The following is a 55700-nucleotide window of genomic DNA, read 5'->3' as shown; positions in this document are numbered from 1 at the left end:
TTGGCCTGGTGACAGGCCACGCAATTGGCGGCAAACACCTTCTCGCCGCGCGCAACCAGTTCGGCCTGCGTCCATTCCTTGTTGGGATCGTCCGCCGAAGCCGCCATCTTCTTTTTCTGATCGGCGACCCACTTGTCGTACTCGGGCTGCGCCAGCACTTCCACCACGATGGGCATGAAGGCGTGGTCCTTGCCGCACAGTTCGGCGCACTGGCCACGATAGATGCCGGGCTTCTCGGCGCGGAACCAGGCATCGCGCAGGAAGCCGGGGATCGCGTCCTGCTTGACGCCGAAGTCCGGAACCATCCAGGAGTGGATGACGTCGCCGGCGGTCAGCACCACGCGCACCTTCTTGTCGACCGGAACCACCATGTGGTTGTCGACTTCCATCAGGTAGAACTGGCCCTTGGGCTCGCGGTTCTCGATCTGCGCGCGCGGCGTGGACAGGGTGGAGAGGAACTTGATGCCGGCGGCTTCGCCGTCAAGGTACTCGTAGCCCCACTTCCATTGGTAGCCCGTGACCTTGACGGTCACGTCGGCGCTGGAAGTGTCCTTCATGGCGACCACGGTCTTGGTGGCCGGCAGCGCCATGGCGATGACGATGAGGAAAGGAATGACCGTCCACGCGACTTCCACGCCCAGGTGCTCGTGGAAAGTGGCGGCCTTGTGCCCGCGCGACTTCCGGTGCGCCCAGATCGAATAGAACATCACGCCGAACACGCCGATGAAGATCACGATACAGATCGCGAGCATCATCCAATGCAGCCACACGACGTCTCGCGAGATCTGCGTGACGCCTTCGTGCAGGTTTAGCTGATTGACCCTTGGGCCCCCGGGCATGTCTTGCACTTGCGCCGCGGCCGCGCTGCCAATCAGCAGCGCACAAGCGCCCAGTATCCCTCTCCACTTCTTCATGCTTACCTCGAAACACGGCACGATGCCCGTTCCTTGATACGCCGTACAGGCCGTCCTAAAGGCGGGCAAACGCGCGATTTATTAGACGGTAGGGCAAGGCAGGGTAGAAGCAGCCCCGTCGATCCCACTCGAATTCACAAAGAAACCGCGGAATTATAGCGGACGCGCAAACGAATGTAATTTTGCTCACTTGAATTCGTTCCGCAGCGCCCCCATCTGTGCGCCCGCCATCGGGTCCCCGGCGCGCGGCTGAACTAAAATCCATCGCATGCCAGACACTCACTATGCAAGCCAGCAGCGGCTCACGAGGCTGTATGCCGAGCTCGGCCAACGCGCCCAAGCCCTGCCGCCCGACCAGGCCCGGCCGCTCTACATTGCCGGCCATTGTTGCGGCTGGGTCACGCATGCCGCGTGCGACGCCCTGCGCGCCAGCGGCCTGGCCGACCTGCAGCCCGACGCCGACGGCCTGCGCATCGGCGCCGATCTCGCGCCTGGCCCGACGCTGGACGCCTTGCTGGCCCAGGTTGCGCAATCTTTACGCGATGCCCGTTGCCTGCGTGGGTGGCGCGACGAATTGCTGGACGTCTGCGCCGGCGATCTGCGCCTGGGCGCCATCGAGCGCGCCGCGGTGCGGCCGCTGGGGCTCAATACCCGCGCCGTGCACCTGAACGCCTGGACGCCGCAAGGCGAACTGTGGATCGCCCGCCGCGCGATGACGAAGTCCACCGATCCGGGCATGTGGGACACCCTGGTGGGCGGCCTGGCCGGCAGCGGCGAAAACCTGGAAACCGCGCTGGTGCGCGAATGCGGCGAAGAAGCCGGCCTGGATCCGCACCAGCTGGAACAACGCACCCCGCTGCGCACCATCCTGCGCATGCACCGGCGACTGCCCGAGGGCTACCAGGTCGAAGACCTGCTGACCAGCACGTGCGTATTGCCGGCCGACGCACGGCCGGCCAACCGCGACGGCGAAGTCATGGAAATCGCCACCATCAGCGTCGACCACGCCGTACGCCGCATCGAAGCCGGCGAATTCACCCTGGAAGCCGCGCTGGTCATCGTCGAGGACATCATGCAACGCAGAGCCGAAGGCACAACCTGACCCCCGGGTGCCTGTCCCCGCAGGGGGACTGGCACCCGCCGACTTCCCGGTGCCTGTCCCCGCGGGGACAGGCACACTGCCGTACGCCATGCCACTCGGCCGCCTACGCCGGCGCCGAATCCTCCGAGGCCGTGCTGGCGGCGGCCGCCGCCGCGGCTTGCGAGTATTGCTTCCACACCTCGATGGCGCGCATGCGCTGCTTGGCAACGGTCTGGATGCGCTCGCGCAGGTGCTCGTCGCGCGCCAGCAGGGCATGGAAATCGCGCGCCGACAGCATCAGCAGCTTGCTGTAGCCCAGCGACGTGACATCGGGCACCAGTTGCTCCTCGCCCAGCAGGGCGAGCTCGCCGAAGAACTCCCCGCTGCCCAGTTCGATGGTGGTGTGGTCGGGCAGATGCACCACCACGGCCCCGGACGCCACGATGCACATCTCCTGGCCATGGCGGCCCTCGGTCAATATATGCTGGTCGGGCAGGGCCAGGCGCGGCTTGAGCAGGCGGCAGATCGCGCGCAGCGAATCCTGGCTCAGGCCCTCGAACAGCGGCACGCGCTTGACCAGTTCGGCCGAGCCCAGCTCGATGTCCAGTGGCGGATGCTTGTCGATGTGCTGCCAGCGGGCTTTCAACTGCGCCATCAAGTCGGCATAGACTTCGCCGCTGATGAGGAACTGTTCCAGCATGTCGCGATAGCGCCGGCGCTCCAGCTCGCGCGCCACCCGGCCCAGGTGGCTTTCCTGCAGCCAGAGCGAATACGACGGGTACTGCAGCGTCAGCGCCTGCAGCGCGTTCTCGATCAGGTCCAGGCGGCGCTGGTGCGCGGCGATGATGCGGTCTGCGGCCTCTTCGCCCAGCAGGGGGGCCACCTGTTCGCGCGCGAACTTCATCAGGTCCCGCGCCACCGACCGCTTGGTCAGCAGGCTGGCGAAACGCTTGCCCAGCTCGCGCGCCAGCCAACCCTGGAAGCCGAACATGTAGTGCGTCCGCAAGGCCATGCGGAACAGCCGCGAATAGCGCACGTCGGCAACGATGCCCGCCTCGAAGCCGGCCAGCCCGCCGGCGCGCACCGCGTCTTCCAGGCGCTCGGCGCGCGCCAGCAGGCCTTCGGCCAGGCGCCAGTCGACGATCTGCGCCTTCAGGATATCGAAGAACATTTCCTCTTCGCGCCGGGCCACGATGGACAGGCCGACCGCCACCCGCTGGTCCAGCGTCATCTGGCCGACCTGCCCGTCGTGCACGCTGGTCAGGCTGGCATCGAACACCGCCCGGATGCGGTCGCGCGCCTCGGGATTGACATGGTCGACCTTGGCGATCTCCTCGGTGCGGCCCTGCAGGTCCTCCAGCGCGGCCACCAATACCTGGTTGCGGATGGTGCGCTCCACCGGGGACAACTGGTTCAGGCCCAGCATGCGGATCAGCGGACGCAGGCTCACGCCGTTGATCATCAGGGTCATCAGCACGAAACCGGTGGTCGCCACGGCCACGAACTGGCGCGCCTGCTCGGGCACCGAACTCTGCTCGGTCACCGCCAGGGCCAGCGCCAGCGACACGGCGCCGCGCAGGCCGCCCCACCACATGACGCTCTTGTACGGGTTGCTGACCTCGGCGCCGATGCGCGCCACCCGCAGCAGCGGCAGCAGGCCGAACACCACGATGGCGCGCGCGGCCAGGGTGGCGGCGAACACCACCAGCACCAGCAGCAGCTCCTGCCAGTCCGCCTCGGCCATCAGCTTGGGAATCAGCATGGCCGCGAACAGGAAGATCAGCGAATTGGCCCAGAAGCCGAACTGCCCCCAGGCGCTGGACAGGAACTCGAACGTGGTGGGCGACATGCGCGTGCGCCCGGTCGAACCCACCACCAGTCCCGCGATCACGGTGGCCACCACCCCGGACACGCCCAGGTAATGCTCGGAAATGAAGAACGACAGATAAGCCAGCGTCAGCGTCAGGGTGATTTCGGCGGTCGGAAAGCCGCGCAGCCAGGCAAACAGCGCGCATGCCAGGCGCCCCATCAGGAAACCGGCCAACCCGCCGCCCACGAAATGGAAAATGAAATCGTTGAAGACCGCGCCCACCGACAGCTCGCCGCTGCCGCCCAGCGCCGCCAGCAGCACTGAATACAAGGCGATCGAGGCCGCGTCGTTGAACAGGCTCTCGCCCTCGACCAGCGTGGTCAGCCGCTTGGGCGCGCCCACTTCGCGGAAGATGCCCACCACCGCGGCCGGGTCGGTCGTGGCCACGATGGCGCCCAGCAGAAGGCAGACGATCAGGCCATACGACGAAACGGCGTCGACCGCGAAACCCACCACCAGGGTGCACACCACGACCGCCACGATGGCCATCATCAGGATTGGACCGATATCGTCGATCAGCCGGCGCACGTTCATCGACAACGCGGTCTCGAACAGCAGCACCGGCAGGAACACCATCAGGAAGGTTTCGGATGAAATCTCGAAATGCTCGATGGTGTCGAGCAGGTCGCCCAGCACGGGCGGGGCCCAGCCGTGCAAATGCACGCCGATGCCCAGCAGGCAGCCGACCAGCGCCAGCAGCACCGAATAGGGCAGCTTGAGGCGGCCGGCAAGCGGCGGCATGAAACAGACCAGCGTCAGCAGCCCAGCCAGTCCAAACACGAGAAAACCGATATCCATGGGCGCGACTTCTTGTCCTGGCTGCCTTATAAAGAGCAACAAGAATAGCGTTTTTTTCCGGAAAACCGACGCTGGCCGGCGGCCGGGCGCACACTTGGTTACGCGGCCGGCATGGCGCGCCCGGCCTGTGCCGGGAAATTTCGGTATGGTGAAAACCCCGTTTGCCCTGGAGCCATCTTGTCCGATTCCGCCGCCCCCGTTCGCGCCGACGCGCCCGCCGTGCTGGTGCAATTGACCGACATGCACCTGTTCGACGAACCGCATACGGCGATGCTGGGCGTGGATACCGAAGCCAGCCTGCAGGCCGTGCTGCGGCAAGTCGGCGAGGATGGCTTGAACCCCGACGCGCTGCTGCTCACCGGCGACCTGTCGCAGGACGGTTCGCCGGCCTCGTACCAGCGCCTGCACGCCCTGCTGGCGCAGACCGGCTTGCCGGTGCGCTGCCTGCCCGGCAACCATGACGCGCCTGCCACGCTGCGGGCGGAACTGGGCGCGTGGAGCGACCCGGTGCTCGACCTGGGCGCCTGGCGCATCGTGCTGCTGGATTCGACGGTGCCCGGCTCCAACGGCGGGCATCTCGCAGACGATCAGCTCGACTTGCTCAGCCGCGCCGCCCGCCTCGCCGGCGACCGCCCGCTGCTGGTGGCCGTGCACCACAACCCGGTGCAAGGCGACCCCGACTGGCACGACACCATGATGCTGGACAACGCGCAATTGCTCTTCCAGCGCCTGCAGCGCCTGCCGCAGGCGCGCGTGCTGCTGTGGGGGCACGTGCACCAGGAATTCGACTGCCGCCGCCACAACCTGCGCATGCTGGCCACGCCGTCGACCTGTTTCCAGTTCGTCGTGCGCGACGGCAAGCATTGCGTGGACGACGCCGCGCCGGGCTATCGCTGGCTGAAGTTGTATGCGGATGGATCGCTGGCGACCGGCGTGCGGCGCCTGGACGGCGACCGGTGGCGCGCCTTGCTGCGCCAGAACGCCGGTTGAACCGGGCCGCCGCGGGCGGCTTGCGCAACGAGCAGGCAAAAAAATGGGGCACCGATATGCTAGGTGCCCCGCAAGCATCCGTCTCATAGGGGAGGGGAAAGAGGAGAAGCCGAGACGGATGACAAGACTGCAACCGTTGGCATGGCCAAGTTCGCGGTCTACGTATGTTTAGGCGCACGAGCGGCGATTTAGTTTCCAGCGTGCCAGGGTGGCGGACAAGTATTTTGTATCTGAACGTATCAAAAATGCGGGGTTCCCCGTCGGGGCCCGCATGTCATGGCGTAGCAGGGTGTGCCTGTCCCAGCGGGGACAGGCACACCCTGCCGCAAGGGCCCCAAAAAAACAGACCGCCGTAGCGGTCTGTCTTGCATGCGCGGGCGCCGCGTACGGCGTCAGGCGGGGGTCAGCGCACCGCGCATTTTCTTCAGCGCCGCTGCTTCGATCTGGCGCACCCGCTCGGCCGATACGCCGAACTCCTGGGCCAGTTCGTGCAGGGTCAGGCCGCCGTCGTCCTGCAGCCAGCGGGCCTCGATGATGCGGCGCGAACGCGCGTCCAGCGCTTCGAGCGCCCGGCCCAGGCCGGCGCCCTGCAGGTCGTCGTGCGCCATGCGGTCCAGCACGCGGCTCGGCTCTTGCCGGCCCTCATCGGACAGATAGGCGATCGGCGCGAAACTGTCGTCATCGTCGTCCTGGCTTTCCAGCGACAGGTCGCGCCCGGACAGGCGCACTTCCATCTCGCTGACGTCCTCGCGGCGCACATTGAGCTCGCGCGCGATGTGGTCGACCTGCTCGGGATCCAGCGTCTGGCCGTCGGGGCGCATGCTGCGCAGGTTGAAGAACAGCTTGCGCTGCGCCTTGGTGGTGGCCACCTTGACCAGCCGCCAGTTGCGGATGATGAATTCGTGGATTTCGGCCTTGATCCAGTGCACGGCGAACGACACCAGCCGCACCCCGCGCTCGGGGTCGAAGCGCTTGACGGCCTTCATCAGGCCGACATTGCCTTCCTGGATCAGGTCGGCGTGCGGCAGGCCGTAACCCAGGTACTGGCGCGCCACCGACACCACCAGACGCAGGTGCGACACGACCAGTTCGCGCGCGGCCTCGAGGTCGCCTTCGTCGCGCAGGCGGCGCGCGAGCTGGCCTTCCTGTTCGGCGGTCAGGATGGGCAGGCGGTTGACGGCGGAAATGTAGGCATCGATGGTGCCAAGCGCACCCGGGTTGGCCACCGCCAACGCCAGGGCGTTGCCGGAAAGGGCCAACGAACTACTGGGTTGAGTCATGTTTGCGGCCTCCAGGGGAAGGTTGTCTACAGGCATGGAACGATGTTAGCACTCCACGCAATCGAGTGCTAATACGACTGCTGCGCCGCGCCAAAGTTCCGGAATTTCCCAGTACGCAGGATATTTTTCTATGCGTCCCTTATTTACCAGCCCAATTGCTTCAGGCGCTCGGCCGTGGCCGCGTCCGCCGGCCGGATGAACAGCGCGCCGCGCGGGTCCAGGTACACCTGGTAGCGCGCGCCGTCGAACATGGGCATATATGCTGCGCTGCCAAACTGGACATCCACGAACGGCAGCCAGTTGGGCACCAGCCGCTTGACCTGGGCCAGGTCCGGCGCCGGCCAGTCGTCCAGGGCATGCACCGAGCGGGGCGCCGAGCGTTCGCGCGCCGTGTCCTGGTAGCGCCCCGACAGGCGCTCCAGCCGGTACAGCGGCGGGACGCCCGCCAGCAGCGCCGGCAGCCGCCAGCGCACCACCTTGGCATCGATCTGCCATTGGTCGCCGTACAGGGTGTAGTCGCGCATCCGCTGGTCGGGGGTGCGCGTGGCCAGCTGGAACTGGCCATCGCCCTGCTGGCGCACCATGACCTCGGCCACCGGCTTGTCGTCGGTCAGGCGGACAAACTGCACCAGCGACAGGGCCAGCAGGCCCGAAACGCCGGCCAGGGCCAGCAGCAGCAGGCCGAACAGCCGGCGCACCGGCCGCAGCCGGAACACGCGGCGGCCGGCCTCGTCGCGCGGGCCGCCGCGTCCGAACAACATGGCCAGGCCCGGCAGCAGCACGATCAGCGCCGCCAGGCCGATCCAGGCAAAAGGAGCAAGAGCGTCGATCACTGGGGTCCTTGCGCGGGCATCCGGGCCGCCCAGTATATAAAGCGGCCCGGGCCCGGCCTGTTACCCCAGCCGCTCGACGTGAAACCGGATGTGATCCTCGATGAAGGTCGAAATGAAGTAATAGCCGTGGTCGTAGCCCTCGTGCCGGCGCAGCGTCAGCGGCTGGCCGGCGTGGCGGCACGCCGCCTCGAACAGCTCGGGACGCAGCTGCTCGACCAGGAAACCATCGGCCAGGCCCTGGTCGACCAGGATGCCTTCCGGATAGGGCTGGCGCAGCGTGCGCATCAATGCGCTGGCGTCATAGGCCTCCCAGGCCTGGCGGTCGGGGCCCAGGTAGCGTTCGAAGGCCTTGTGGCCCCACGGCACCTGGGCAGGCGCGACGACCGGCGCGAAGGCCGAGACCGAGCGGAACTTGTCCGGATTGCGCAGGGCCAGCACCAGGGCGCCATGGCCGCCCATGGAGTGGCCGAAGATGCCCACCCGTCCCGCGTCGCCCGGCAGCTCGCCGGTGACGATGCCATGCAGCTCGTCGACCACGTAGCTGTACATCCGGTAGTGGCTGCGCCACGGCTCGGCGGTGGCATCGAGGTAGAACCCCGCGCCGACGCCGAAGTCCCAGTGCTCGTCCTCGCCCGGGAAGCCGGCGCCGCGCGGGCTGGTGTCCGGCGCCACCAGCATCACGCCGTGCTGGGCGGCCAGGCGCTGCGCGCCGGCCTTGATCATGAAGGTTTCCTCGGTGCAGGTCAGCCCGGCCAGGTAGAACAGCACCGGCACCGGGCCGCGCGCGGCCTGGGGCGGCACGAAGACCGAAAAGCGCATGGGCAGGCCGATCTCCTTCGAGGCATGGCGATAGTAGCGTTGCCAGCCATCGAAGCAGCGATGCTGCGATACGAGTTCCAGGACCGCCATGTCAGTACACCACGACGGAGCGGATGGACTCGCCGCGCTTCATCAGGTCGAAGCCTTCGTTGATGCGGTCCAGGGGCAGGGTGTGCGTGATCAGGTCATCGATGTTGATCTTGCCTTCCATGTACCAGTCGACGATCTTGGGCACGTCGGTGCGGCCGCGCGCGCCGCCGAACGCCGAGCCTTTCCACTCGCGGCCGGTCACCAGCTGGAACGGACGGGTGCTGATTTCCGCCCCGGCCTCGGCCACGCCGATGATGACGGACTGGCCCCAGCCCTTGTGGCAGCACTCCAGCGCCTGGCGCATGACCTTGGTGTTGCCGATGCACTCGAACGAATAGTCCGCGCCGCCGTCGGTCATCTGGATGATGTGGTCGACCACGTTCTCGACTTCGCTCGGGTTGACGAAATGGGTCATGCCGAACTTGCGCGCCATGGCTTCGCGCGCCGGATTGAGGTCCACGCCGATGATCTTGTCGGCGCCCACCATCTTCGCGCCCTGGATGACGTTCAGGCCGATGCCGCCCAGCCCGAACACCACCACATTGGCGCCGGCCTCCACCTTTGCGGTGAACACCACGGCGCCGATACCGGTGGTGACGCCGCAGCCGATATAGCAGATCTTGTCGAACGGAGCGTCGGGGCGCACCTTGGCCAGCGCGATCTCGGGCACCACGATGTGGTTGGCGAAGGTGGACGTGCCCATGTAATGGAACAGGGGCTTGCCGTCGATCGAGAAGCGCGAGGTGCCGTCCGGCATCAGGCCCTTGCCCTGGGTGGTGCGGATGGCCTGGCACAGGTTGGTCTTGCGCGACAGGCAGAATTTGCACTGGCGGCACTCGGGCGTGTAGAGCGGAATGACATGGTCGCCTTTTTTCAGCGTGGTCACGCCCGGCCCCACGTCCATGACCACGCCCGCGCCCTCGTGGCCCAGGATCGCCGGGAAAATTCCCTCCGGATCAGCACCTGACAAAGTGTAATAATCGGTGTGACAGATGCCGGTGGCCTTTATCTCCACCAGGACCTCTCCGGCCTTGGGGCCCTCGAGGTCGACGTCTTCGACCGTCAACGGGGCACCAGCTTTCCAGGCGATAGCGGCTTTCGTCTTCATATATTGCTCCTGATGTCCTAGGGAAACCTGCGGGTATTGATCCTTGACTTCGGATGTTAACCTGCGTGAATCTAGCCTGATCTGTCCACTGGCTTCCCATACAGGCTTGACCGAAGGCGATAGCGGCACTATTTATATAACCGTGGCACTCCATCCAACCCGTTAGCGCGAAGCCCCCAGCTTATGGCCCGTCTGCCCCGCTTGTACGCCCCCGGGCTGCCCCAATTGGTGCAGGCCAATTTCGTCCAGCCGCTGGCGCCGCCCTCGCAGCCGGCGCCGCAAGACATCCTCAACCAGCTGGGAAGCTGGCTGGGCGAGTCGGCCCAGCGCCATCGGGTCGGCGTGCACGCATGGGTGCTGGCCAATGACCGGATCCTGCTGCTGGCCACGCCGGCCGACGAGGAAGGCCTGCCGCGCCTGATGCAGACGCTGGGCCGCAATCTGGCCGCGCGCCTGCGCGGCGGCCGGGTGTTTGCCGGCCGCTACCGCTCCGCGCTGCTCGAGCCGGGCGCCTGGGTGCTGCCATCGCAAGTCTGGCTGGAAACCTACCCGGTGCGCAGCGGCGCCGCCACGGAGCCGGACGGCTGGCCCTGGTCGTCGGCCGGCAGCCACACCGGCAACACCGGCGCGCCCCCGGCGCAATGGCAATCGGATCACGCCGATTACTGGGCCTGCGGCAATACGCCGTTCGACCGCCAGGCCAATTACCGCCGCCTGCTGCACGACGGCCTGTCGCGCGAACAGACGCAACGCATCGAGCAGGCGGTATCGGGCCAATGGGCGCTGGGCAGCCCGGCATTCATCGCCAGCCTGGCCCACACCGCCAGCCGCCGCGTGGCCCCCGGCCAGCGCGGCCGGCCTCGCAAAAAGCCCGCGCCGGCCGCGGCCGACACCCCCGATACCCCCGGTACGGTCCACACACCGACCACGCCGAATACCTCGAACTGAAGCGCCGCCTCGGTTGGGGCGTTGCATGCTGCCCACCCGGCCCCTGTGCCGCGTGGGCATTTTGCTGCGCCCGCCGGGCCGGCTCCGTGGCGCAGAAACAATAGGGGACGCATAAAGGCTGAACGGCCGCAACCGGGAGGCAAGGCCGCGCTTTCCTGGGCATCCGGGCCGGCCGGCGCCGCGATCGGCCATTGCAATTATATGTCCCCAATAATTCCATCTATGAGAAACAATGTATTAAATTAGGGTCATACCCCATATTTTTGGCTTGCATGCGCACATCCTGCGCAGTATTGTCCCTTTGCACTGCAACATTCTCGACGCAGGCAACTGCGGAGCGCGTTATGCCCTATACCAAGTCTTCCGATTCCTGTCGCCCGGTCGCGGCGACCCCCATCGACGCAAGCCGTATCGGCCTGCCCGCCCCCCAGGGCCTGTATCACCCGCACAACGAGCACGACGCCTGTGGCGTCGGCTTCGTGGCCCATATCAAGGGCCGCAAGAGCCACTCCATCATCCAGCAAGGCCTGAAGATCCTGGAAAACCTGGATCACCGCGGCGCCGTGGGCGCCGACAAGCTGATGGGCGACGGCGCCGGCATCCTGATCCAGATTCCCGACGCGCTGTACCGCGACGAACTGGCCCAGCAAGGCATCGTCCTGCCGCCGCCGGGCGAATACGGCGTGGCAATGGTGTTCCTGCCCAAGGAAACCGCCTCGCGCCTGGCCTGTGAACAGGAGCTGGAGCGCTCGGTCCGCGCCGAAGGCCAGATCGTGCTGGGCTGGCGCGACGTACCGGTGGACGTCGAAATGCCGATGTCGCCCGCGGTGCGCGGCCTCGAACCGGTCATCCGCCAGCTGTTCATCGGCCGCGGCGCCGACGTGATGGTGCCCGACGCGCTGGAACGCAAGCTGTACGTGATCCGCAAGACCGCCAGCCACGCCATCCAGAACATGCGCCTGGCGCACGGCAAGGAATACTTCGTGCCCTCGGCCTCGGTGCGCACCGTGGTCTACAAGGGCCTGCTGCTGGCCGACCAGGTCGGCCGCTACTATCGCGACCTGGCCGATCCGCGCACGGTGTCGGCGCTGGCGCTGGTGCACCAGCGCTTCTCGACCAACACGTTCCCCGCCTGGCCGCTGGCCCACCCGTACCGCATGATCGCCCACAACGGCGAAATCAACACGGTCAAGGGCAACTTCAACTGGCTGCGGGCCCGCGAGGGCATGATGCAGTCCGCGGTGCTGGGCGACGACCTGAAGAAGCTGTACCCCATCGTCTACGAAGGCCAGTCCGATACCGCCACGTTCGACAACTGCCTCGAACTGCTGGTGAACTCCGGCTATTCCCTGGCGCACGCCATGATGATGATGATCCCGGAAGCCTGGGAGCAGCACACGCAGATGGACGAAAGCCGGCGCGCCTTCTACGAGTACCACGCCGCCATGATGGAGCCCTGGGACGGGCCGGCCGCGGTCGCCTTCACCGACGGCCGCCAGATCGGCGCCACGCTGGACCGCAACGGCCTGCGTCCGGCGCGCTACCTGATCACCGACGACGACATGGTCATCATGGCGTCCGAGGCGGGCACGCTGTCGATCCCGGAAAACCGCATCGTCAAGAAATGGCGCCTGCAACCGGGCAAGATGTTCCTGATCGACCTGGAGCAGGGCCGCATCATCGACGACGGCGAGATCAAGCTGCAGCTGGCCAACAGCCGCCCGTACCGCCAATGGATAGAACGCCTGCAGGTCAAGCTGGAATCGCTGCCCGCGCCCAGGACCGCTTCGCCGGCCACCCAGACGGCCGTGCCGCTGCTCGACCGCCAGCAGGCGTTCGGCTGGACCCAGGAGGATTTCAAGTTCATCCTCGAACCCATGGCCGCCAGCGGCGAGGAAGTGATCGGCTCGATGGGCAACGATGCCCCGCTGGCCGTGCTGTCGAACCGCTCCAAGCCGTTCTACAACTACTTCCGCCAACTGTTCGCGCAAGTGACCAACCCGCCGATCGACCCGATCCGCGAGCAGATGGTCATGTCGCTGGTCTCGTTCATCGGCCCCAAGCCCAACCTGCTCGACATCAACAACGTCAACCCGCCGCTGCGCCTGGAAGTGACGCAGCCCGTGCTGGATTTCGCCGCCATGGCGCAGATCCGCGACATCGACCAGGTCACCGGCAAGAAATTCCGCAGCTATGAGCTGGACATCACCTATCCGGCCGCCTGGGGCTCGGAAGGCATCGAGGCGCGCGTGGCGGCGCTGTGCGCGCGCGCCGTCGACGCGGTGCAAAGCGGCTACAACATCCTGATCGTGTCCGACCGCCTGGTCGACGCCGACCGCGTGGCCATCCCGGCGCTGCTGGCGACCTCGGCGGTGCACCAGCACCTGATCCGCGCCGGCCTGCGCACCAACGCCGGCCTGGTGGTGGAGACCGGCTCGGCGCGCGAAGTTCACCATTTCGCGCTGCTGGGCGGGTACGGCGCCGAAGCCATCCACCCGTACCTGGCGCTGGAGTCGCTGGGCCACCTGGCCGACCCCGACAAGGCGATCAAGAACTACATCAAGGCCATCGGCAAGGGCCTGAACAAGGTGATGTCCAAGATGGGCATCTCCACCTACATGTCGTACTGCGGCGCGCAGATCTTCGAAGCGGTGGGCCTGCAGCGCGCGCTGGTGGACAAGTACTTCACCGGCACCGCCTCCAACATCGAAGGCATCGGCATCTTCCAGGTGGCCGAGGAAGCGCTGCGCATGCATCACGCCGCGTTCGGCAACGACCCGGTGCTGGCCAACGATCTGGATGCGGGCGGCGAGTACGCCTTCCGCATCCGCGGCGAAGAGCACATGTGGACGCCCGACTCCATCGCCAAGCTGCAGCACGCGTCGCGCTCGAACAACTACCGCACCTACAAGGAATACGCGCAGATCATCAACGACCAGAGCCGTCGCCACATGACGCTGCGCGGCCTGTTCGAATTCCGTTTCGACCCAACCCGCGCCATCCCGCTGGACGACGTCGAGCCGGCCAAGGAAATCGTGCGCCGCTTTGCCACCGGCGCGATGTCGCTGGGCTCGATCTCGACCGAGGCCCACTCGGTGCTGGCCGTGGCCATGAACCGCATCGGCGGCAAGTCCAACACCGGCGAGGGCGGCGAGGACGAACTGCGCTACCGCGCCGAGATGCGCTCGGGCGGCAGCGCCATCAAGGACGGCGACACGCTCGCCTCGGTGCTGGGCAACGACCGCGTCGAGGCCGACGTGGCCCTGCGCGCCGGCGACTCGCTGCGTTCGCGCATCAAGCAGGTGGCCTCGGGCCGCTTCGGCGTCAGCGCCGAGTACCTGTCCAGCGCCGACCAGATCCAGATCAAGATGGCCCAGGGCGCCAAGCCCGGCGAAGGCGGCCAGCTGCCGGGCCACAAGGTCTCCGAGTACATCGCCAAGCTGCGCTACTCGGTGCCCGGCGTGGGCCTGATCTCGCCGCCGCCGCACCACGATATCTACTCGATCGAGGACCTGGCCCAGCTCATCCACGACCTGAAGAACGTCAATGCCCGGGCCTCGGTCTCGGTCAAGCTGGTCTCGGAAGTGGGCGTGGGCACGGTGGCCGCCGGCGTGGCCAAGGCCAAGGCCGACCACGTCGTCATCGCCGGCCATGACGGCGGCACCGGCGCCTCGCCGGTCTCGTCCATCAAGCACGCCGGCACGCCCTGGGAGCTGGGCCTGGCCGAAACGCAGCAGACGCTGGTGCTCAACCGCCTGCGGTCGCGCATCCGCGTGCAGGCCGACGGCCAGATGAAGACCGGCCGCGACGTGATCATCGGCGCGCTGCTGGGCGCCGACGAATTCGGCTTCGCGACCGCCCCGCTGGTGGTCGAAGGCTGCATCATGATGCGCAAGTGCCACCTGAACACCTGCCCGGTGGGCGTGGCCACGCAGGATCCGGAACTGCGCAAGAAGTTCCAGGGCAAGCCCGAGCACGTGGTGAACTACTTCTTCTTCGTCGCCGAGGAAGTGCGCGAAATCATGGCCCAGCTGGGCATCCGCAGGTTCGACGACCTGATCGGCCGCACCGACCTGCTGGACATGCGCGCCAGCGTCGAGCACTGGAAAGCGCAAGGCCTGGATTTCTCGCGCGTGTTCCATCGGATCGTCTCGGACGCCGACGTGCGCCAGACCGAAGAGCAGGACCACGGCCTGGCGGGCGCGCTGGACCACCAGCTGATCGAGCGCAGCAAGCCCGCGCTCGAGCGCGGCGAGAAAGTCTCGTTCATCGTGCCGGTGCGCAACCGCAACCGCACCATCGGCGCCATGCTGTCCGGCGCGGTGGCCGCGCGCTACGGTCACGACGGCCTGCCCGACGACACCATCCACATCCAGTGCAACGGCACCGCCGGCCAGAGCTTCGGCGCGTTCCTGGCGCACGGCATCACGATGGACCTGGTGGGCGAAGCCAACGACTACGTGGGCAAGGGCCTGTCGGGCGGCCGCATCGTAGTGCGCTCGCCCAACGACTTCCGCGGCTTCGGCCCGGACCACATCATCGCCGGCAACACCGTGTTGTACGGCGCGCTGTCGGGCGAAGCCTTCTTCAACGGCGTGGCCGGCGAGCGCTTCGCGGTGCGCAATTCGGGCGCGGCCACGGTGGTCGAAGGCACCGGCGACCACGGCTGCGAATACATGACGGGCGGCACCGTCGTGGTGCTGGGCACCACCGGCCGCAACTTCGCCGCCGGCATGTCGGGCGGCGTGGCGTATGTCTGGGATCCGGACCGTACCTTCCGCGAGCGCTGCAACAGCGCCATGGTCGAACTCGAGCCGGTGCTGCCGCACGCCGAGCAGCAATCGGCCAACGAGATCGAATCGTGGCACAGCGCGCAGCGCGGCGGCGAGCGCAGTACCGACGAAACCATTCTGCGCCGCCTGGTCGAAGACCACTTCCGCTATACGGGCAGCTTCCGCGCCCGCGAGATCCTGGGCGACTGGGAAGCGTCGCGCGGCAAGTTCGTCAAGGTCATGCCGACGGAGTATCGCCGCGCATTGGGTGAATTGTGGCGTGCAGCCAACCCGCAACAAATGGCTGCGTGAGGATTAGCATGGGAAAGATCACTGGCTTTATGGAATTCCAGCGCCTGCAGGAGGCCGCCGAGGCCCCGCAGAAGCGCCTCAAGCACTGGCGCGAGTTCGTCCTGCACCTGAACGACGAACAGGCCAAGCAACAGGCGGCGCGCTGCATGGACTGCGGCATCCCGTTCTGCAGCAACGGCTGTCCGGTCAACAACATCATCCCCGACTGGAACGACCTGGTCTACCGGCAGGACTGGCGCCGCGCGCTGGACGTCCTGCACTCGACCAACAACTTCCCCGAATTCACCGGCCGCATCTGCCCCGCGCCGTGCGAGGCCGCCTGTACGCTGAACATCAACAGCGACGCCGTCGGCATCAAGTCGATCGAGCACGCCATCATCGACAAGGGCTGGGCCGAGGGCTGGGTGACGCCGCAGGTACCGGTGCGCAAGACCGGCAAGAAGGTTGCCGTGGTGGGCTCGGGCCCCGCCGGGCTGGCCTGCTCGCAGCAGCTGGCGCGCGCCGGCCATTCGGTCACCCTGTTCGAGAAAAGCGATCGCATCGGCGGGCTGCTGCGTTACGGCATTCCCGACTTCAAGCTGGAGAAGTCGCAGATCGACCGCCGCATCGCGCAGATGGAAGCCGAGGGCGTGGAATTCGCTCCCTCGACCTACATCGGCAACCCGGATGACGCCGCCGCCGATGGGCTGACGGTGCGTACGCCGCAGTCGCTGCTGGCGGACTTCGACGCCGTCGTCATGACCGGCGGCTCGGAAACCCCGCGCGACCTGCCGGTGCCGGGCCGCGAGCTGTCCGGCGTGTACTACGCCATGGACTTCCTGCGCCAGCAGAACAAGGCCGTCGCCGGCGATCGCCTGAGCGGCCAGACGCTGGCCAAGGACAAGCACGTGGTCGTGATCGGCGGCGGCGACACCGGGTCGGACTGCGTCGGAACCAGCAACCGCCACGGCGCGGCCTCGGTCACGCAATTCGAACTGCTGCCCCAGCCGCCCGAATGCGAGGACAAGCCCATGGTCTGGCCGTACTGGCCGCTCAAGCTGCGCACCTCGTCCTCGCACGATGAAGGCTGCGAGCGCGACTGGTCGGTGGCCACCAAGGCGTTGGCCGGCAGCGACGGCCAGGTCGAGAAGCTGGTCGGCGTGCGCGTCGAGTGGTTCAAGGACGAAGCCACCGGCCAGATGAAGATGCGCGAGGTCGAAGACTCGGAATTCGAAATCCCGGCCGACCTCGTCCTGCTGGCCATGGGCTTTGTCTCGCCGGTGGCCACGGTGCTCGACGCGTTCGGCGTGGACCGCGACGCGCGTGGCAACGTGCGCGCCAACACCGACGATTACCGAACCAATGTCGACAAGGTGTTCGCCGCCGGCGACATGCGGCGCGGCCAGTCGCTGGTCGTCTGGGCCATACGCGAAGGGCGCCAGTGCGCGCGCTCGGTCGACGAGTACCTGATGGGCGCATCCGAGCTGCCGCGTTGAACGGGAGCCTGTCCCGGCGTGGTGCCTGTCCCGCGTGGGAGCGGCACCTGCGGCAAGAGTGCCTGTCCCCGCGGGGACGGATACCGTCTTAGTACGTACGGCAGTGTGCCTGTCCCAGCGGGGACAGGCACACGCGCAGACGCCGGTCACCATGCGCGGACAGGTAGTCCGATCCCTTGACGTACCGCAAACAACCCGTGCGCGCGGTCCGGCCCGCTTGACCTGGGTCAAGCTGCCGGCGCGGCCGAACTGTCACGATTTCCACACACTCAACGCAGATGGAGATCGTGCATGTACACGCTTTACCGGCAGGGCCGCGCCACCCTTGGCGCCGCGCTGCTCGCCGCCGGCCTGCTGGCCGCGCCGGCCCGGGCCCACGAGGCCGGCGACTGGCTGCTCAAGGTCGGCGCCTCGCAGGTCCGCCCCAAATCGAACAACGGCAGCGTCCTGAACGGGTCGGTGGACCTCGACGCCAACAATAGTGTCCGGCCGTCGTTCACCGTCACCTACATGGCCACCCGCAACATCGGCATCGAACTGCTGGCGGCCTGGCCTTTCGAACACGATATCCGCGGCAGCGGCCTGGGCCGCATCGCCAGCACCAAGCAACTGCCGCCCACGCTCAGCGTGCAATGGCACTTCCTGCCGGACAGCACGGTGCAGCCGTATGTCGGCGTCGGCCTGAACTACACCACCTTCTTCGACACCAAGACCCACGGCGCGCTGGAGGGCTCGGACCTCAGGCTGGGCGATTCCTGGGGCCTGGCGGGACAGCTGGGGGTGGACGTCAAGCTGAACGAGCGCTGGTTCCTCAACGCGGACCTGCGCTACATCGACATTTCGTCCAAGGTCAAACTGGACGGCCAGCGCATCGGCACCGCCCGCATCGATCCGTGGGTCGCCACCGTGGCGGTGGGCTACCGCTTCTGAGGCGCCCGCCCCCCGGGCCGGCAGGGGCGCAAGGCATAATGCGGGATTCACGCGACCATGAGACCAACGAGGAGCCCGCGCATGAAATCCTTCCGCCCCCTCGCCGCGGCGCTGCTCGCCGCCGCCACGCTGGCCGCCGCCGGCCCGGCCCGCGCCCAGGCCGACAGCTGGCCGTCCAAGCCCATCACCCTGATCGTGCCGTACGCCCCGGGCGGATTCGCCGACACGCGCGTGCGCCTGCTGGCCCGCAAGCTGGGCGAATCGCTGCAGCAGAGCATCGTGGTCGAGAACAAGGCCGGCGCCGGCGGCGTCATCGGCACCAACCTGGTCGCCAAGGCCGCTCCCGACGGTTACACCATCGGCACCGGGAACCTGGCGCCGATGGCGGTCAACCCCACGCTCATGCCCGCCATCCCCTACGATGCGCAGAAAGACCTGGCCCCGGTCGTGCTGATCGAGAACAGCCCGCTGGTGCTCAGCGTGCACAACACGCTGCCGGTCAAGAACCTGCAGGACCTGATCGCGCTGGCCCGGCAGGAACCGGGCAAGCTGACCTTCGGCTCGTCCGGCGTAGGCGGCGCGCACCATCTGTCCGGCGAGATGTTCCGCGAGCAGGCCGGCATCGATATCGTCCATGTCCCCTATAAGGGCGGCAGCCTGGCGGCCACCGACCTGATGGGCGGCCACATCACCATGATGTTCGAAATGGGCTATTCGGCGCTGCCGTCCATCCAGAGCAAGAAAGTCCATCCCATCGCGGTCACCTCGCTCAAGCGGCTGGACGTCCTGCCGGATGTGCCCACCATGGCCGAATCCGGGCTGCCGGGCTTCGAGTCCTACAACTGGCAGGGCATCGTCGCACCGGCCGGCACGCCGGCTCCCATCATTGCCCGCTTGAACGCCGAGTTCAATAAGATCCTGAAAGATCCCGAGGTGGTGAAGGCAATTGCCGATACCGGCAGTCAGGCAGGCGGAGGAACGCCTGAAGAATTTGGCGCTTTCATCAAGTCCGAGACGGAAAAATGGGCCAAGGTCATCAAGGCGGGCAATATCTCGCTGCAATGAAGGATGGATGCGTCCCTGATTATATTGACCCATAGGCGGACTTCACTTTCCCATTTGCGCACCAACGGCCGGCGACCATTGCGCTCGCGATACAATGGCCGTTTCGCCCGGCGCGGGCCGCCCGTGGGCGGCCCCCAACCTTTTACCGCTGCCTATGCCCGTTCATACCCGCAATAGCTCGGAACTCGCCCTGTCCCTGGAAGACGTGGCGCTCGGTTATGGCGACTTCACGGTGCTGGACGGCATCTCCATGCAGGTGCACGCCGGGCAGGTCGTGGCGGTGATGGGCGGCTCCGGGTCCGGCAAGACGACGCTGCTGCGCGCGGCCACCGGCCAGATCGTCGCCCAGCGCGGCTCGGTCCAGGCCTTCGGCACCGATGTCGGCAGCGTCAGCCAGGACGGCCTGCAATCCCTGCGCAAGCGCATGGGCGTGCTGTTCCAGCAAGGGGCCCTGTTCACCGACCTCAACGTCTTCGAGAACGTCGCCTTCCCGCTGCGCGAGCACACCGCGCTGGACGAGGCGGAACTCACCGCGCGCGTGCTCGACAAGCTGGACGCGGTAGGCCTGCGCACCGCCGCCCACCTGCGGGTGGCCGAAATCTCCGGCGGCATGGCGCGCCGGGTGGCGCTGGCCCGCGCCGTGGTGCTGGAGCCCGAACTCATCCTGTACGACGAGCCGTTTGCCGGGCTGGATCCGATTTCCATGGGCATCACCGCGCGCCTGATCCGCAGCCTGGCCGACCGCCTCGGCTGCGCCACCGTGCTGATCACCCACGACGTGCAGGAATCCTTCGCGATCGCCGACCAGGTCTACCTGGTCGGGCAGGGCCGGCTGGCCGCGGCCGGCACGCCGCAGCAGCTCGCGGCCTCGCAAGACCCCTACGTCAAACAATTCCTGAACGGCGAGCCGGACGGGCCGGTGGCGTTCCAGTATCCGGAAACGCCGGCCTTCCGTGCCTGGCTCGCACAACAAGAAGGACGCAAGCCATGAGCGCGCACAAGGCGCTGAGCGGCCTGGGCGGCTGGGTGCGCGGCCAGATCGGCGGCATCGGCTATTTCACGCGGTTCCTGGGCGCGCTGCTGGCGCGCAGCGGCATCGCCGTGCGCCGCCCCGGCCTGGTGTCGCAGCAGGTTCACTTCATCGGCAACTATTCGCTGCTGATCATCGCGGTCTCGGGCCTGTTCGTGGGCTTCGTGCTGGGCCTGCAGGGCTACTACACCCTCAACCGCTACGGTTCCGAAGAGGCGCTGGGCCTGCTGGTGGCGCTGTCGCTGGTCCGCGAGCTGGGGCCGGTGGTCACGGCGCTGCTGTTCGCCGGCCGCGCCGGCACCTCGCTGACGGCCGAAATCGGCCTCATGAAGGCCGGCGAGCAACTCTCGGCCATGGAAGTCATGGCCGTGGACCCGATGCGCCGCGTGCTGGTGCCGCGCTTCTGGGGCGGCATCATCGCCATGCCGGTGCTGGCGGCGGTGTTTTCCATGGTCGGCATCCTGGGCGGCTGGATCGTCGGGGTGCTGATGATAGGCGTGGACGCCGGCGCCTTCTGGTCGCAGATGCAAAATGGCGTGGATGTGCTGGACGACGTGCTCAACGGCGTGATCAAGAGCCTCGTGTTCGGCGTGACCGTCACCCTGGTGGCGCTTTACGAAGGCTGGCAGGCCCGGCCGACGCCCGAAGGCGTGGGCCGCGCCACCACCCGCACGGTGGTGGTCGGCTCGCTGGCCGTCCTTGGACTGGACTTCATCCTCACCGCCCTGATGTTTGGCAATTGATACGGATTCATCATGTCACGAGAAAAAACCGATTTCTGGGTAGGGCTTTTCGTGCTGCTGGGCGCGGCCGCCTTGCTGTTCCTGGCGCTGCGCGCGGGCAACCTCAGCACCTTCTCCTTCGCGCCCACCTATCAGCTGACTGCCAATTTCGACAACATCGGCGGGCTGAAGGTGCGCGCGCCGGTCAAGAGCGCCGGCGTGGTGGTCGGACGGGTTTCCAGGATTGCCTTCGACGACAAAACCTTCCAGGCTGTTGTAACCTTTGACCTGGAAACCGCCTACCGATTCCCCACCGATTCGTCGGCCGCCATCCTGACCTCGGGCCTGCTGGGCGAGCAATATGTCGGCCTGGCGCCGGGCGGCGAGGAAGAGGATTTCGCCGAGGGCGGCAAGATCCGCTATACCCAGAGCGCCGTGGTATTGGAACAACTGATCAGCCAGTTCCTGTACGGTACCGCCGAGAAACAGGGCTCCAGCGCAGCGCCGGAAACGGGCGCGGAACCCAAACCTCAGCAATAATCGCTGACACAGACCCGCGGGCGCCGGCCTATCGCAGCCGGCGCCGCGCCCAGAACAACAACGGGCACCGTTGCGTTGCCCCCACAGGTTGACCTTGCCATGACGAAGCACTCTGCCGCTCGAATCGCCACCATCGCCGCCGCAGGCGTCCTGCTGGCCGGCTGCGCAGCGCCCAAGAACCCCGATCCGCGCGATCCCTGGGAAGGCTTCAACCGGGGCGTCTACAAGTTCAACGACACGGTCGACCGCGCGCTGTTCAAGCCGGTGGCCCAGGCCTATACCTTCGTCACCCCGCAGCCGGTGCGCAGCTGCGTGCACAATATGTTCAGCAACGTGGGCGACCTGTGGTCGGCCACCAACAGCTTCCTGCAAGGCCGCGGGCACGATTTCGTCAACACGATCGGCCGCTTCCTGTTCAATACCACCATGGGGATCGGCGGCTGCTTCGACGTCGCGTCGACCACCGGGGCGCGCAAGATCCCCAACGACTTCGGCGTGACGCTGGGCGTCTGGGGCTTCGGCCAGGGACCGTACCTGGTGCTGCCGATCTGGGGCGCCAGCAGTCTGCGCGACGGCGTCGGCCTGATCGGCGACTGGACCGGCAACCAGGGCGCGACCATCGGCGCGATCGACAACGTGCCGCTGCGCAACTCGCTGTGGGGCCTGGAGGCCGTCGACCTGCGCGCCAGCCTGCTCGATACCACCGACACCGTGGACCGCGTGGCGCTGGATCCCTACAGCTTCGTGCGCGACGCCTACCTGCAGCGCCGCGCCGCCATGGTGCGCGGCACCAAGACGGGCGACGACACGCTGCCCACCTATGAAGACGAGGGCGATGACGACGCGGCCCCCGCCGCGCCGGCCGCCCAGCCGGCCGCCCAGCCGCAGTAAGGCCGGCCACCGCCCGATTCGCAAGGAGATTTCATGCGTTTTTCCATCGTTTCGCTGCTGCATCGACTGTTCCTCGCCGGCGCCCTGGCCCTGGCCGCCGGCGCCCAGGCCGCGCCCGACCCCATGGGCCCGCCCGACAAGTTCGTGCTCGACGCGGCCACCCAGACCATCGACATCCTCAAGAGCGACCAGAACGTCAAGGCCGGCAACCTGGCGCACATCAACCAGGTCGTCGACGCGCATATCCTGCCGTTCGTGAATTTCCAGAAAACCACCCGCCTGGCGGCCGGCCGCTACTGGCGCCAGGCGACCGACACCCAGAAGGCCGAGCTGGCCAAGGCGTTTCGCGGCACCCTGGTGCGGACCTACAGCGGCGCGCTCACCAAGGTCGACAACGGCACCACCATCAAGCTGCTGCCGTTTCGCGGCGACCCCAACGCCGACGACGTCGTGGTCCGTTCGCTGATCAGCCAGAGCAACAGCCAGCCGGTACAGGTCGACTACCGCCTCGAGAAGACGCCGCAGGGCTGGCGCATCTACGACATGAACGTCGAGGGCATCTGGCTGATCGAGAACTATCGCAACCAGTTCGCCCAGCAGATCAACCAGAACGGGATCGACGGCCTGATCCAGGCGCTGAACCAGCGCAACCAGTAAGGCCGCGACGGCAAAACCCCGGCTGGCCGGGGACATTGCCCGGCAACGGCGAGGCCCCCTCTATAATGGGGAATTCGCTCTTTTTTCCGGGCACTTCCCGCTTTATGTCAGCCGTCAGCCTCGAACACGTCTCAAAAATCTACCAGCCGCGCCGGCGCGGCTGGAAGCAGCTTTTCGGCCAGCCGGCCGCCCCGGGCTTCCAGGCGCTCAACGATGTCAGCCTGCAGATCGAGCACGGCGAGTTCTTCGGCCTGCTCGGCCCCAACGGCGCCGGCAAGACCACCCTGATCTCGATCCTGGCCGGCCTGGCGCACGCCACCACCGGCCGCGCCAGCGTGTGCGGCTACGACGTCGTGGCCGACTACAAGACCGCCCGCCGGGCCCTGGGCGTGGTGCCGCAGGAGCTGGTCTACGACCCGTTCTTCACCGTGCGCGAGACGCTGCGTATCCAGTCCGGCTATTTCGGCCTGCGCCGCAACGACGACTGGATCGACGAAATCCTGTTCAACCTGGGCCTGGCCGACAAGGCCGATACCAACATGCGCGCGCTGTCGGGCGGCATGAAGCGCCGCGTGCTGGTGGCGCAGGCCCTGGTGCACCGCCCCCCGGTCATCGTGCTGGACGAGCCGACCGCCGGCGTGGACGTGGACCTGCGCCGCACCCTGTGGGAGTTCATTTCGCGCCTGAACAAGGCCGGCCACACCATCATGCTGACCACGCACTACCTCGAAGAGGCCGAAGCGCTCTGTACGCGCATCGCCATGCTCAAAGGGGGACGCATCGTCGCCCTGGACACCACGCAGGCGCTGCTGGCGCGGGTCGGCGGCGTGGATCTCGAAGACGCGTTCGTGCGCATCATGCACCAGGACGACCCGGCCGAGCCGCGCGCCCTGAACCCGGAAGAGGCCGCATCGTGAGCCAGTCCGATACCTCCGCCGCCAGCCGCCCCCTGGTACAGCCGCGCCTGGACGCCGGCTCGGGCTTTCCGACCCTGCTGCGCAAGGAGCTGCTGCGTTTCTGGAAAGTCAGCTTCCAGACCATCGCCGCGCCGGTCATTACCGCCTTGCTGTACCTGCTGGTGTTCGCCCATGTGCTGGAAGGACGCCTGGTGGTCTATGGCAGCGTGCCGTACACCGCGTTCCTGATCCCCGGCCTCATGATGATGAGCATGCTGCAGAACGCCTTCGCCAACCCGTCCTCGTCGCTGATCCAGAGCCGCGTCACCGGCAACCTGGTGTTCATGCTGCTGCCGCCGCTGTCTCACCGCGAGATTTTCGCCGCCTACGTGCTGGCGGCGGTGGTTCGCGGCATGGCGGTCGGGCTGTGCGTGTGGATCGTGGCGCTGTTCTTCATCCCGCTGCCGCCGCAGAACCTGGCCTGGGTGCTGCTGTTCGCGATGCTGGCCTGCGGCATCATGGGCGTGCTGGGCCTGATCGCCGGGCTGTGGTCCGAGAAATTCGACCAGCTCGCCGCCTTTCAGAACTTCCTGATCATGCCCGCCACCTTCCTGTCCGGCGTGTTCTATTCCATTCACACCCTGCCGCCGTTCTGGCAGGCGGTGTCGCACTGGAACCCCATTTTCTACACGATCGACGGCTTCCGTTACGGCTTCTTCTCGGTGTCCGATGTGTCGCCATGGCATAGCCTGGCGGTCGTGGCCGGCGTCTTCGTCGTGTTGTCGCTCTACGCGCTGCGCCTGCTGGGCAGCGGCTACAAACTCAGGAACTGATGTCCATGCTTCCCACCCCCGAGCAGGTCCGCCAGTACATTGCCGACGGACTCCCGTGCGAACACCTCGACGTGCAGGGCGACGGCTCGCACTTCGACGCGGTGATCGTCAGCGCCGCCTTCGAGGGCAAGCGCCTGATCGCGCGCCACCAGCTGGTCTACGCCGCGCTGGGCGATCGCATGAAGGCGGAGATCCATGCGCTGTCGATGCGCACGCTGACCCCCGCCGAGTACGCCAAGGCAGGAAGCTGATGGACAAACTGCGCATCACCGGCGGCTCGCCCCTGCGTGGGGAAGTCACCGTCTCGGGCGCCAAGAACGCGGCCCTGCCCATCCTGTGCGCCAGCCTGCTCACCGCCGAGCCGCTCGTGCTGGGCAATGTGCCGCAACTGAACGACACCTCGACCACGCTGCGCCTGCTGGGCCGCATGGGCGTGCGCGCCGAACGCGCCGGCGACGGCACCGTCACCCTGCAGGCCGACCAGGTCGACAACCTGGAAGCGCCGTACGAGCTGGTCAAGACCATGCGCGCCTCGATCCTGGTGCTGGGCCCGCTGCTGGCCCGCTTCGGCCAGGCCCGCGTCAGCCTGCCGGGCGGCTGCGCGATCGGCCAGCGGCCGGTCGACCAGCACATCAAGGGGCTGGCGGCGCTGGGCGCCGAGATCGAGATCGAGCACGGCTTCGTGGTGGCGCGCGCCACGCGCCTGAAGGGCGCCTCGATCCGCACCGACATGGTCACCGTCACCGGCACCGAGAACCTGCTGATGGCGGCGGTGCTGGCCGAAGGCCAGACCGTGCTGGAAAATGCCGCGCGCGAACCCGAAGTGGTCGACCTGGCCGAGCTGCTCATCAAGATGGGCGCGCGCATCCAGGGCCACGGCACCGACCGCATCGTCGTCGATGGCGTCGCGCGGCTGCACGGCGCGCGCCACGACGTCATTGCCGACCGCATCGAGGCCGGCACCTTCCTGTGCGCGGTAGGCGCGGCAGGCGGCGACATCACGCTGCGCGGCGCCGCGCCCGACACCATGGGCGCCACGCTGGACAAGCTGGTCGAGGCCGGCCTGACCATCGAAACCGGGCCGGACTGGATCCGCGGCGCCATGCACGGCCGCCCCCGCGCCGTCGGCGCGCGCACGCACGAGTATCCCGGTTTCGCCACCGACATGCAGGCCCAGCTGATGGCGCTGGACACGGTCGCCGACGGCACCGCCGTCATCGTCGAGAACATCTTCGAGAACCGCTACATGCATGTGCAGGAGCTGTGCCGCCTGGGCGCCGACATCGACATCGACGGCCATACCGCCGTCGTGCGCGGGGTCGCCCGGCTGTCCGGCGCCACCGTCATGGCCACCGACCTGCGCGCCTCGGCCAGCCTGGTGATCGCCGGCCTGGCCGCCGAGGGCGAGACCCTGGTCGACCGCATCTACCATCTCGATCGCGGTTACGATCGGATGGAAGTCAAACTGCGCGCCCTGGGCGCGAGCATTCAACGCGTAACTGGCAAGGAAACGGCATGAGCCCCGCCGCCGCCCCCCTGACGCTGGCCCTGTCCAAGGGCCGCATCTTCGAAGAAACCATGCCGCTGCTGGCCGAAGCCGGCATCGAGGTCCCCGAGAACCCGGAAAGCTCGCGCAAGCTGATCCTGCCGACCAGCGACCCGGGCCTGCGCCTGATCATCGTGCGTGCCTCCGACGTGCCTACGTACGTGCAGTATGGGGCGGCCGACCTGGGCATCGCCGGCAAGGACGTGCTGATCGAGCACGCCGCCCAGCAATCGGGGCGCCTGTACCAGCCCATCGACCTGAACATCGCCAAATGCCGCCTGTGCGTGGCGGTGCGCCAGGACTTCGACTACCAGGCGGCCGTGCACCAGGGCGCGCGCCTGCGCGTGGCCACCAAGTACGTGCAGTCGGCGCGCGAGCACTTCGCCGCCAAGGGCGTGCACGTCGACATCATCAAGCTGTATGGCTCGATGGAGCTGGCCCCGCTGGTCGGCCTGGCCGACGCCATCGTCGACCTGGTCTCGACCGGCGGCACGCTGCGCGCCAACGGCCTGGCGGCGGTCGAGGACGTCATGCCGATCTCCTCGCGCCTGATCGTCAACCAGGCCGCGCTCAAGACGCGCGGCGCGCGCCTGCAGCCGCTCATCGACGCCTTCCGGCGCGCCAGCGAACGCATCGCCTGAACCCCGCCGCCCGCGCCGGCGGGCGGCCTTCCTTGCAGTACCATGACGCCATGGCCTTGATCAATCGTCTCGACTCCCGCGATCCCGGGTTCAAAACCGCCCTGTCCCAATTGCTGGCCTTCGAGGCCGAGCAGGACGAATCCATCGACCAGGCCGCCGCCGGCATCCTGGCCGACGTGCGCCGCCGCGGCGACGCCGCGCTGCTCGAATACACCCAGCGCTTCGACCGCCTGGCCGTCGACGACGCCACGGCCCTGGAAATCCCCCAGGCCGATTGGCATGCGGCGCTGGATTCGCTGCCGGCCGCCCAGCGCCAGGCGCTGGAAGCCGCCGCCGCGCGCGTGCGCGCCTATCACGAGCGCCAGCGCGGCGAGACCTGGACCTACACCGAGGCCGACGGCACCATGCTGGGCCAGCAGATCACGGCGCTGGACCGCGTCGGCCTGTACGTGCCCGGCGGCAAGGCCGCCTATCCGTCGTCGGTGCTGATGAACGCCATTCCGGCCAAGGTTGCCGGCGTGCCCGAGCTGATCATGGTCACGCCCACGCCGGACGGCGTGCGCAACCCCATCGTGCTGGCCGCCGCCGCCATCGCCGGCGTCGACCGCGCCTTCGCCATCGGCGGCGCCCAGGCCGTCGGCGCGCTGGCCTACGGCACCGCCACGGTGCCGGCGGTCGACAAGATCGTCGGCCCGGGCAACGCCTATGTCGCCGCCGCCAAGCGGCGCGTCTTCGGCACCGTCGGCATCGACATGATCGCCGGCCCGAGCGAAATCCTGGTGATCTGCGACGGCAAGACGCCGGCCGACTGGATCGCCATGGACCTGTTCTCGCAGGCCGAGCACGACGAACTGGCCCAGTCCATCCTGCTCTGTCCCGACGCCGCCTTCCTGGCCGAGGTCGAGGCCGCCATCGAACGCCTGCTGCCGGGCATGCCGCGCGCCGACATCCTGCGCGTCAGCCTGGCCAACCGCGGCGCGCTCATCCTGGTGCGCGACCTCGAAGAGGCCTGCGCCATCGCCAACGACATCGCCCCCGAACACCTGGAGATCTCCACCGAGCAGCCGCAGCGCTGGACCGCCCTGATCCGCCACGCGGGCGCGATCTTCATGGGCCGCTACAGCTCGGAGGCGCTGGGCGACTACTGCGCCGGCCCCAACCACGTCCTGCCGACCTCGCGCACGGCGCGCTTCTCGTCGCCGCTGGGCGTGTACGACTTCCAGAAGCGCTCCAGCCTGATCCAGGTCTCGCGCGAGGGCGCCCAGACGCTGGGGCGCATCGCCGCCGAACTGGCCCTGGGCGAAGGCCTGCAGGCCCACGCCGCCAGCGCCCAGTACCGGCTCGACCAGCCATGACCGGCGTCGCGGCGCCCGAGCGCATCGCCCGCGCCGTGCGGGCCGACATCCGGGCGCTGACCGCTTATCCGGTGGCCGATGCCGCCGGCTGTATCAAGCTGGACGCGATGGAATGCCCGTACGAGCTGCCCGCCGAGGTGCGCGACGATATCGCCCGGGCCGCCCGCGAGACGCCGCTCAACCGCTATCCGGCCGCCGCCAACCCGGCGCTGCAGGCCCAGGTGCGCCAGGCGTTCGAGGTACCGGCCCAGGCAGGCCTGCTGTTCGGCAACGGCTCGGACGAACTCATCCACCTGATCATCCAGGCCTGTTGCGAGCCCGGCGACACGGTGCTGTCGCCCTGGCCTTCTTTCGTGTATTTCGACATGGCGGCGCGCCTGTCGCACGCCCGTTTCGTCGGCGTGCCGCTGACCGCCGGGCTGGAGCTGGACCTGCCGGCCACCCTGGCCGCCATCGAGGCGCACCAGCCCAAGGTCGTGTTCCTGGCGCTGCCCAACAATCCCACCGGCGGCCTGTGGCCCGACGCGGCGGTGCGCGCCATCCTGGACGCCGCCCCCGGCCTGGTGGTGCTGGACGAGGCCTACCAGCCGTTCGCGGGGCACACCTGGATGCCGCGCATCATGGACGAGCCCAACGCCGTCGTGATGCGCACCGTATCCAAGATCGGCCTGGCCGGCCTGCGTTTCGGCTACCTGGCCGGCCATCCGGCGTGGATCGCCGAATTCGACAAAGTGCGTCCCCCCTACAACATGGACGTGCTCAGCCAGGCGGTGCTGGCGGCAGTATTGCGCCACAAGCCGGTACTCGACGCGCAGGCCGACCGCCTGCGCGCCGACCGCCAGCCGCTGGCCGACGGCCTGGCCGCATTGCCCGGCGTCACCGTGTTTCCGAGCGCCGGCAACTTCGTACTTGCGCGCTTTTGCGGCAAGCTGGACGGCAACGCCGTGCATCTTGCGCTGAAAACGCGCAAAATACTGGTTAGAAACTTCTCGAATGCTCACCCGCTGCTGGCCGACTGCCTGCGTATCTCCGTAGGCACGCCTACCGAGAACGCGGCGGTCCTGTCAGCGCTGCAAGACATCCTGAGTGCTTAACATGCGTACCGCTGAAATTACCCGCAACACCAATGAAACGCGCATCCGCGTGGCCGTCAACCTGGATGGCACCGGCAAGCAGACCATCGACACCGGCGTGCCGTTCCTGGACCACATGCTGGACCAGATCGCCCGCCATGGCCTGATCGACCTGGACATCAAGGCCGACGGCGACCTGCACATCGACGCCCACCACACGGTCGAGGACGTCGGCATCACGCTGGGCATGGCCATCGCCAAGGCGGTCGGCAGCAAGGCCGGCCTGCGCCGCTACGGCCACGCCTACGTGCCGCTGGACGAGGCGCTGTCGCGCGTGGTGATCGATTTCTCGGGCCGTCCGGGCCTCGAGTACCACATCGACTTCACGCGCGCGCGCATCGGCGACTTCGATGTGGACCTGACCCGGGAGTTCTTCCAGGGCCTGGTCAATCACGCCCTGATGACCCTGCACATCGACAACCTGCGCGGCTTCAACGCCCACCACCAATGCGAAACGGTGTTCAAGGCCTTCGGCCGCGCGCTGCGCATGGCCCTGGAGGTCGATCCCCGCATGGGCGATGCCGTGCCGTCCACCAAGGGCGTGCTGTAACGCCCCGTACCCGCACCAGGCAGACACACTCGTGAGCACCATTGCCATTGTCGATTACGGAATGGGCAACTTCCATTCCGTCGCCCGCGCGCTGCAACATGCCGCGCCCGACGCCGACATCCGGATCTGTAACCGCCCCGAGCAGATCGACGCGGCCGACCGCGTCGTCTTCCCCGGCCAGGGCGCCATGCCCGACTGCATGCGCACGCTGAACGAATCCGGCCTGCGCGCCGCGGTCGAGCGCGCCGCCGCCAGCAAGCCGCTGATGGGCGTGTGCGTGGGCGAGCAGATGCTGTTCGAGCGCAGCGAGGAAGGCGATACGCCGTGCCTGGGCATCTTCCCGGGCGAGGTGCGCCGCTTCGCCGGCCCGCAGTTCGCCGACCCGGTCGCCGCCGACCAGGCCGCCGCGGCGCCCCCCGCTGCCGCGCGGGAACGCCTGAAAGTCCCGCACATGGGCTGGAACCAAGTGCGGCAAACGCGCTCCCATGCATTGTGGGAGGGCATCCCGGACGGCACGCATTTCTATTTCGTGCACAGTTATTATGCGGCTCCATCCGATCCGGCCCTGACCACCGGCGTCACCGATTACGGGGTCGCCTTTACCTGCGCCGTGGCGGCCGCTAACATTTTCGCGGTGCAGTTCCACCCCGAGAAGAGCGCCGAGCACGGTTTGCGCCTGTACCGCAATTTTGTAGACTGGCAACCGTAAACGCCTGTCGCGACGGCCTTGGGCCGATATTTCCAACGACTTTTTCAACGCTCGCTATCCACCATGCTGCTGATCCCCGCCATCGATCTCAAAGACGGGCGCTGTGTGCGCCTGCGCCAGGGTGACCTGGACGATGCTACGGTGTTCTCCGAAGACCCCGCCGCCATGGCAAGCCACTGGCTCGACCTGGGCGCCCGCCGGCTGCACCTGGTCGACCTGAACGGCGCCGTCGCGGGCAAGCCCAAGAACGAAGCGCCGATCAAGGCCATCCTGCAGGCCGTCGGCGACGACATCCCGGTGCAGATCGGCGGTGGCATCCGCGACCTGGACACCATCGAGCGCTACCTGGACGCCGGCATCTCGTACGTGATCATCGGCACGGCCGCGGTCAAGAACCCGGGGTTCCTGCAGGACGCCTGCGGCGCGTTTCCCGGCCAGATCATCGTCGGCCTGGACGCCCGCGACGGCAAGGTCGCCACCGACGGCTGGAGCAAGCTGACGCGCCACGACGTGCTCGACCTGGCCAAGAAGTTCGAGGACTATGGCTGTGAAGCCATCATCTACACCGACATCGGCCGCGACGGCATGCTCTCGGGCGTGAACGTCGACGCCACGGTGCGGCTGGCGCAGCACGTGCGCATCCCGGTGTTCGCCTCCGGCGGCATTGCCGGCCTGTCCGATATCGAAGCCCTGTGCGCGGTCGAGGACGACGGCGTGGAAGGCGCCATCCTGGGCCGCAGCATCTACGAAGGCGCGCTCGACTTCCAGGCTGCCCAGGCCCGCGCCGACGAACTCGCCAAATGAATGCCAGCCGCATTGCCGCCGCCGGCGCCAGCACGCTGACGCGCCGCATCATCCCCTGCCTCGACGTGACCGCCGGCCGCGTCGTCAAGGGCGTGAACTTCGTCAACCTCACCGATGCGGGCGATCCGGTCGAGATCGCGCGCCGCTACAACGAGCAGGGCGCCGACGAGCTCACCTTCCTCGACATCACCGCCACCAGCGACGGGCGCGACCTCATCCTGCCCATCATCGAGCAGGTGGCCTCGCAGGTCTTCATTCCCCTGACGGTGGGCGGCGGCGTGCGCCAGGTCTCCGATGTACAGCGCCTGCTCAATGCCGGCGCCGACAAGATCAGCATCAACAGCGCGGCGGTCGCCAACCCCGAGCTGGTGCGCGCGGCGGCCGACTACCATGGCTCGCAATGCATCGTGGTCGCCATCGACGCGCGCCGCAGCTCGGCCGAGGGCGAACCGGCCCGCTGGGAAGTCTTCACGCACGGCGGCCGCAAGGCCACCGGGCTGGACGCCGTGGCCTGGGCGCGCCGCATGGCCGCCTATGGCGCCGGCGAAATCCTGCTGACCAGCATGGACCGCGACGGCACCAAATCGGGCTTCGACCTGGAGCTCACCCGCGCCGTCTCCGATGCCGTACCCGTGCCCGTCATCGCCTCGGGCGGCGTGGGCAACCTGCAGCACCTGGCCGATGGCGTGACCACCGGCCGCGCCAGCGCCGTGCTGGCCGCCAGCATCTTCCACTTCGGCCAACACACCGTGCGCGAGTGCAAGCAGTACATGGCCGAGCGCGGCATTGCCGTGAGACTGACATGAATACCGAACCCACCTGGATGGCCGAGGTCGTCTTCGACGAGAACGGCCTGATCCCGGCCATCGCCCAGGATGCCGAAACCGGCCAGATCCTGATGGTCGCCTGGATGAACCGCGAAGCGCTGGCCGAGACGGCCGCCACCGGGCGCGCCGTGTACTGGTCGCGCTCGCGCCAGCGCCTGTGGCGCAAGGGCGAAGAGTCCGGCCATGCCCAGGACGTGCACGAACTGCGGCTGGACTGCGACGGCGACGTCATCCTGCTGAAGGTTCACCAGAACGGCGGCATCGCCTGCCACACCGGGCGCGCCAGCTGCTTCTACCGCCGCCTCGAAGGGACCGCCAGCCAGGCCGAGTGGATCACCATCGACCCGGTGCTGAAAGACCCGGAGCTGATCTACAAATGACCACCCCGACCGCCGGCGACGACATCCTGTCGCGCATCGCCGATACCCTGGCCACGCGCCGCCCCGAGGCCGGCGGCGATCCGCAGTCGTCCTACGTCGCGAAGCTGCTGTCCAAGGCGCCCGACGCCTTCCTGAAGAAGATCGGCGAAGAAGCCACCGAGCTGGTCATGGCGGCCAAGGACGGCCAGCCCGACCGCATCATTAGTGAAACCGCTGATCTCTGGTTCCACTGTCTGGTAGCCTTGACCCATTACAATCTGCGACCCGAGGACGTACTGGCCGAGCTGGCGCGCCGCGAGGGATTGTCCGGCCTCGAGGAAAAGGCCCGGCGGCCGCGAGACTGAGCACGGAACCTGACATGAGCGACAACTGTATCTTCTGCAAGATCGCCCGCGGCGAAATCCCGGCCAAGAAAGTGTTCGAGGATGACGAATTCGTCGCCTTCCACGACATCAACCCGGCCGCGCCGGTGCACCTGCTGCTGATCCCGCGCCGCCACGTCGTGTCGCTGCAGGACATCGCCGAGGGCGACGCCGGCTGGTTGGGTAGAATGACTGTACTGGCGTCGCGCCTGGCGGCCGGCAACGGCTGCAACCCCGGCCCCGACGGGGGCTTTCGCCTGATGGCCAATTCCGGGGCCGAAGGCGGCCAGGAAGTACCGCATCTGCATTTCCATATTCTGGGTGGTCCGCGTCCCTGGAAAGGCCGCGTGGCTCCCGCCGCATAATTTCGGAGAACCGTCATGGGTAGCTTCAGTATCTGGCATTGGTTGATTGTCCTGGTCATCATCGCGCTGGTGTTCGGCACCAAGAAACTGCGCAACGTCGGCTCGGACCTGGGAAGCGCCGTCAAGGGCTTCAAGGAAGGCATGAAGGACGCCAGCGCCGACAAGCCGGCCGATCAGGTCACGCAGCAACGCGTGTCCGACGACACCATCGACGTGCAGGCCAAAGAGAAAAGCAACTCCTAGTCCCGGCCCGGGACCGGCCCATGACGGCGCCGGTCCTTTCCTATCGTTCCAGTTCTTACAAGCGGCAGCCGCATGTTTGATGTCAGCTTCACAGAGCTGATGGTGATCGGCGTCATTGCGCTGGTCGTCATCGGCCCCGAACGCCTGCCCAAGGTAGCGCGCACCATCGGCCATCTCCTGGGCCGGGCGCAGCGCTATGTCAATGACGTGAAGTCCGATATCCGGCGCGAGATCGAACTCGACGAACTGCGCAAGTTCAAGGACGAAATGGACGAGACCGCGCGGTCGATGCAGACTTCCTTGCGCGAGACCGAGGATACGCTGCGCGACAGCACCCAGGCGCTGCGCGCGGAGCTCGACGACACCGCCCGCGACGCCTCCAAGGCCGTCAACGGCGCCGACGCCCCGGCCGAACCCGCGCCCGCCGTCGCCAGCGACACCGACACCGACACGCGCAGCATCGCGCCTCCCGCGGCGGCCACGCCCGCCGACAAGACCCCGCCTACCGGTAGCGCAACGTGAGCCAGGACGCCTCCAACGACAATCCCGACCAGCAGCAGGACAGCTTCATCTCGCACCTGGTCGAACTGCGCAGCCGCCTGCTCAAGGCCGCCGGCGCCGTGGTCGCCGTATTCATCGTGCTGTTCCTGTATCCCGGCGCCTCGGCCATCTACGACGTGCTGGCCCAGCCCATGCTGGCTTCGCTGCCCGAAGGCACCCGCATGATCGCCACCGGCGTCATCACGCCGTTCATGGTGCCCGTCAAGGTCACCATGATGGCCGCCTTCGTGGTGGCCCTGCCGGTGGTGCTGTACCAGGCCTGGGCCTTCGTCGCCCCCGGCCTGTACAAGCACGAGAAGCGCCTGGCGCTGCCGCTGATCCTCTCCAGCACGCTGCTGTTCATCATCGGCATGGCGTTCTGCTATTTCTTCGTGTTCCGCACGGTCTTTCACTTCATCGCCACGTTCGCGCCGCAGTCGATCACGCCGGCGCCCGACATCGAGGCCTATCTCAGCTTCGTCATGACGATGTTCATGGCCTTCGGCATCACGTTCGAGGTTCCGGTGGCCGTGGTGCTGCTGGTCAAGACCGGCATCGTCGAAGTGGCCAAGCTGCGCGCCGCGCGCGGCTACGTCGTGGTGGGCGCCTTCGTCATCGCGGCCGTGGTCACCCCGCCCGACGTGGTCAGCCAGTTCATGCTGGCCGTGCCGCTGTGCCTGCTGTACGAGGTAGGCCTGCTGTGCGCGCGCCTGGTCACGCCCAGACGCCGCGGCGAGGAAGAATCCGAAGACGACCAGGCCCTGACCGAGCGGCACTGAGACGGACCGGCCGCGCTCGTGAAAAAGTAGACGGTTTCACGCTTGCCGCGGCCGCCCGGCATGCCTACATTGCCGGCATGAGCCAAGCAGACCGTCTGCGCGCCTTGATGCGATGGCGCGGAATTTCCAGCCAGAACCAATTGGCGCGCATTTCCGGCGTGCCGCAATCCACCATTCACCGCATCCTGGCCCGCGGCGACGCCTATGCGCCCACCCGCGCCACGCTGGAGCGGCTGGCGCGCGCGCTGCACACCACCGTACCCTGGCTCAGCGACGGCATGCTCGGCACCAGCGCCGCGCCCGCGCCCGCGCCGGCCGCCCCCGACGGCAGCCTGGCCGAACTGCAATCGCTGTGGGCGCGGCTGCCGCGTCCCGCGCGCCGCCATGTGCTGGCCGTCGTGCGGCTGGCGGCGGCCGGCACGGACCGCGGCTAGCCGGCCCGGCTCAGCGTGGCCGGCTGGGACGCACGCCTACCGTCACCTTCAGCTCCACCGGCTTGCCGGCGCGCAGCACGCTGGCCACCGCCTGCTGGCCGGGCTGCAGCGACGCAATCTGGCCCAGCAGGCCACGCGTGTCGATCACCGGCGCGCCGTTGAGCGCCTGCACGATGTCGCCCACCCGCATGCCGGCCTTGCCCGCCGGCCCGTCGCGCATGACGCCCGCGATAATCACGCCGCGCGCCTCGCGCGGCAGCTGGAAGGCCCGCGCCAGTTCGGGCGTCATGTCCTGCGGCTCGATGCCGAACCAGCCGCGCCGCACGGCGCCCGTGCGCACGATGTCTTCCATCACGCGGCGCGCGCTGTCGACCGGGATGGCGAAGCCTATGCCCAGCGAGCCGCCGGTCTCGGAGTAAATGGCCGTATTGATGCCGACCAGGTCGCCATGGGCGTCGATCAGCGCGCCGCCCGAATTGCCGGGATTGATCGCCGCGTCGGTCTGGATGAAATTCTCATAGGTATTGATACCCAGGCCATTGCGCCCCAGCGCCGACACGATGCCCTGCGTAGTGGTCTGGCCCACGCCGAAGGGGTTGCCGATGGCCAGCACCACGTCGCCCACCCGCGGCGCGCGCTTGTCGGCGAAGGTCGCGACCGGCAGCTCGCCCAGCTTGCCCGCCAGCTTGAGCACCGCCAGGTCGGTCTCCGGATCCGCGCCCACCACCTTGGCCGCCGCCTGGCGCCCGTCGGCCAGGGCCACCTCGATGGCGTCGGCGGCTTCGACGACGTGATAGTTGGTCAGCACATAGCCCTCGGCGCTGACGATCACCCCCGAGCCCAGGCTGGTGGACGCCTCGCGGCGGCTCAGGCCGGGCACCTGGCCGAACAGCTGGCGCAGCACGGGATCGTCGGGCAGCGGCACCAGCGGCACGTTGACATGCTTGGTGGTGTATACGTTGACCACCGCCGGCGCGGCGCGCGCCACCGCGTCGGCATACGACGCCCCTGCCTGGCCGGACGCGGCCGCCGCGGGCGCGCGCGTGGCCGGCGCCGGACCCGACAGCCGCAGCCAATCGGGGCGCAGGGTGGTGACGACGAATAAAATGGCCAGACTGACTGTCACGGCCTGAGCAAATATCAGCCAAAGACGGCGCATGATTTTCGATAGGGCGAGTAATGAAAACGATCCATATCCGCGAGCTGGCCGACTGGCTGGACGGCGCGCTGCAAGCGGCGCGATTCAAGGACTATTGTCCCAACGGGCTGCAGGTCGAAGGCAAGGCCGAGATCGCGCACATTATCACCGGCGTGACGGCCTCCGAGGCGCTTTTGCGCGCGGCGATCGAGCGCGGCGCCGACGCGGTGCTGGTGCACCACGGCTGGTTCTGGCGCAACGAGGACCGCCGCGTGCTCGGCCCGCGCCGCACCCGCCTGGCGCTGGCGCTGGGCCACGAACTGAACCTGCTGGCCTATCACCTGCCGCTGGATGCCCACCCGCAATGGGGCAACAACGCCCAGCTGGCGCGCGTGCTGGGCCTGCAGGCCGAAACCGGCCCGGACGGCGCGCCGCGCACCTGTGGCGCCGACAACCTGGTGTGGCTGGGCAGCGCGCCCGGCGTGCAGACCGTGGCGCAACTGCAGCAGCGCGTGGCCGAGCGGCTGGGCCGCACGCCGCTGGTGGTGGGCGAGCCGGACCGCCCGGTACGGCGGGTGGCCTGGTGCACCGGCGGCGCGCAGGGCATGCTGGCCGATGCCGTGGACGCCGGCGCCGATGCGTACATCACCGGCGAGGCGTCCGAATCCACCGTGCACCTGGCGCGCGAGACGGGCGTGGCGTTCGTGGGAGCAGGGCACCACGCCACCGAACGCTATGGCGTGCAAGCGCTGGGCGAAGCCGTGGCGCGACAGTTCGGCATCCGGGTCGAATTCATCGATATCGACAACCCGGTCTGAATGGCCGTCCCGCCGCGCATGCCGTCACGACCCCTGCTTGTCCTTGAGCAGGTCGCGGATCTCACGCAGCACGGTGACATCTTCCGGCGGCGCGGCGGGCGCTTCCGGCGCGGCCTCTTCCTTGCGGCGGGCGGAATAGATGGCCTTGACCATCCAGAAGATCACGAACGCCAGCAGGACGAAGTTGATGATGATGGTAATGAAGTTGCCCCAGGCCAGGACGTTGGCGCCGGCCTTGGTCAGGTCGGCGTACGTCATCGGGCCGGTATAGCCGTCGGGCATCGACAGCACCAGGAATTTGTTGGAGAAATCGACCGAGCCACCCAGGATGAAGTTGACCAGGGGCATCACCACATCCTTGACCAGCGAGTCGACAATCTTGCCGAACGCCGCGCCGATGATCACACCGACGGCCAGATCGATCGCATTGCCCTTGACCGCGAAATCGCGAAATTCTTTGATAAAACCCGTGGCTTTGCTCATGCGTACTCCTTAAGTAACATGCCCGGCATTAGGCAGGCGCTATAATACGCGGTTGCTATGTTGTTACATGTTCCCACAAAACCGGATGCTGCAAGCCCGATCCTACATGTAGAAAGGGCGCATCAACAAGGATAGGAAGATGAGTCAGGATACGCTGGTGCACGATGATGATGGCGCAGTTGACCCCAACCTGCCACCTGACCCATCGCGCCGTTTCTGGGTAACAACGGCCTGTGCCGTGGGCGGCGTTGCCGGCGTCGCGACCGCAGTGCCGTTCGTGAGTACCTTTGCACCGTCCGAGAAGGCCCGCGCCGCAGGCGCGCCGGTCGAAGTCGACGTGGGCGACCTGGCGCCGGGCCAGATGCGCACCGTCGAGTGGCGCGGCAAGCCGGTCTGGATCATTCGCCGGACCGATGACCAGCTCAAGGGCATCAAGTCGCAGGACGGCCTGATGGCCGACCCCAATTCCGAGCGTCCCGGCTTCACGCCGGCCTACGCCAAGAACGAGTACCGCTCGCGCAAACCCGAGCTCTTTGTCTGTGTCGGCATCTGCACGCACCTGGGCTGTTCGCCCACGGCGCATTTCGAAACGGGTGGCGGGGCAGGCATGCCCGGCAACTGGCAAGGCGGCTTCCTGTGCCCCTGCCACGGTTCCACGTTCGACATGGCCGGCCGCGTCTACAAGGACAAGCCCGCGCCGGACAATCTGGAAGTTCCGCCGTACCAGTACCTGAGCGACACCCGCATCATTGTCGGTGTCGACGAAGACAACAAGGCCTGACGCCCGCGTCGCCTTATCCTGACCTACGCAGAATACGCCACGTATAAAGAGAAGGAGCCGTTTCATGGCTGGCGAGAAAACCGTCGAGACGACAGGCTTGTTGGGCTGGCTGGACCAGCGCTTCCCGGTGACCTCCACCTGGAAGGCGCATCTGTCCGAGTACTACGCCCCGAAGAATTTCAATTTCTGGTATTTCTTTGGCTCCCTGGCACTGCTGGTGCTGGTGATCCAGATCGTGACCGGCATTTTCCTGGTCATGCATTACAAGCCCGATGCCGAACGCGCGTTCCAGTCGGTTGAATACATCATGCGCGAAGTCCCGTGGGGCTGGCTGGTGCGCTACATGCACTCCACCGGCGCCTCGATGTTCTTCGTGGTGGTCTACCTGCACATGCTGCGCGGCCTGTTCTACGGCTCGTACCGCAAGCCGCGCGAGCTGGTGTGGATCTTCGGCGTGGCCATCTTCCTCTGTCTGATGGGCGAGGCCTTCTTCGGCTATCTGCTGCCCTGGGGCCAGATGTCGTACTGGGGCGCCCAGGTGATCGTGAACCTGTTCTCGGCCATCCCGTTCATCGGCCCGGAACTGTCGATCTGGATCCGCGGCGACTACGTCGTGTCCGACGCCACCCTGAACCGCTTCTTCTCGTTCCACGTCATCGCCATCCCGCTGGTGCTGATCGGCCTGGTGGCCGCCCACCTGGTGGCGCTGCACGAGGTCGGCTCGAACAACCCCGACGGCGTCGAGATCAAGAAGGGCCCCAAGGACAAGTACGGCCGCCCCAAGGACGGCATCCCGTTCCACCCGTTCTACACGGTGCACGACATCATGGGCGTGGCGGGCTTCCTGATCATCTTCGCGGCCATCGTGTTCTTCGGCCCCGAGATGGGCGGGTACTTCCTGGAATACAACAACTTCCTCCCGGCCGATCCGCTCAAGACGCCGCCGCACATCGCCCCGGTGTGGTATTTCACGCCGTTCTACTCGATGCTGCGCGCCACCACCGACGTGTTCACCTGGGTGCTGGCCGGCGCGGCCATCCTGGGCGCCATCGCGCTGCTGCTGCGCGCCAAGGGCGCCATGCGCATCGTGGCGCCGGTCATCCTGGTGGTGGTCGCGGTCCTGCTGCGCACCATCGACGCCAAGTTCTGGGGCGTGGTGGCCATGGGCGGCGCGGTCGTGATCCTGTTCTTCCTGCCCTGGCTGGACCACTCCCCGGTCAAGTCGATCCGCTACCGGCCGACCTGGCACAAGTGGCTGTACGGCATTTTCATCGTCAACTTCCTGGTGTTGGGCTATCTGGGTACGCAACCGCCTAGCGATGCGTTCAACCTGACCTCGCAGATCGGCACGCTGATCTATCTGGGCTTCTTCTTCCTCATGCCCGTCTGGAGCCGGCTTGGCACGTTCAAGCCCGTCCCCGACCGCGTGACGTTCCATGCCCACTGAGCCAACTATCCATAACGGAATGACCATGATCAAAAAGCTGATTGGTGCCGTCGCGTTGATGCTCACGTGCACCGCCACCCTGGCTGCCGAAGGCGGCTTCCCCCTGGAGAAGGCGCCCGATCGCATCAACGACGTCGCCTCGCTGCAAAACGGCGCCAAGCTGTTCGTCAACTACTGCCTGAACTGCCACAGCGCGCAGTCGATGCGGTACAACAAGCTGCAGGACATCGGCCTGACCGACCAGCAGATCCAGGACAGCCTGCTGTTCACCGGCGACAAGGTCGGCGACCTGATGAAGATCGCCATGACGCCGCAGGACGCCAAGAAGTGGTTCGGCACCACGCCGCCCGACCTCTCGGTGATCGCGCGCGCCAAGTCGGTCAACGCCGGCCCCAGCGGCGCCGACTACCTGTACACCTACCTGCGTACGTTCTACCGCGACACCTCCAAGGCCACCGGCTGGAACAACCTGGCGTTCCCCAACGTGGGCATGCCGCATGCGCTCTGGGATCGCCAGGGCCCGCGCGAGCTGACCACGGTTGCCGTGCACCAGGTCGAAGCCGCCGACGGCACCAGGAACTGGGAGCGCGTCACCACGGTTTATGATGCGCAGGGCTACGCAACCGCCAAGACCGAACCCCTGGCCGATTACCGCGGCCACGGCTCGCTGGAGACCCGATTCAAAGCTGTCAATCCGGCCCAATCCGCCGCCTACGACCAGGACGTGGCCGACCTGACCGCGTTCATGTCCTGGATGGCCGAACCGGTCCAGCTGTACCGCAAGCAGCTTGGCGTCTGGGTTCTGCTGTTCCTGGGCTTGTTCCTGGTGGTGGCCTGGCGCCTTAACGCCGCTTACTGGAAACACGTGCGCTAACCCGCATTGCCCCGCCAGGTCCGAACCCGCGCTGAGTTTCCCGGTAAGGTTCGGCATGTACCGATAGGGCTGTACGCCTATCCCGCCTGGCAATCGGGGCCAGCGCCTGCTAATTTGGCGGCGCTGGCCTTTCGCTTTTCATACAAGGACTTATCGCCATGATGGTGCTCTATTCCGGAACCACCTGCCCGTTCTCGCAACGCTGCCGTTTCGTGCTGTTCGAGAAGGGAATGGATTTCGAAATCCGCGACATCGACCTGTACAACAAACCCGAAGACATTTCGGTCATGAACCCGTACGGTCAAGTGCCCATTCTGGTCGAACGCGACCTGGTGCTGTACGAGTCCAACATCATCAACGAGTACATCGACGAGCGCTTCCCGCACCCGCAGCTGATGCCGGCCGACCCGGTCATGCGCGCGCGCACCCGCCTGTTCCTGTACAACTTCGAGAAAGAGTTGTTCGTGCACGTCTGCGCCCTGGAAGACCGCAGCGCCAAGCCGGACGACAAGAAGATGGTGCAGGCCCGCCAGAGCATCCGCGACCGTCTCGCGCAGCTGGCCCCGATGCTGCTGAAGAACAAGTACATGCTGGGCGATGAATTCTCGATGCTCGACGTGGCCGTGGCCCCGCTGCTGTGGCGCCTGGACCACTACGGCATCGAACTGCCCAAGAACGCCGCGCCCCTGCAGAAGTACGCCGAACGCATCTTCTCGCGCCCGGCCTATATCGAAGCGCTGACGCCTTCCGAAAAAGTCATGCGCCGCTAAAGGAAGTCCATGGGCGAAACTTCGACCAAACCGTACCTGATCCGCGCACTGCACGAGTGGTGCACGGACAACGGCTACACGCCGTACATCACCGTGCAGGTCGACGAGCACACCATGGTGCCCGTCGCCCATGTGCGCGATGGACAGATCACCCTGAACGTCGGCACGCTGGCCACCAACAAGCTGTCGCTGGGCAACGAATTCATCGAATTCCAGGCCCGCTTCAGCGGCGTCACCGAGAACGTCTACGTGCCGGTGGGCGCCGTCAGCGCCATCTACGCGCGCGAAACCGGCGCCGGCATGGGCTTCGAGGTGCAAGCCTACGAAGCGCCCGAGCACGCGGACGCCGCCCCCCCGCCGCCCGAGTCGGCCGAGGCCGGCGATGCCGCCGCCTCGCCGGCTGGCGACGATGGCGACGGCGACGAACCCAAGCGGCCGCATCTGACCATCGTCAAGTAGCCTGTCCGAAAGACTGCGGCGCGAAGTTTCACTACAATGCAGTCCCTCGCAAGCGGCCATGCGCCGCTTGCGTCCATGCCGGTGTAGCTCAGTTGGTAGAGCAGCTCACTTGTAATGAGAAGGTCGAGGGTTCGATTCCTTTCACCGGCACCACCACCGGCCATCCGGCCAGCATCCCTGCGGAAACGCCCAGAATCGCGGGCTTTACGCCTGCGCCGGACGCATCGCGCCGCACTGCCAGCAAGTCGTGAATTGCGGCTCCAGCCATTCGCCGCAGCCGTCGCAATGCCAGGACGCGCGCATGCCCGCCTCGGCCGGCCCCTCGATGAGGCGCATCGCGACTTCCCTGTCGCGCTCGTCTTCCAGCCACAGGTCCGGGCCGCACTGGTCCACCGGGATCTCTCCCGCCCCCCCTTGCAGGTACAGGCCGGTCAGGCGGCAGGCAATGCCCGCCTGCCGCAACAGGTTGACCCAATGCTGCCCCAGCATGAGGTCGGGCGCGCGCATCAATCGCATCATGGGTGCCACCTCTACGAAAGCGAAGACGGCACCATCATATCGCCTTGCGCCGCTGTCAGTTCGCGCCCATGTTGCGCGACTGGATGAAGGCGGATTCCTTGCTGAACTGCGCGGCGAGAAAATCCTTGAATGCCTGCGGCGATTCCTGCGGCGCCGCGTGGATGTACGCTTCCTCGAAACGGCGCCGCAGCCCCGGATCCTGCAGGCTTTCGCCGATTTTCCGCGACAGCACCGCCAGGCGGTCGGCGGGCAGTCCGGCCGGGGCCACCAGGCCATACCAGGATGTCGTGCTCAGGTCGGGCAGGCCCAGCTCGTCGAACGTCGGCGTGTCGGGCAGCCGCGACAGCCGGCTCGGCCACGCCACCGCCAGCGCCGTCAGCTTGCCGGCGGCGATATGCGGGCCCAGCAGGGGATAGATGTCCATCATCATGTCCAGCGAACCGCCCAGCAGGTCGGAGGCGGCCGGCCCCGAGCCGCGGTACGGCACGTGCGCGATCCGGCTGCCCAGTTCCTGGTTGAGGTGTTCGAGCATGACGTGGCCGAACGAGCAGGGCCCGGCGGTGCCCAGGTTGTACTGCTCGGAATCTTTCTTGAGCCGTTCGCGGAATGCGGCGAAGTCGGGGGTGCCGAAGCCTTGCCGCACCACCAGGATGTTCGGCATGCTGCCCAGCAACGCAACCGGCGTGAAGCTGCGCAGCGGATCGTACCGGAGATGCTTGTTGCACGACGGATTGACCACGTGGGTCGAGATGGTCGCCAACCCGATGGTGTAGCCGTCGGGCGCGGCCTTGGCGATCGCTTCGGAGCCGATCGCGCCGCCGGCCCCGCCCTTGTTCTCCACGATGACGGTCTGGCCGATCTTCGCGCTCAGCGTCTCGGCGACGATGCGCCCGAGGATGTCGGTCGGTCCGCCCACTTCGAAGGGCACGATCAGCGTGATCGGCCGTTGCGGATAGTCGACGGCCTGGCCCCGCGCGGCTGGCGCGGCCAGCAGCGCGGCCGTGGCCGAAAGCAATAACAGCCTGCCCAGTTTTTTCATGTGTTTCCCCTTGCCTGGTTTGATCGGAATGGCGGCTCAGGCGTCGATCGGCAATTGCGCCTGCATCCAGGCGACGACTTGCGGCACGTACACCTGCTGGCTCGGATGAGCCGGGTCGATCCAGTCGAGATGGCCGGCATCCTCGACGGCGATGAGCTGCTTCGGTTGCGCGGCGCGCTCGTACATGTCGGCCGCATGCTCGAACGGAAATTCATGGTCGTCGCGGGCGTGCACGATAAGCAGCGGGCGTGGCGCGATGCGGTCCACGACGGCGTCGGGCGCGAAATCGTACAGCGCTTCCATGGACTCCAGCGTGATCTCGTCCGGGATGCCCAGCTTGGCCGGGTCGGCGGCGCGCTCGGGGCCGACCGCCGCAACCAGGCTGTCTATCCAGTTCTGGCGCTCGTGCCGCTCGGCGCGCTGCGCATCGGGGCGGCCGAGGATCTCGGTGCGCGGCAGCCGCGCGGACCGGCCCGTCAACACGCGCTCGCGCCGGTCGGCGGCGATCTGCTCCTGGCGCGCGGCCCAGGCTGCGTCGCTCATGCCGACCCGGCCGTAGCGCCCTCCATTGGCCACGCCGCTGGCGCAGACCACCGCCTTGATGCGGGCGTCGTGCGCCGCCGCGCTGACGGCCACGCCGCCGCCCAGCCCCCAGCCCAGCGCGCCGATACGCGCGGGATCGACCTCGGGCTGGCACTGCAGATAGGTCAAGGCGTGCCGCGCGTCGCGCACCTCCTCATCGGGAATGATGCGCCCCGGCGTGCCTTCGCTCTCGCCCAGGTTGCGATAGTCGAACACCATGCAGACGTAGCCCGCGGCGAGGAAATGGGGCGTCCAGCGCGACGGCACCCATTCCTTGATCGCGAAGCGGCCGTGGCAGATCAGCACGGCTGGCCGCTTCTGCCCGGGTTCGTAGTCATCGGGCACGAACAGGGTGCCCGCGAGTTTCAGGCCGTCGCTGTAGAAGCGTGCGGATCGACTGCGCATTGACGGATCTCCGTAGGTTCAGGAATAGAGTTGGGTAGGGGTATCGACCAGGATCGCGCGCCGGGCGGCCGGGTCCGGGCACCACAGCGCCAGGGCGTCGAGCAGCGCGTGGGTGGCCGGCATGTCCTGGAATCGGCCGACATGCGGCCAGTCGCTGCCCCACACCAGGCGCTGCGGCGCCTCGCGCACCAGCGCCTGGGCGATGGGCGCGACGTCGGCGATGTGCGACGCCCGCGCCGACAGCCGGTACGAACCCGACAGCTTGACGTACGTCCTGCCCGCGGCCACGCGCCGCAACAGCGCGTGAAACCCGGGCCAGTCTGTGCCCAGCTCGTACGGGAAATGTCCCAGGTGGTCGAACACCACCGGCACGGGCAGGCGGGCGAGCCGATGCTCGATCCCGGGCAGGATGCGCACGTCGACCAGCAACTGTGCGTGCCAGCCGAAAGGCGCGACCAAGGCGGCGCTGCGCTCCAGCGCATCCAGCCCGGGGCCGCCAGGAAACAGCAGGTTGAGGCGAAAGCCGCGCACGCCGGCGGCATGCAGCGCGGCCACCTGGCGCGTATCCGCCGCCGGATCCAGGACCGCGATGCCGCGCCACTCGGGCCGGGCCACGGCCTGCGCCAGGAGGCGGTTATCGGTGCCGTAGACGCTGGGCTGCACCAGGACGCCGCGGCGCAGCCCCAGCGTATCCAGAAGCGCCGCGTACTGCGCGGCCGAGCTGTCCGGCGGTGTGTAACTGCGCTCGGCCTGCATGGGATACAGGTCGGCCGGCCCCAGCACGTGCGCGTGGCAATCCCAGGCGCCCGGCAGAACCGTTACCGCCGTCGGCGGGACGGCGGGCCGCGGCGCCAGGCAAACAGGCGCGGCGGGTGCATGCGGGACGGGATGGGCGCTCATGGCTGGGTGGCAAATCGTGCTGTGATGGACGTATTCTGCCCAGCCCGACGCTAAACGATAAGAGCATGAAGCTCTATATCAGCTATGCTTGTTTCGTATATTTCTCCCCCAGCGCGCCATGGATCTCCAGCAACTGAACTATTTCGTGCACGTCTGCGAAGCCGGCAGTTTCAGCCGCGCGGCGGCCAAGCTGGGCCTGACCCAGCCGACCCTGAGCCGGCAGGTCGGCCTGCTGGAAGAGGACCTGGCGCAACGCCTGCTGGAGCGGACCGGGCGCGGGGTCATACCCACCGCGGCCGGGCTGGCGCTCATGCCCAACGCGCGTGCGCTGCTCGACCTGGCGCGGCGCACGCGCGATGAACTGCGCGACCTGCAGGCCAGCCCGACCGGGCGGGTGACCCTGGGCCTGCCGCCGCGCATCGCGCGTTGGCTGACCGTGCCGCTGGTGCGAGCCTTTCGCGAGCAGTTCCCGCGCGCGTCGCTCTCGATCCAGGAAGGCCTGAGCATCCACCTGCGCGAGTGGCTGCTCGACGGGCGGCTCGACGCCGCCCTGCTGTTCGATCCACAGGCGTCGCCGCAGCTGGCCTGCGAAACGCTGCGCCAGGAAACCCTGTTGCTGGTCGGGCCGGTCGACGCGCCGCCGCTGCCCGCCTACGTGGACCTGAGCACGCTGGCCGAGCTGCCGTTGATCATGCCCGCCGAACCCAATGCCCTGCGGGTGCTGCTGGACGCGGTGCTGCGCCCGCACGGCCTGGCGCTGCACCCCGTCGTCGAGGTCGGCGCCGCGCAGACCCTGATCCCGCTGGTCGTGCAAGGCATGGGCTACACCGTGCTGCCGGAAGGCGCCGTGGCGGCCTATGCCTGCCGCAGCGACATCCAGATCGCGCCGATCGGCCCGCAGCCCATCCGCAACTCGCTGGTGCTCGCCACGCCGCTGGCGCGTCCGGCCGACCGCCTGGCCACGGCCGCGCTGGGCCTGCTCAGGACGCTGGCCGCTGGTCCGGCGCGCTGACGCAGCTAGGCGGCCCCTTCCAGCCAGCGCTGCGCATCCAGCGCCGCCATGCAGCCCGTGCCGGCGCTGGTGACAGCCTGGCGATAGATCTGGTCCTGGACATCGCCCGCCGCGAACACGCCCGGTATCGAGGTCATCGTCGCCAGGCCGGACAAGCCGCCGCGCGTGACGATATAGCCGTTGCGCAGCGCCAGCTGGCCCTCGAACAGGCCGGTGTCGGGCGCGTGGCCGATGGCGATGAAAACGCCCTTGGCCGCGACGTCCCTGGCGGTCCCGTCGCGGTTGTCGCGCAGGCGCGCGCCCGTCACGCCGGACGCATCGCCCAGCACCTCGTCGAGTTCGTGAAAGTACTCGAACTTCACCTTGCCCAGCGCCGCCCTGGCCTGGAGGCGATCGACGAGGATGGGCTCTGCCCGGAACCGGTCGCGGCGGTGCACCACGGTCACGGTGCGGCAGATGTTCGAGAGATACAGCGCTTCCTCGACGGCGGTATTGCCGCCGCCGACGACCAATACATCCCGATTGCGATAGAAAAAGCCGTCGCAGGTGGCGCAGCCCGACACGCCCTTGCCCATGAACGCGCGCTCGGAAGGCAGGCCCAGATACTTCGCAGAGGCGCCGGTGGCAATGACCAGGGCGTCGCAGGTATAGGCGCCCTGGTCGCCCGTCAGCGCGAACGGGCGCCGGTCCAGCCTGACCGTATGTATGGCATCCGACACGACGCCGGCATCGAAGCGCTGCGCGTGCCGCAGGAAGCGCTGCATCAAGTCCGGGCCCTGGACGCCGTCGGGATCGGCCGGCCAGTTGTCGACGTCGGTGGTGGTCATCAACTGTCCGCCTTGCGCCAGGCCGGTGACCACGAGCGGCGCGAGATTGGCGCGGGCGGCATAGATGGCGGCGGTATATCCCGCCGGGCCGGAACCCAGGATCAGGACTTTGGCATGCTTGGGTGGATTCACGAACCAGCCTCCGGCGGTGTGTTCAACGCCGGCGATTATAGGTACGCGAAACGGCCGCGCAGGCCGGCGCGCGCCTAGCGCTTGCATGGCGAAATGCACGCCGGCCGCGAGGCGGGAAAACCCGGGCCGAGCGCCCGCGCAGGCGCGGCTCAAGTACACTCGGAGCGCCCTGCGCAACGGCGCCGCCGGGGCGAAGATTTCGCATAGCGAACGATCGCAGCGCAACAAGCGCCGGCCGGATGAGGGGACGGCTATGCTTGGCCCAGGGCCGACAGGTCGTCGGTAGCGAAGGAGGCCGGATGACATGGACCAGCTCATCGACGCAATGGAAACCACGGACCGGCAGTTCGCGACGACGCTGCAACGAGGCTTGCTGGTGCTGGCCTGTTTCGACGTCCGGCAACCGTTTCTGACCAACAAGGAAATCTCCGCCCGGACAGGGATTCCCAGCCCGACCGTATCGCGCCTGACCTATACCCTGACGCTCATGGGGTACCTCAAGCATCACCGCCATCTGGGCAAGTACGGCAAGTACGAATTGGGCAATGCCGTGCTTTCGCTAGCCCACCCCTTGCTGGCCAACGTCAATGTGCGCCAGGTTGCGCGGGTACCGATGCGCGAGCTGGCCGAGTACGCCCACGGCTGGGTGTCGCTGGGCGCGCGCGAGCGGTTGAGCATGGTGTACCTGGAGACGGCCAGGGCCCGCAATGCCTTGGACGTCAAACCGGATATCGGACAAACTTTCCCGATGCTCGTATCCGCCATGGGCCGCGCCTATCTGGCCGCCTCGCAGCCCTCCGAGCGCGAACGGCTGATGAACCAATTGCGCATCTACCATCCCGAGCTGATGGCAGAACAGGCCGAAGAACTCGAACACAGCCGCGCCGATTACGCCGCATACGGCTTCTGCCTGTCACGCGGCGACTACGACCGCGGCACCTGGGCGGTCGCGGCGCCCATGCGTGTGCCGGAAAGCCAGGAGCTGCTGGTGTTCAACTGCGCCGTGCGCGTGAAGAACAGGCAGGCCGAGGAGCTGAGCCTGCATCTCATCGACGTGGTGGGACCGCGCCTGCTCGACATGGTCGACGCCATCCGGCGCGCGCTGGAAGATTGAGTCCGCGCCACACGCGCCACTAGCTTTCAGTATGTGAACCTTAGGCGCGCGGCATGGCAATCGCGTTGTGATCGCCGGTTCGATCACAGATACTGCCTGCATGGAACTGTCCACTGTTTCCGAGCTGCGGGACTTGCGCGCAACCTCCGACGAATACGCCTTGTTCGATGTGCGCGAAAGCGCGCAGGCGCACCAAGGCCACATCTTCGGCGCAACCTTCCTGCCGCGCCGCATGCTGGCGGCGCGCATCGCCAGCCTGGTGCCGCGCAGGTCCACGCCCATCGTGCTGTACGACGAGGGCGGGCCCGACCCGCGCGCGCGGCTGGCCGCGCAGACGCTGGCCCGCTTTGGCTACACCGGCGTGCGCGTGCTCGATGGCGGCCTGCGGACATGGTTGGCCCAAGGCGAAGCGCCATGCCGCGGCAGCAATGTGCCAAGCAAATGGTTCGGCGAAACGGTCCATGCGCATGCGGCCACGCCGGCCCTGCCGATCGCGGCCCTGCAGGCCTGGCGCGAAACCGGCAGCGCGCATCGGATCTGCGATATCCGCTCTCCCGAGGAATACGGCCGCGCACGCATTCCGGGCGCGGCCGGCGCATTCGGCAGCGACCTGGCCTGGCACGCCGACGACCTGCGCCGCGCGGGCCAGCCGGTAGTGGTGCACTGCTCGGGACGCACCCGCAGCATCATCGCCTGCGAGAGCCTGCGCCTGCTGGGCGTGCAGGACGCCTATGCGCTGGAGAATGGCACCATGGGCTGGCGCCTGGCCGGCCTGGCCCTGGAGCGCGGTCCGGGTTCCGGCAGCCTGGCGGCAAGCGCCGCAAGCCGGCGCGACGGCGCTCGCCGCACGCAGGCCCTGGCGCGCGCGGCCGGGGTCGCCAGCGTCGAGGCCGCGATGCTGGCGCGCTGGCTCGACGAGCGCGACGCGGGGCGCACCAATCTCTACGTGCTGGACATACGCCAGGTCGCCGAATACCGGGCCGGGCACCTGCCCGGCGCGATCGCGCTGCCCGGAGGCCTGGCCGTGCAACGCACCGATGAATTCCTGCCGGTACGGGCAGCCCAGGTCGTGCTGGTCGATGACGACGAAGCGCGCGCCGCGCTGGCCGGATACTGGCTGCGCGCCATGGGCCTGCCCCGCGTGGCCGTCCTGGCGGGCGGGCTGCCGGCCTGGAACGCCGCCGGATACGCCCTGGGCCACGGGCGCGGCCGGCCACGGCCTGCCGACCATGCCGACGCGATGGCGGCACGGCCGTGCCCGGCGCACGACGTGCACGAAGCGGGCGCGCGCATGCAGCGCGTCTACGTCGATACGCAGGCCCGCTTTCTCGCCGGCCGCCCCGACGCGGCCGAATGGGTGCCGTTCGGCGGCCTGGAAGCGTGGCTCGCCGCCCGCGCCAAACGGCAGGACGAGCGCGCCGTCGTGCTCATGGCGCACGACGAGTCGCTGGCCAGGTCCGCCGCGCTGAATGCCCGGCTGGCCGGCTTCGACGCGGCCGTGCTGGCCGGTGGCGTAACAGCCTGGCAGGCGCAAGGCTTGCCGCTGGCGAGCGGGCCTGGCGGCGGCGTCGCGCAAGCCGCCGACGTCGTCGTGCAACCGTATGACGCCGGCCTGCAGGCCATGCGCGATTACCTCGAGTGGGAACAGGCCCTGACGCGGCAAGCGATTCCCACGCTCCCGCTGTACACGGCGTACCGGGTGCCCCGGCCGCCGGCAGCCGACATGGAACAAGACCAGGAGGCCCCATGACCACGCAACCCGGCACCCGCACCGCGCGCGACGCCTTGCTGGCGGCGCGCAACGGCAGGATCCGCGCCATGCTGGCGCGCGTGCGCAAGATCGCCGAACCGGCAATCACGCGCGCGGGCCTGGCGCGCATCCGCGACGAACTGCTGGCCCTGGCGGCCGAGCGCGACCTGTTTCCCATCGAGGAGTTTCCGCCGATCGAAGGCGGCAACTCCAGCATGTATTGCCTGGCCGAGGATCCGGACCATCGCTATGCCCTTTATGTCGTCGCCCCGGCCGCGGGCGGTTTCGCGCCGCCGCACGATCATCGCACCTGGGCGGTCATAGCGGGCATGTATGGCCGCGAACACAACAAGCTGTACCGGCGCCTCGACGACGGCTCGGATCCGGACCAGGCGCGCCTCGAAGTCAGCGGCGAGCTCGACATCGTCGCAGGCACGGCCGTGGCCCTGATGCCGGAAGACATCCATTCGATCGCGCTCGGCGAAGACGGCCCGCACGGCAGCCTGCACCTGTATGGCATGAGCGTGGAGCATTGCCACGATCGCCGCATGTACAGCCTGTCCAAGGGCACCTCCAGGACGTTTCCCGCGGCCACGGGCGTCGTGTCCGCGCATGGCGCCCTGCGCGGCGGCCTGGCATGAACGGCGCCAGGCTGCCGCTGGCGGGAATCCGCGTCATCGACCTGTCCCGGGTGCTGGCCGGCCCCGTGTGCGGCGCGCTGCTGGGCGACATGGGCGCCGACGTGATCAAGGTCGAGGACGTCGAGGGCGGCGACGAATCGCGGCACTGGGCGCCCCAGCGCGAAGGGCATTCTCCGGTATACGTGGCCAACAACCGCAACAAGCGCTCGATCGCGGTCGACCTGAAGGCGCCGGAAGGCCGCGACATCGTCGCCGCCCTCATCGACACGGCGGACGTGCTGATCGAGAACTTCGGCACCGGCGCCATGGAGCGGCTGGGCCTGGGCTACGACACCCTGGCGGCGCGCAACCCGCGCCTCGTCTATTGCTCGATCGCGGCCTTCGGCCGGCAAGGTCCGCGCGCCGACGAGGCGGGCTACGAGGCGTTGATGCAGGCGTTCAGCGGCGTCATGTCGATCACCGGCGAACCCGGCCGCCCGCCGGTCAGGTGCGGCGTCTCCGCCCTGGACATCTTCACCGGCACCCTGGCCGGCTTCGCGGTGAGCAATGCCATCCTGATGCGGCAGACCAGCGGCGTCGGCCAGCGGCTGGACGCCTCGCTGTTCGACTCCGCCGTGGGCTTGCTCAACTTCCAGGCGCAGAACTACCTGCTGTGCGGCCAGAAGCCCGCCCCCATGGGCTCGGCCCATCCTTCGCTGGTCCCTTACCAGTGCTTTCTGTGCCACGACCATCGCTGGATTTTCGTGGCCGCCGGCAACGACCGCCTGTGGCGTCGGCTGGCCACCGCCATCGGACAGCCGGACCTGGCCGACGATCCGCGCTTCCTGCGCAACATCGATCGCGTCGCGCACCGGCGCGAGCTGTTGAAACTGCTCGACGGTTGCTTCGCCTCGTTGCCGCTGGAAGACGCCCTGGAGCGCTGTCGGCAGGCCGGCGTGCCGGCGGCCCCCGTCAACTCGGTCGCCCAGGCGCTGGCCGATCCGCAGGCGGCGCAGCTGGCCGCGCTGCGACCCATGGCGCATCCCGACCTTGGCGAGATCGAGGTCGTCGGCCTGCCCGTGGCGTTTTCCGCGATTCCGGCCATGCCGTGCGCGCCTGCGCCCGCGCACGGCGCCGACACCCAGGCAATCCTGCGGGACCTGGGCATGGACGGCGACACCTACGAAGCACTGCGCCTGCGGCGCGTCCTCAAGGGATCGCCGCGCGACGGAACCTGATTCCAACACAAGGGAGAAAAGCATGTCCAGGATCCTCCAGAAGATCTATGCAACGACCGCGCACCTGGGGCTGGCCGCCGCGCTGGGCCTGTCGTGCACCGCCTCCACGGCCGCGCCCGCGAATCCCCAGGGCCGCGCCGTCCAGCTTGTGATCCCGTTCGCCCCGGGCGGCGTCACCGACCTCATCGCGCGCCTGATCCAGCCGCGCCTGTCGGAGGCGCTGGGCCAGACCGTGGTCATCAGCAATCGCCCCGGCGCCGGCGGTGTCGTGGCAACCAGCTACGTGGCCAAGTCCGAGCCGGATGGCCATACGCTGTTCCTGTCGTGGGACTCGCACACGATCAATTCGATCGCGATGAAGGACCTGCCATACGACATCTTCCGCGACTTTGCCCCGGTGACCCTGATGGTGCGCATGCCGCTCATCATGGGCGCGTGGGGCGGCCTGCCGGTCGACAACCTGCAAGGCCTGCTGGAACTGGCCAGGCGCAACCCCGGCAAGTACAACTTCGCCTCGATCGGCGTGGGCAGCTCGAACCGCCTGCACGCCGAGTTGCTGAACGCCACCGCAGGGGTCGATATCGTCCACGTCCCGTACGCCGGCGGCGGCCCGGCCACCACCGCGATCCGCAGCGGAGAGGTGGCCTACGGCTTCTTTTCCTATGGCGCCCTGCGCAACTTCATCCAGGAAGGGCGTATCAAGCCGCTGGCCGTGACAGGCGCCAAGCGCCTGCCCGAATTGCCGGACGTACCCACGCTGCAGGAATCGGGGTTCCCGGGCTTCGAGGCCTATTCCTGGGTCGGCATCTACGTGCCGGCGGCAACGCCGGCCGCCGAGATCAAGCGGCTGAACCAGGCCTTCGTGGCCGTGCTGCGGGATCCGGAGGTCGAGCAGAAACTGCGCAAGCTCAGTGTCGAAGTGGTGGCAAGCAGCCCGCAGGCGCTACGCGATTTCGAGCGCGGCGACTACGAGAAATGGCTGGCGTTCACGCGCCAGCGCAACATGAGTTTCGACTGAAGTCCGGACGGCGCCTGTCCCCGCAGGAAAACCGGTGCCTGTCCGTGCGGGGACAGGCACCCGGGCCGGCGCTCAGCCGGACACGGCGCACCGCGCGGCGCCACTGGCAAGCAGCGCATCGATATCGCCCTGGCCGATGCCGGCTTCGCGCAATACCTCGAGCGTGTGCTCGCCCAGCCGCGGCGCGTGGCGGCGATACCCGCCGGGCGTGCCCGACCATTCGACCGGCGGCGCGGTCGTGCGTATCGTGCCTTCGGTGGGATGCGGGTGTTCCTGGAAATAATCAATGGCGTTCAGATGCGGATCGTCCAGGATGTCCTGCAGATCGTTCATCTTCTGCACCGGAATATCGGCCGCCTCGAACGCCGCTATCCAATCCTGCGTATCGCGCTGCGCGAACTCCGACGCGAGCAGGCCGTTGATCTCGGAATATTGCTGGCTGCGGCTCGCGGCGGTCGCGTAGCGCGGATCGGCGGCCAGTTCCGGCCGTCCGATCAGCCGGCAGAACCCCTGCCATTGCTTGTCGTTGTAGATGAGCACGCAGATGTGGCCGTCTCGGGTCGCGAACGGCCGGCGATCCGCCGTGAGGATGCGGTTGTACCCCAGCCCGTCGACCGGCGGCTCGAAACCGGCGCCGCCCAGGTGCTCGCCCATGACCAGCGCGAGCATGGCCTCGAACATCGGCACATCGATGCGCTGCCCCTGGCCGGTGCGCTCGCGGCAGAACAGGCCCGCGCACACGGCATTGACGATCTGCAGGCCCACGGTGCGGTCGGCCAGATTGATCGGCGCGTAGTGGGGCCACTGCGAGCCCTGGCGCTGGAACAGATGCGGCAGGCCCACCGCGCCCTGGATCAAGTCTTCGTAGGCGGGCTTGGCGGCATAGGGCCCGCGCTGGCTGTAGCCGAACGCGCCCACGTAAAGCAGGCGGGGGTTGTGCCGCGCCACCTCGTCGTACGACAGCCCGATGCGCGCCATGGCGCGCGGCCGGATGTTGTAGATCAGCGCGTCGGCCCCGGCCAGCAGCGCGAACAGGGCCTTGCGCGCCTCGGCGTGCTTGAGGTCGAGCACCACCGAGCGCTTGTTGCGGTTGACGTTCATGAACATATGGCCCATGCCGGGATGGCGATAGGGCCATATCTGGCGCGACACGTCGCCGTGCGGCGCCTCGATCTTGATGACGTCGGCGCCCATGTCGCCGAGCATCTGGGTCGCGAACGGCCCCATCAGCACCGTCGTCAGGTCGACGATTCTCACGCCATCGAGCGGCCCTTTCATGGCAGGCCCAGCAGCGCGGCCAAGGTGTCGGGCTGCAACTGGCCGCCGTGATAATAGCGGCCGTCCACCTCCAGCACCGGCGAGGACCGGATGCCAAGGTCCTCCAGCTTCTCGGCGGCCTCTTCATCCATCATCAGGTCGACCGACCTGAACGGCACCTGCTTTTCCTGCAGAAATTTCTTGAGCCGTTCGCATGGCGCGCAAAACGGCGTGGCGTAGACAACGATGTCGTGGGCCATGTTCATACCTTGCCTTCCTGTTTGAGTTTCTTGTAGAGCTCTTTCTTGCGCAGCCAGTCCTGTTCCGTTTCACCGCTCTTCCACGGCTGCTCGGGCGTGAAGACCAGGTCCTTCCAGGCCTCGCCGGCCGACCAGCGCATGGGCGATTGCACGGTGGTACGCGGCAGGAAAGCGCGTTCGAGCAGCTGGAAGCCGTATTCGAGGATCTCGCGCTGCTGCGCGGCGTTGCCGGGCTCGCCGCACGGATTGCCCAGCGGGAAATCGGTATGCACGACACGCGCGACGCCGACATGCTCGACGATATCGCGCGCCGCGGCCAGGATGACGGTCGGAATGCCGTTGGCCTCGAGATGGCGACTGACCAGGCTGATGGTCTGGTGGCAGACCGGGCAGACCGGCACCAGGATGGCCACGTCCGCGCCATCCTCCTTGCAGCGCTCCAGCACGAGCGGCGCGTCGCGCTCGCGCGTGCGGCGCTGGCTGTAGGCGTTGAACACGCCATGGAACCGTTGCGTCACCCCGCCGATGCGCCCGGCCTGCGCGGCCGCATGCAGGTGCGTGGTGGGGAAGAAGGCGTCCACGTCCTCCAGGGTGGTGGCGGCCTGGTCGAAACTGCGCGACGGGCTGTAGAGCTGGCTGGCCGGCAGGCTGGACGGGATGGTGTACGTGCCCCCGACGATGCCCATGCGGGTTTCGTCCTCGGGGTGCGTGTCTCCGACGATGGAGATCTCGCTG

General features: G+C 67.7%; 58 protein-coding genes and 1 tRNA gene (2 of these 59 only partly in view). 43 read left to right on the top strand and 16 right to left on the bottom strand.

What is annotated here, in order from left to right; translation table 11 throughout:
- Nucleotides 1-914 carry the 5' portion of a cytochrome c oxidase subunit II gene (coxB, locus tag EL288_RS00810; protein ID WP_003815748.1) on the bottom strand. The gene continues 244 nt to the left of window position 1, outside the view, so 914 of the gene's 1158 nt are visible here — the first part of the coding sequence; its start codon is at nt 912-914; its stop codon lies off the left edge, out of view.
- Nucleotides 915-1182: 268 nt separating this feature from the next.
- On the opposite strand from coxB, the gene EL288_RS00805 reads away from it, so the two are divergent.
- Complete coding sequence (locus EL288_RS00805; RefSeq protein WP_003815750.1) at nt 1183-2016, top strand: NUDIX hydrolase; 834 nt, start codon at nt 1183-1185, stop codon at nt 2014-2016.
- Between the two features lie 103 nt (nt 2017-2119).
- On the opposite strand, the gene EL288_RS00800 is transcribed toward EL288_RS00805, so the two are convergent.
- The gene (locus EL288_RS00800; RefSeq protein WP_003815752.1) at nt 2120-4663 is read right to left on the bottom strand and encodes a cation:proton antiporter; all 2544 of its coding nucleotides are present in this window, start codon (nt 4661-4663) and stop codon (nt 2120-2122) included.
- Between the two features lie 177 nt (nt 4664-4840).
- Here EL288_RS00800 and EL288_RS00795 point away from each other — a divergent pair, with 177 nt between their 5' ends.
- Nucleotides 4841-5653, top strand: a complete 813-nt coding sequence (locus tag EL288_RS00795; protein WP_003815754.1) for a phosphodiesterase — start codon at nt 4841-4843, stop codon at nt 5651-5653.
- A gap of 392 nt (nt 5654-6045) precedes the next feature.
- On the opposite strand, the gene rpoH is transcribed toward EL288_RS00795, so the two are convergent.
- The 4 genes from rpoH to EL288_RS00775 form a co-directional block, all read right to left on the bottom strand.
- Entirely contained in the window at nt 6046-6969 is a 924-nt protein-coding gene (rpoH, locus tag EL288_RS00790) for an RNA polymerase sigma factor RpoH (RefSeq protein WP_003815756.1), read from the bottom strand.
- A gap of 107 nt (nt 6970-7076) precedes the next feature.
- Nucleotides 7077-7766 (bottom strand): hypothetical protein, encoded by a 690-nt coding sequence (locus EL288_RS00785; protein WP_010927218.1) that lies wholly within the window; start codon nt 7764-7766, stop codon nt 7077-7079.
- A gap of 60 nt (nt 7767-7826) precedes the next feature.
- On the bottom strand, nt 7827-8675 hold the full coding sequence (fghA, locus tag EL288_RS00780; RefSeq protein ID WP_003815759.1) for an S-formylglutathione hydrolase: 849 nt from the start codon (nt 8673-8675) through the stop codon (nt 7827-7829).
- Nucleotide 8676: 1 nt separating this feature from the next.
- On the bottom strand, nt 8677-9783 hold the full coding sequence (locus EL288_RS00775) for an S-(hydroxymethyl)glutathione dehydrogenase/class III alcohol dehydrogenase (RefSeq protein WP_003815761.1): 1107 nt from the start codon (nt 9781-9783) through the stop codon (nt 8677-8679).
- A 183-nt stretch (nt 9784-9966) separates the two neighbouring features.
- On the opposite strand from EL288_RS00775, the gene EL288_RS00770 reads away from it, so the two are divergent.
- The 28 genes from EL288_RS00770 to EL288_RS00635 all read left to right on the top strand — a co-directional run bounded on the left by EL288_RS00770 (nt 9967) and on the right by EL288_RS00635 (nt 35522).
- Nucleotides 9967-10731: a hypothetical protein gene (locus EL288_RS00770; protein WP_003815763.1), complete on the top strand. Its 765-nt coding sequence runs from the start codon at nt 9967-9969 to the stop codon at nt 10729-10731.
- A 344-nt stretch (nt 10732-11075) separates the two neighbouring features.
- Entirely contained in the window at nt 11076-15815 is a 4740-nt protein-coding gene (locus EL288_RS00765) for a glutamate synthase-related protein (RefSeq protein ID WP_003815765.1), read from the top strand.
- 8 nt (nt 15816-15823) lie between these two features.
- On the top strand, nt 15824-17290 hold the full coding sequence (locus tag EL288_RS00760; RefSeq protein ID WP_033448901.1) for a glutamate synthase subunit beta: 1467 nt from the start codon (nt 15824-15826) through the stop codon (nt 17288-17290).
- Nucleotides 17291-17581: 291 nt separating this feature from the next.
- Nucleotides 17582-18220, top strand: coding sequence for an OmpW/AlkL family protein (locus EL288_RS00755; protein WP_003815769.1), 639 nt, complete (start codon nt 17582-17584; stop codon nt 18218-18220).
- A gap of 81 nt (nt 18221-18301) precedes the next feature.
- On the top strand, nt 18302-19285 hold the full coding sequence (locus EL288_RS00750; RefSeq protein WP_003815771.1) for a Bug family tripartite tricarboxylate transporter substrate binding protein: 984 nt from the start codon (nt 18302-18304) through the stop codon (nt 19283-19285).
- A gap of 154 nt (nt 19286-19439) precedes the next feature.
- On the top strand, nt 19440-20276 hold the full coding sequence (locus EL288_RS00745; RefSeq protein ID WP_010931636.1) for an ABC transporter ATP-binding protein: 837 nt from the start codon (nt 19440-19442) through the stop codon (nt 20274-20276).
- Nucleotides 20273-21058 (top strand): lipid asymmetry maintenance ABC transporter permease subunit MlaE, encoded by a 786-nt coding sequence (mlaE, locus tag EL288_RS00740; protein ID WP_003815775.1) that lies wholly within the window; start codon nt 20273-20275, stop codon nt 21056-21058. The genes EL288_RS00745 and mlaE overlap by 4 nt, the downstream gene beginning before the upstream one ends.
- A gap of 12 nt (nt 21059-21070) precedes the next feature.
- Nucleotides 21071-21577, top strand: coding sequence for an outer membrane lipid asymmetry maintenance protein MlaD (gene mlaD / locus EL288_RS00735; protein ID WP_003815777.1), 507 nt, complete (start codon nt 21071-21073; stop codon nt 21575-21577).
- A gap of 99 nt (nt 21578-21676) precedes the next feature.
- The gene (locus tag EL288_RS00730) at nt 21677-22468 is read left to right on the top strand and encodes an MlaA family lipoprotein (protein WP_010931638.1); all 792 of its coding nucleotides are present in this window, start codon (nt 21677-21679) and stop codon (nt 22466-22468) included.
- A 33-nt stretch (nt 22469-22501) separates the two neighbouring features.
- Nucleotides 22502-23125: an MlaC/ttg2D family ABC transporter substrate-binding protein gene (locus tag EL288_RS00725; protein ID WP_003815780.1), complete on the top strand. Its 624-nt coding sequence runs from the start codon at nt 22502-22504 to the stop codon at nt 23123-23125.
- Between the two features lie 104 nt (nt 23126-23229).
- On the top strand, nt 23230-24042 hold the full coding sequence (locus EL288_RS00720) for an ABC transporter ATP-binding protein (protein ID WP_033446832.1): 813 nt from the start codon (nt 23230-23232) through the stop codon (nt 24040-24042).
- Complete coding sequence (locus tag EL288_RS00715) at nt 24039-24854, top strand: ABC transporter permease (RefSeq protein WP_003815783.1); 816 nt, start codon at nt 24039-24041, stop codon at nt 24852-24854. The genes EL288_RS00720 and EL288_RS00715 overlap by 4 nt, the downstream gene beginning before the upstream one ends.
- Nucleotides 24855-24859: 5 nt before the next feature.
- A complete protein-coding gene (locus EL288_RS00710) occupies nt 24860-25105 on the top strand; it encodes a BolA family protein (RefSeq protein ID WP_023853613.1) in 246 nt (81 codons plus the stop codon).
- Entirely contained in the window at nt 25105-26373 is a 1269-nt protein-coding gene (murA, locus tag EL288_RS00705; protein WP_010927222.1) for a UDP-N-acetylglucosamine 1-carboxyvinyltransferase, read from the top strand. The genes EL288_RS00710 and murA overlap by 1 nt, the downstream gene beginning before the upstream one ends.
- Complete coding sequence (hisG, locus tag EL288_RS00700; protein WP_003815789.1) at nt 26370-27041, top strand: ATP phosphoribosyltransferase; 672 nt, start codon at nt 26370-26372, stop codon at nt 27039-27041. Before murA ends, hisG begins: the two co-directional genes overlap by 4 nt.
- 50 nt (nt 27042-27091) lie before the next feature.
- Entirely contained in the window at nt 27092-28396 is a 1305-nt protein-coding gene (hisD, locus tag EL288_RS00695) for a histidinol dehydrogenase (protein ID WP_010931641.1), read from the top strand.
- On the top strand, nt 28393-29490 hold the full coding sequence (hisC, locus tag EL288_RS00690; protein ID WP_010927223.1) for a histidinol-phosphate transaminase: 1098 nt from the start codon (nt 28393-28395) through the stop codon (nt 29488-29490). The genes hisD and hisC overlap by 4 nt, the downstream gene beginning before the upstream one ends.
- A gap of 1 nt (nt 29491) precedes the next feature.
- A complete protein-coding gene (gene hisB / locus EL288_RS00685; RefSeq protein WP_003815795.1) occupies nt 29492-30079 on the top strand; it encodes an imidazoleglycerol-phosphate dehydratase HisB in 588 nt (195 codons plus the stop codon).
- A 31-nt stretch (nt 30080-30110) separates the two neighbouring features.
- Entirely contained in the window at nt 30111-30788 is a 678-nt protein-coding gene (gene hisH, locus EL288_RS00680) for an imidazole glycerol phosphate synthase subunit HisH (protein WP_003815798.1), read from the top strand.
- A gap of 63 nt (nt 30789-30851) precedes the next feature.
- The gene (hisA, locus tag EL288_RS00675) at nt 30852-31592 is read left to right on the top strand and encodes a 1-(5-phosphoribosyl)-5-[(5-phosphoribosylamino)methylideneamino]imidazole-4-carboxamide isomerase (RefSeq protein WP_010927224.1); all 741 of its coding nucleotides are present in this window, start codon (nt 30852-30854) and stop codon (nt 31590-31592) included.
- Nucleotides 31589-32398, top strand: coding sequence for an imidazole glycerol phosphate synthase subunit HisF (gene hisF, locus EL288_RS00670; RefSeq protein WP_003815802.1), 810 nt, complete (start codon nt 31589-31591; stop codon nt 32396-32398). The genes hisA and hisF overlap by 4 nt, the downstream gene beginning before the upstream one ends.
- The gene (gene hisI / locus EL288_RS00665; RefSeq protein WP_003815804.1) at nt 32395-32799 is read left to right on the top strand and encodes a phosphoribosyl-AMP cyclohydrolase; all 405 of its coding nucleotides are present in this window, start codon (nt 32395-32397) and stop codon (nt 32797-32799) included. Before hisF ends, hisI begins: the two co-directional genes overlap by 4 nt.
- On the top strand, nt 32796-33143 hold the full coding sequence (locus tag EL288_RS00660; RefSeq protein WP_003815805.1) for a phosphoribosyl-ATP diphosphatase: 348 nt from the start codon (nt 32796-32798) through the stop codon (nt 33141-33143). Before hisI ends, EL288_RS00660 begins: the two co-directional genes overlap by 4 nt.
- A gap of 14 nt (nt 33144-33157) precedes the next feature.
- On the top strand, nt 33158-33526 hold the full coding sequence (locus tag EL288_RS00655; RefSeq protein ID WP_003815807.1) for a histidine triad nucleotide-binding protein: 369 nt from the start codon (nt 33158-33160) through the stop codon (nt 33524-33526).
- A 15-nt stretch (nt 33527-33541) separates the two neighbouring features.
- Entirely contained in the window at nt 33542-33769 is a 228-nt protein-coding gene (gene tatA, locus EL288_RS00650; RefSeq protein WP_003815808.1) for a Sec-independent protein translocase subunit TatA, read from the top strand.
- Between the two features lie 72 nt (nt 33770-33841).
- Nucleotides 33842-34291 carry a Sec-independent protein translocase protein TatB gene (gene tatB, locus EL288_RS00645; RefSeq protein ID WP_033448907.1) on the top strand — a complete coding sequence of 150 codons (450 nt, stop codon included), beginning with the start codon at nt 33842-33844 and terminating at the stop codon, nt 34289-34291.
- Entirely contained in the window at nt 34288-35088 is an 801-nt protein-coding gene (tatC, locus tag EL288_RS00640) for a twin-arginine translocase subunit TatC (protein ID WP_003815810.1), read from the top strand. The genes tatB and tatC overlap by 4 nt, the downstream gene beginning before the upstream one ends.
- Before the next feature lie 77 nt (nt 35089-35165).
- Entirely contained in the window at nt 35166-35522 is a 357-nt protein-coding gene (locus EL288_RS00635) for a helix-turn-helix domain-containing protein (protein ID WP_003815811.1), read from the top strand.
- 10 nt (nt 35523-35532) lie between these two features.
- Here EL288_RS00635 and EL288_RS00630 read toward each other — a convergent pair whose 3' ends face one another.
- Complete coding sequence (locus EL288_RS00630; RefSeq protein WP_003815812.1) at nt 35533-36648, bottom strand: S1C family serine protease; 1116 nt, start codon at nt 36646-36648, stop codon at nt 35533-35535.
- A 53-nt stretch (nt 36649-36701) separates the two neighbouring features.
- Here EL288_RS00630 and EL288_RS00625 point away from each other — a divergent pair, with 53 nt between their 5' ends.
- Nucleotides 36702-37478, top strand: coding sequence for a Nif3-like dinuclear metal center hexameric protein (locus EL288_RS00625; RefSeq protein ID WP_010927226.1), 777 nt, complete (start codon nt 36702-36704; stop codon nt 37476-37478).
- A 24-nt stretch (nt 37479-37502) separates the two neighbouring features.
- On the opposite strand, the gene mscL is transcribed toward EL288_RS00625, so the two are convergent.
- The gene (gene mscL / locus EL288_RS00620) at nt 37503-37961 is read right to left on the bottom strand and encodes a large conductance mechanosensitive channel protein MscL (RefSeq protein WP_003815814.1); all 459 of its coding nucleotides are present in this window, start codon (nt 37959-37961) and stop codon (nt 37503-37505) included.
- 139 nt (nt 37962-38100) lie between these two features.
- On the opposite strand from mscL, the gene petA reads away from it, so the two are divergent.
- The 6 genes from petA (at nt 38101) to EL288_RS00590 (ending at nt 42445) form a co-directional block, all read left to right on the top strand.
- Nucleotides 38101-38742 (top strand): ubiquinol-cytochrome c reductase iron-sulfur subunit, encoded by a 642-nt coding sequence (gene petA / locus EL288_RS00615; protein WP_003815815.1) that lies wholly within the window; start codon nt 38101-38103, stop codon nt 38740-38742.
- A gap of 64 nt (nt 38743-38806) precedes the next feature.
- Complete coding sequence (locus EL288_RS00610; RefSeq protein ID WP_003815816.1) at nt 38807-40189, top strand: cytochrome b; 1383 nt, start codon at nt 38807-38809, stop codon at nt 40187-40189.
- A gap of 19 nt (nt 40190-40208) precedes the next feature.
- On the top strand, nt 40209-41063 hold the full coding sequence (locus EL288_RS00605) for a cytochrome c1 (RefSeq protein ID WP_003815818.1): 855 nt from the start codon (nt 40209-40211) through the stop codon (nt 41061-41063).
- A 158-nt stretch (nt 41064-41221) separates the two neighbouring features.
- Nucleotides 41222-41833 carry a glutathione S-transferase N-terminal domain-containing protein gene (locus tag EL288_RS00600; RefSeq protein WP_003815819.1) on the top strand — a complete coding sequence of 204 codons (612 nt, stop codon included), beginning with the start codon at nt 41222-41224 and terminating at the stop codon, nt 41831-41833.
- 9 nt (nt 41834-41842) lie between these two features.
- Nucleotides 41843-42292, top strand: a complete 450-nt coding sequence (locus tag EL288_RS00595; RefSeq protein WP_003815821.1) for a ClpXP protease specificity-enhancing factor — start codon at nt 41843-41845, stop codon at nt 42290-42292.
- 77 nt (nt 42293-42369) lie between these two features.
- Nucleotides 42370-42445 (top strand) — tRNA-Thr (locus EL288_RS00590).
- A 51-nt stretch (nt 42446-42496) separates the two neighbouring features.
- Here the strand turns inward: EL288_RS00590 and EL288_RS00585 are convergent.
- The 4 genes from EL288_RS00585 to EL288_RS00570 are packed head-to-tail and all read right to left on the bottom strand — an operon-like array spanning nt 42497 to nt 45737.
- Nucleotides 42497-42811, bottom strand: a complete 315-nt coding sequence (locus EL288_RS00585) for a putative signal transducing protein (protein WP_080703576.1) — start codon at nt 42809-42811, stop codon at nt 42497-42499.
- 55 nt (nt 42812-42866) lie between these two features.
- The gene (locus EL288_RS00580) at nt 42867-43850 is read right to left on the bottom strand and encodes a tripartite tricarboxylate transporter substrate binding protein BugE (RefSeq protein WP_003818138.1); all 984 of its coding nucleotides are present in this window, start codon (nt 43848-43850) and stop codon (nt 42867-42869) included.
- A gap of 36 nt (nt 43851-43886) precedes the next feature.
- On the bottom strand, nt 43887-44837 hold the full coding sequence (locus EL288_RS00575; RefSeq protein ID WP_003815825.1) for an alpha/beta hydrolase: 951 nt from the start codon (nt 44835-44837) through the stop codon (nt 43887-43889).
- Between the two features lie 18 nt (nt 44838-44855).
- Nucleotides 44856-45737: an amidohydrolase family protein gene (locus EL288_RS00570; protein WP_033458638.1), complete on the bottom strand. Its 882-nt coding sequence runs from the start codon at nt 45735-45737 to the stop codon at nt 44856-44858.
- An 88-nt stretch (nt 45738-45825) separates the two neighbouring features.
- Between EL288_RS00570 and EL288_RS00565 the strand changes: the two genes are divergently transcribed.
- Nucleotides 45826-46749 (top strand): LysR family transcriptional regulator, encoded by a 924-nt coding sequence (locus EL288_RS00565; RefSeq protein ID WP_033458640.1) that lies wholly within the window; start codon nt 45826-45828, stop codon nt 46747-46749.
- Nucleotides 46750-46754: 5 nt separating this feature from the next.
- On the opposite strand, the gene trxB is transcribed toward EL288_RS00565, so the two are convergent.
- Nucleotides 46755-47795 (bottom strand): thioredoxin-disulfide reductase, encoded by a 1041-nt coding sequence (trxB, locus tag EL288_RS00560; RefSeq protein WP_003815831.1) that lies wholly within the window; start codon nt 47793-47795, stop codon nt 46755-46757.
- A gap of 217 nt (nt 47796-48012) precedes the next feature.
- On the opposite strand from trxB, the gene EL288_RS00555 reads away from it, so the two are divergent.
- From EL288_RS00555 to EL288_RS00535, 5 genes are all read left to right on the top strand, one after another.
- Nucleotides 48013-48822: an IclR family transcriptional regulator gene (locus EL288_RS00555; RefSeq protein ID WP_003815832.1), complete on the top strand. Its 810-nt coding sequence runs from the start codon at nt 48013-48015 to the stop codon at nt 48820-48822.
- A gap of 100 nt (nt 48823-48922) precedes the next feature.
- Entirely contained in the window at nt 48923-50572 is a 1650-nt protein-coding gene (locus EL288_RS00550) for a rhodanese-like domain-containing protein (RefSeq protein WP_225665480.1), read from the top strand.
- A complete protein-coding gene (locus EL288_RS00545) occupies nt 50569-51213 on the top strand; it encodes a cysteine dioxygenase family protein (protein ID WP_003815835.1) in 645 nt (214 codons plus the stop codon). Before EL288_RS00550 ends, EL288_RS00545 begins: the two co-directional genes overlap by 4 nt.
- Nucleotides 51210-52430, top strand: a complete 1221-nt coding sequence (locus tag EL288_RS00540) for a CaiB/BaiF CoA transferase family protein (RefSeq protein WP_003815837.1) — start codon at nt 51210-51212, stop codon at nt 52428-52430. Before EL288_RS00545 ends, EL288_RS00540 begins: the two co-directional genes overlap by 4 nt.
- 22 nt (nt 52431-52452) lie before the next feature.
- Nucleotides 52453-53448 (top strand): tripartite tricarboxylate transporter substrate binding protein, encoded by a 996-nt coding sequence (locus EL288_RS00535; protein ID WP_003815838.1) that lies wholly within the window; start codon nt 52453-52455, stop codon nt 53446-53448.
- A 72-nt stretch (nt 53449-53520) separates the two neighbouring features.
- On the opposite strand, the gene EL288_RS00530 is transcribed toward EL288_RS00535, so the two are convergent.
- The 3 genes in view from EL288_RS00530 to EL288_RS00520 are tightly spaced (each overlapping or abutting the next) and all read right to left on the bottom strand, a layout consistent with a single transcriptional unit that may run on beyond the window.
- The gene (locus EL288_RS00530) at nt 53521-54726 is read right to left on the bottom strand and encodes a CaiB/BaiF CoA transferase family protein (RefSeq protein ID WP_003815840.1); all 1206 of its coding nucleotides are present in this window, start codon (nt 54724-54726) and stop codon (nt 53521-53523) included.
- Entirely contained in the window at nt 54723-54971 is a 249-nt protein-coding gene (locus EL288_RS00525) for a glutaredoxin family protein (RefSeq protein WP_003815842.1), read from the bottom strand. The genes EL288_RS00530 and EL288_RS00525 overlap by 4 nt, the downstream gene beginning before the upstream one ends.
- Nucleotides 54968-55700, bottom strand: partial view of a reductase gene (locus EL288_RS00520; RefSeq protein ID WP_010927231.1) — the 3' portion only. It continues 185 nt past the right edge of the window; the window shows 733 of its 918 coding nt (coding positions 186-918); its start codon lies off the right edge, out of view; it ends in the stop codon at nt 54968-54970. The genes EL288_RS00525 and EL288_RS00520 overlap by 4 nt, the downstream gene beginning before the upstream one ends.

Origin of the sequence: Bordetella bronchiseptica, assembly GCF_900636925.1 — a bacterium.
Taxonomy (GTDB): domain Bacteria; phylum Pseudomonadota; class Gammaproteobacteria; order Burkholderiales; family Burkholderiaceae_B; genus Bordetella; species Bordetella pertussis.
The sequence above is the reverse complement of the archived record's forward strand: the minus strand, read 5'-3'. Positions and strand labels throughout refer to the sequence as shown.

Excerpts from the sequence above, each read along its gene's own strand:
- EL288_RS00805 (WP_003815750.1), top strand. The coding sequence starts at position 1,183 with ATGCCAGACACTCACTATGCAAGCCAGCAGCGGCTCACGAGGCTGTAT.
- EL288_RS00800 (WP_003815752.1), bottom strand. The coding sequence starts at position 4,663 with ATGGATATCGGTTTTCTCGTGTTTGGACTGGCTGGGCTGCTGACGCTG.
- rpoH (WP_003815756.1), bottom strand. The coding sequence starts at position 6,969 with ATGCCTGTAGACAACCTTCCCCTGGAGGCCGCAAACATGACTCAACCC.
- fghA (WP_003815759.1), bottom strand. The coding sequence starts at position 8,675 with ATGGCGGTCCTGGAACTCGTATCGCAGCATCGCTGCTTCGATGGCTGG.
- EL288_RS00775 (WP_003815761.1), bottom strand. The coding sequence starts at position 9,783 with ATGAAGACGAAAGCCGCTATCGCCTGGAAAGCTGGTGCCCCGTTGACG.
- EL288_RS00770 (WP_003815763.1), top strand. The coding sequence starts at position 9,967 with ATGGCCCGTCTGCCCCGCTTGTACGCCCCCGGGCTGCCCCAATTGGTG.
- EL288_RS00765 (WP_003815765.1), top strand. The coding sequence starts at position 11,076 with ATGCCCTATACCAAGTCTTCCGATTCCTGTCGCCCGGTCGCGGCGACC.
- EL288_RS00760 (WP_033448901.1), top strand. The coding sequence starts at position 15,824 with ATGGGAAAGATCACTGGCTTTATGGAATTCCAGCGCCTGCAGGAGGCC.
- EL288_RS00755 (WP_003815769.1), top strand. The coding sequence starts at position 17,582 with ATGTACACGCTTTACCGGCAGGGCCGCGCCACCCTTGGCGCCGCGCTG.
- EL288_RS00750 (WP_003815771.1), top strand. The coding sequence starts at position 18,302 with ATGAAATCCTTCCGCCCCCTCGCCGCGGCGCTGCTCGCCGCCGCCACG.
- EL288_RS00745 (WP_010931636.1), top strand. The coding sequence starts at position 19,440 with ATGCCCGTTCATACCCGCAATAGCTCGGAACTCGCCCTGTCCCTGGAA.
- mlaE (WP_003815775.1), top strand. The coding sequence starts at position 20,273 with ATGAGCGCGCACAAGGCGCTGAGCGGCCTGGGCGGCTGGGTGCGCGGC.
- mlaD (WP_003815777.1), top strand. The coding sequence starts at position 21,071 with ATGTCACGAGAAAAAACCGATTTCTGGGTAGGGCTTTTCGTGCTGCTG.
- EL288_RS00730 (WP_010931638.1), top strand. The coding sequence starts at position 21,677 with ATGACGAAGCACTCTGCCGCTCGAATCGCCACCATCGCCGCCGCAGGC.
- EL288_RS00725 (WP_003815780.1), top strand. The coding sequence starts at position 22,502 with ATGCGTTTTTCCATCGTTTCGCTGCTGCATCGACTGTTCCTCGCCGGC.
- EL288_RS00720 (WP_033446832.1), top strand. The coding sequence starts at position 23,230 with ATGTCAGCCGTCAGCCTCGAACACGTCTCAAAAATCTACCAGCCGCGC.
- EL288_RS00710 (WP_023853613.1), top strand. The coding sequence starts at position 24,860 with ATGCTTCCCACCCCCGAGCAGGTCCGCCAGTACATTGCCGACGGACTC.
- murA (WP_010927222.1), top strand. The coding sequence starts at position 25,105 with ATGGACAAACTGCGCATCACCGGCGGCTCGCCCCTGCGTGGGGAAGTC.
- hisG (WP_003815789.1), top strand. The coding sequence starts at position 26,370 with ATGAGCCCCGCCGCCGCCCCCCTGACGCTGGCCCTGTCCAAGGGCCGC.
- hisD (WP_010931641.1), top strand. The coding sequence starts at position 27,092 with ATGGCCTTGATCAATCGTCTCGACTCCCGCGATCCCGGGTTCAAAACC.
- hisC (WP_010927223.1), top strand. The coding sequence starts at position 28,393 with ATGACCGGCGTCGCGGCGCCCGAGCGCATCGCCCGCGCCGTGCGGGCC.
- hisB (WP_003815795.1), top strand. The coding sequence starts at position 29,492 with ATGCGTACCGCTGAAATTACCCGCAACACCAATGAAACGCGCATCCGC.
- hisA (WP_010927224.1), top strand. The coding sequence starts at position 30,852 with ATGCTGCTGATCCCCGCCATCGATCTCAAAGACGGGCGCTGTGTGCGC.
- hisF (WP_003815802.1), top strand. The coding sequence starts at position 31,589 with ATGAATGCCAGCCGCATTGCCGCCGCCGGCGCCAGCACGCTGACGCGC.
- hisI (WP_003815804.1), top strand. The coding sequence starts at position 32,395 with ATGAATACCGAACCCACCTGGATGGCCGAGGTCGTCTTCGACGAGAAC.
- EL288_RS00660 (WP_003815805.1), top strand. The coding sequence starts at position 32,796 with ATGACCACCCCGACCGCCGGCGACGACATCCTGTCGCGCATCGCCGAT.
- EL288_RS00655 (WP_003815807.1), top strand. The coding sequence starts at position 33,158 with ATGAGCGACAACTGTATCTTCTGCAAGATCGCCCGCGGCGAAATCCCG.
- tatA (WP_003815808.1), top strand. The coding sequence starts at position 33,542 with ATGGGTAGCTTCAGTATCTGGCATTGGTTGATTGTCCTGGTCATCATC.
- tatB (WP_033448907.1), top strand. The coding sequence starts at position 33,842 with ATGTTTGATGTCAGCTTCACAGAGCTGATGGTGATCGGCGTCATTGCG.
- EL288_RS00635 (WP_003815811.1), top strand. The coding sequence starts at position 35,166 with ATGAGCCAAGCAGACCGTCTGCGCGCCTTGATGCGATGGCGCGGAATT.
- EL288_RS00625 (WP_010927226.1), top strand. The coding sequence starts at position 36,702 with ATGAAAACGATCCATATCCGCGAGCTGGCCGACTGGCTGGACGGCGCG.
- mscL (WP_003815814.1), bottom strand. The coding sequence starts at position 37,961 with ATGAGCAAAGCCACGGGTTTTATCAAAGAATTTCGCGATTTCGCGGTC.
- petA (WP_003815815.1), top strand. The coding sequence starts at position 38,101 with ATGAGTCAGGATACGCTGGTGCACGATGATGATGGCGCAGTTGACCCC.
- EL288_RS00610 (WP_003815816.1), top strand. The coding sequence starts at position 38,807 with ATGGCTGGCGAGAAAACCGTCGAGACGACAGGCTTGTTGGGCTGGCTG.
- EL288_RS00605 (WP_003815818.1), top strand. The coding sequence starts at position 40,209 with ATGACCATGATCAAAAAGCTGATTGGTGCCGTCGCGTTGATGCTCACG.
- EL288_RS00600 (WP_003815819.1), top strand. The coding sequence starts at position 41,222 with ATGATGGTGCTCTATTCCGGAACCACCTGCCCGTTCTCGCAACGCTGC.
- EL288_RS00595 (WP_003815821.1), top strand. The coding sequence starts at position 41,843 with ATGGGCGAAACTTCGACCAAACCGTACCTGATCCGCGCACTGCACGAG.
- EL288_RS00585 (WP_080703576.1), bottom strand. The coding sequence starts at position 42,811 with ATGATGCGATTGATGCGCGCGCCCGACCTCATGCTGGGGCAGCATTGG.
- EL288_RS00580 (WP_003818138.1), bottom strand. The coding sequence starts at position 43,850 with ATGAAAAAACTGGGCAGGCTGTTATTGCTTTCGGCCACGGCCGCGCTG.
- EL288_RS00575 (WP_003815825.1), bottom strand. The coding sequence starts at position 44,837 with ATGCGCAGTCGATCCGCACGCTTCTACAGCGACGGCCTGAAACTCGCG.
- EL288_RS00570 (WP_033458638.1), bottom strand. The coding sequence starts at position 45,737 with ATGAGCGCCCATCCCGTCCCGCATGCACCCGCCGCGCCTGTTTGCCTG.
- trxB (WP_003815831.1), bottom strand. The coding sequence starts at position 47,795 with ATGCAAGCGCTAGGCGCGCGCCGGCCTGCGCGGCCGTTTCGCGTACCT.
- EL288_RS00555 (WP_003815832.1), top strand. The coding sequence starts at position 48,013 with ATGGACCAGCTCATCGACGCAATGGAAACCACGGACCGGCAGTTCGCG.
- EL288_RS00550 (WP_225665480.1), top strand. The coding sequence starts at position 48,923 with ATGGAACTGTCCACTGTTTCCGAGCTGCGGGACTTGCGCGCAACCTCC.
- EL288_RS00545 (WP_003815835.1), top strand. The coding sequence starts at position 50,569 with ATGACCACGCAACCCGGCACCCGCACCGCGCGCGACGCCTTGCTGGCG.
- EL288_RS00540 (WP_003815837.1), top strand. The coding sequence starts at position 51,210 with ATGAACGGCGCCAGGCTGCCGCTGGCGGGAATCCGCGTCATCGACCTG.
- EL288_RS00535 (WP_003815838.1), top strand. The coding sequence starts at position 52,453 with ATGTCCAGGATCCTCCAGAAGATCTATGCAACGACCGCGCACCTGGGG.
- EL288_RS00530 (WP_003815840.1), bottom strand. The coding sequence starts at position 54,726 with ATGAAAGGGCCGCTCGATGGCGTGAGAATCGTCGACCTGACGACGGTG.
- EL288_RS00525 (WP_003815842.1), bottom strand. The coding sequence starts at position 54,971 with ATGAACATGGCCCACGACATCGTTGTCTACGCCACGCCGTTTTGCGCG.